The 57,671-nt window shown below is 44.6% G+C and carries 52 protein-coding genes (2 of these 52 running past the window's edge); 22 read left to right on the plus strand and 30 right to left on the minus strand.

Annotated features, from left to right (window positions below):
* Together THMIRH_RS02590 and THMIRH_RS02595 are read left to right on the plus strand one after the other, a co-directional pair.
* Positions 1 to 2,997, plus strand: partial view of a UvrD-helicase domain-containing protein gene (locus THMIRH_RS02590; RefSeq protein WP_173290475.1) — the 3' portion only. It extends 459 nt beyond the left edge of the window; 2,997 of the gene's 3,456 nt are visible here — the last part of the coding sequence; its start codon lies off the left edge, out of view; the stop codon is at positions 2,995 to 2,997.
* A gap of 27 nt (positions 2,998 to 3,024) precedes the next feature.
* Entirely contained in the window at positions 3,025 to 3,753 is a 729-nt protein-coding gene (locus THMIRH_RS02595) for a class I SAM-dependent methyltransferase (protein WP_243831476.1), read from the plus strand.
* Between the two features lie 59 nt (positions 3,754 to 3,812).
* Here THMIRH_RS02595 and THMIRH_RS02600 read toward each other — a convergent pair whose 3' ends face one another.
* The 4 genes from THMIRH_RS02600 to THMIRH_RS02615 form a co-directional block, all read right to left on the minus strand.
* Positions 3,813 to 6,167 (minus strand): methyl-accepting chemotaxis protein, encoded by a 2,355-nt coding sequence (locus THMIRH_RS02600; protein ID WP_173290477.1) that lies wholly within the window; start codon positions 6,165 to 6,167, stop codon positions 3,813 to 3,815.
* Between the two features lie 76 nt (positions 6,168 to 6,243).
* On the minus strand, positions 6,244 to 6,675 hold the full coding sequence (locus tag THMIRH_RS02605; protein WP_173290479.1) for a rhodanese-like domain-containing protein: 432 nt from the start codon (positions 6,673 to 6,675) through the stop codon (positions 6,244 to 6,246).
* A gap of 182 nt (positions 6,676 to 6,857) precedes the next feature.
* Positions 6,858 to 7,256: a YraN family protein gene (locus THMIRH_RS02610; RefSeq protein WP_173290481.1), complete on the minus strand. Its 399-nt coding sequence runs from the start codon at positions 7,254 to 7,256 to the stop codon at positions 6,858 to 6,860.
* On the minus strand, positions 7,253 to 8,968 hold the full coding sequence (locus tag THMIRH_RS02615) for a penicillin-binding protein activator (RefSeq protein WP_173290483.1): 1,716 nt from the start codon (positions 8,966 to 8,968) through the stop codon (positions 7,253 to 7,255). Before THMIRH_RS02615 ends, THMIRH_RS02610 begins: the two co-directional genes overlap by 4 nt.
* An 81-nt stretch (positions 8,969 to 9,049) precedes the next feature.
* Here THMIRH_RS02615 and rsmI point away from each other — a divergent pair, with 81 nt between their 5' ends.
* Both rsmI and THMIRH_RS02625 read left to right on the plus strand, forming a co-directional pair.
* Positions 9,050 to 9,931, plus strand: coding sequence for a 16S rRNA (cytidine(1402)-2'-O)-methyltransferase (gene rsmI, locus THMIRH_RS02620; protein ID WP_243831477.1), 882 nt, complete (start codon positions 9,050 to 9,052; stop codon positions 9,929 to 9,931).
* On the plus strand, positions 9,928 to 10,752 hold the full coding sequence (locus tag THMIRH_RS02625; RefSeq protein ID WP_173290485.1) for a DNA ligase: 825 nt from the start codon (positions 9,928 to 9,930) through the stop codon (positions 10,750 to 10,752). The genes rsmI and THMIRH_RS02625 overlap by 4 nt, the downstream gene beginning before the upstream one ends.
* Before the next feature lie 58 nt (positions 10,753 to 10,810).
* Here THMIRH_RS02625 and THMIRH_RS02630 read toward each other — a convergent pair whose 3' ends face one another.
* Positions 10,811 to 11,992, minus strand: coding sequence for a pyridoxal phosphate-dependent aminotransferase (locus THMIRH_RS02630; protein WP_173290487.1), 1,182 nt, complete (start codon positions 11,990 to 11,992; stop codon positions 10,811 to 10,813).
* Positions 11,993 to 12,141: 149 nt separating this feature from the next.
* Here THMIRH_RS02630 and uvrB point away from each other — a divergent pair, with 149 nt between their 5' ends.
* From uvrB to THMIRH_RS02645, 3 genes are all read left to right on the plus strand, one after another.
* The gene (uvrB, locus tag THMIRH_RS02635; RefSeq protein ID WP_173290489.1) at positions 12,142 to 14,181 is read left to right on the plus strand and encodes an excinuclease ABC subunit UvrB; all 2,040 of its coding nucleotides are present in this window, start codon (positions 12,142 to 12,144) and stop codon (positions 14,179 to 14,181) included.
* Between the two features lie 105 nt (positions 14,182 to 14,286).
* On the plus strand, positions 14,287 to 15,147 hold the full coding sequence (locus tag THMIRH_RS02640; protein ID WP_173290491.1) for a L,D-transpeptidase Cds6 family protein: 861 nt from the start codon (positions 14,287 to 14,289) through the stop codon (positions 15,145 to 15,147).
* Entirely contained in the window at positions 15,144 to 16,247 is a 1,104-nt protein-coding gene (locus tag THMIRH_RS02645) for a L,D-transpeptidase family protein (RefSeq protein WP_173290493.1), read from the plus strand. The genes THMIRH_RS02640 and THMIRH_RS02645 overlap by 4 nt, the downstream gene beginning before the upstream one ends.
* A gap of 74 nt (positions 16,248 to 16,321) precedes the next feature.
* Here the strand turns inward: THMIRH_RS02645 and THMIRH_RS02650 are convergent, their stop codons facing one another.
* From THMIRH_RS02650 to THMIRH_RS02670, 5 genes are read right to left on the minus strand one after another with little or no spacing between them, the layout of a single operon-like run.
* Positions 16,322 to 17,251, minus strand: coding sequence for a M14 family zinc carboxypeptidase (locus THMIRH_RS02650; RefSeq protein WP_243831478.1), 930 nt, complete (start codon positions 17,249 to 17,251; stop codon positions 16,322 to 16,324).
* A 22-nt stretch (positions 17,252 to 17,273) separates the two neighbouring features.
* Positions 17,274 to 18,407 (minus strand): PilT/PilU family type 4a pilus ATPase, encoded by a 1,134-nt coding sequence (locus THMIRH_RS02655; RefSeq protein ID WP_173290495.1) that lies wholly within the window; start codon positions 18,405 to 18,407, stop codon positions 17,274 to 17,276.
* Between the two features lie 8 nt (positions 18,408 to 18,415).
* On the minus strand, positions 18,416 to 19,453 hold the full coding sequence (locus THMIRH_RS02660; protein ID WP_173290497.1) for a type IV pilus twitching motility protein PilT: 1,038 nt from the start codon (positions 19,451 to 19,453) through the stop codon (positions 18,416 to 18,418).
* A 9-nt stretch (positions 19,454 to 19,462) separates the two neighbouring features.
* Positions 19,463 to 19,933: a DNA polymerase III subunit chi gene (locus THMIRH_RS02665; RefSeq protein WP_173290499.1), complete on the minus strand. Its 471-nt coding sequence runs from the start codon at positions 19,931 to 19,933 to the stop codon at positions 19,463 to 19,465.
* The gene (locus THMIRH_RS02670; protein WP_173290501.1) at positions 19,934 to 21,424 is read right to left on the minus strand and encodes a leucyl aminopeptidase; all 1,491 of its coding nucleotides are present in this window, start codon (positions 21,422 to 21,424) and stop codon (positions 19,934 to 19,936) included.
* A gap of 132 nt (positions 21,425 to 21,556) precedes the next feature.
* Here THMIRH_RS02670 and lptF point away from each other — a divergent pair, with 132 nt between their 5' ends.
* Both lptF and lptG read left to right on the plus strand, forming a co-directional pair.
* Positions 21,557 to 22,606: an LPS export ABC transporter permease LptF gene (gene lptF, locus THMIRH_RS02675; RefSeq protein WP_243831479.1), complete on the plus strand. Its 1,050-nt coding sequence runs from the start codon at positions 21,557 to 21,559 to the stop codon at positions 22,604 to 22,606.
* Positions 22,603 to 23,724, plus strand: a complete 1,122-nt coding sequence (lptG, locus tag THMIRH_RS02680) for an LPS export ABC transporter permease LptG (RefSeq protein WP_173290505.1) — start codon at positions 22,603 to 22,605, stop codon at positions 23,722 to 23,724. The genes lptF and lptG overlap by 4 nt, the downstream gene beginning before the upstream one ends.
* A 9-nt stretch (positions 23,725 to 23,733) precedes the next feature.
* On the opposite strand, the gene THMIRH_RS02685 is transcribed toward lptG, so the two are convergent.
* From THMIRH_RS02685 to THMIRH_RS02695, 3 genes are all read right to left on the minus strand, one after another.
* Positions 23,734 to 24,948, minus strand: coding sequence for a glycosyltransferase family 9 protein (locus THMIRH_RS02685; RefSeq protein ID WP_173290507.1), 1,215 nt, complete (start codon positions 24,946 to 24,948; stop codon positions 23,734 to 23,736).
* Between the two features lie 21 nt (positions 24,949 to 24,969).
* Positions 24,970 to 25,878 carry a lysylphosphatidylglycerol synthase transmembrane domain-containing protein gene (locus THMIRH_RS02690; RefSeq protein ID WP_173290509.1) on the minus strand — a complete coding sequence of 303 codons (909 nt, stop codon included), beginning with the start codon at positions 25,876 to 25,878 and terminating at the stop codon, positions 24,970 to 24,972.
* Between the two features lie 90 nt (positions 25,879 to 25,968).
* On the minus strand, positions 25,969 to 27,468 hold the full coding sequence (locus tag THMIRH_RS02695) for an ArnT family glycosyltransferase (RefSeq protein ID WP_173290511.1): 1,500 nt from the start codon (positions 27,466 to 27,468) through the stop codon (positions 25,969 to 25,971).
* Positions 27,469 to 27,726: 258 nt separating this feature from the next.
* Here THMIRH_RS02695 and THMIRH_RS02700 point away from each other — a divergent pair, with 258 nt between their 5' ends.
* Together THMIRH_RS02700 and THMIRH_RS02705 are read left to right on the plus strand one after the other, a co-directional pair.
* Complete coding sequence (locus THMIRH_RS02700) at positions 27,727 to 28,365, plus strand: glutathione S-transferase N-terminal domain-containing protein (protein ID WP_173290513.1); 639 nt, start codon at positions 27,727 to 27,729, stop codon at positions 28,363 to 28,365.
* Positions 28,366 to 28,383: 18 nt separating this feature from the next.
* Entirely contained in the window at positions 28,384 to 28,797 is a 414-nt protein-coding gene (locus THMIRH_RS02705) for a ClpXP protease specificity-enhancing factor (RefSeq protein WP_173290515.1), read from the plus strand.
* Here the strand turns inward: THMIRH_RS02705 and mvaD are convergent.
* The 6 genes from mvaD to THMIRH_RS02735 all read right to left on the minus strand — a co-directional run bounded on the left by mvaD (position 28,790) and on the right by THMIRH_RS02735 (position 35,143).
* Positions 28,790 to 29,785, minus strand: a complete 996-nt coding sequence (gene mvaD, locus THMIRH_RS02710; protein WP_173290517.1) for a diphosphomevalonate decarboxylase — start codon at positions 29,783 to 29,785, stop codon at positions 28,790 to 28,792. The two genes, THMIRH_RS02705 and mvaD, sit on opposite strands and share 8 nt — an antisense overlap.
* 18 nt (positions 29,786 to 29,803) lie before the next feature.
* Positions 29,804 to 30,745, minus strand: coding sequence for a mevalonate kinase family protein (locus THMIRH_RS02715; RefSeq protein WP_173290519.1), 942 nt, complete (start codon positions 30,743 to 30,745; stop codon positions 29,804 to 29,806).
* Positions 30,742 to 31,782 (minus strand): mevalonate kinase family protein, encoded by a 1,041-nt coding sequence (locus THMIRH_RS02720; protein WP_173290521.1) that lies wholly within the window; start codon positions 31,780 to 31,782, stop codon positions 30,742 to 30,744. Before THMIRH_RS02720 ends, THMIRH_RS02715 begins: the two co-directional genes overlap by 4 nt.
* Before the next feature lie 20 nt (positions 31,783 to 31,802).
* Complete coding sequence (locus THMIRH_RS02725; RefSeq protein WP_173290523.1) at positions 31,803 to 32,966, minus strand: hydroxymethylglutaryl-CoA synthase; 1,164 nt, start codon at positions 32,964 to 32,966, stop codon at positions 31,803 to 31,805.
* Positions 32,967 to 33,042: 76 nt separating this feature from the next.
* Positions 33,043 to 34,095, minus strand: coding sequence for a type 2 isopentenyl-diphosphate Delta-isomerase (gene fni / locus THMIRH_RS02730; protein ID WP_243831480.1), 1,053 nt, complete (start codon positions 34,093 to 34,095; stop codon positions 33,043 to 33,045).
* On the minus strand, positions 34,070 to 35,143 hold the full coding sequence (locus THMIRH_RS02735) for a hydroxymethylglutaryl-CoA reductase (protein WP_173290525.1): 1,074 nt from the start codon (positions 35,141 to 35,143) through the stop codon (positions 34,070 to 34,072). Before THMIRH_RS02735 ends, fni begins: the two co-directional genes overlap by 26 nt.
* A 76-nt stretch (positions 35,144 to 35,219) precedes the next feature.
* Here THMIRH_RS02735 and THMIRH_RS02740 point away from each other — a divergent pair, with 76 nt between their 5' ends.
* Positions 35,220 to 35,501, plus strand: a complete 282-nt coding sequence (locus THMIRH_RS02740; RefSeq protein ID WP_173290527.1) for a peptidylprolyl isomerase — start codon at positions 35,220 to 35,222, stop codon at positions 35,499 to 35,501.
* Between the two features lie 72 nt (positions 35,502 to 35,573).
* Here the strand turns inward: THMIRH_RS02740 and gshB are convergent, their stop codons facing one another.
* The 6 genes from gshB to metK form a co-directional block, all read right to left on the minus strand.
* Positions 35,574 to 36,536, minus strand: coding sequence for a glutathione synthase (gene gshB / locus THMIRH_RS02745; RefSeq protein WP_173290529.1), 963 nt, complete (start codon positions 36,534 to 36,536; stop codon positions 35,574 to 35,576).
* An 8-nt stretch (positions 36,537 to 36,544) separates the two neighbouring features.
* Positions 36,545 to 37,867 carry a glutamate--cysteine ligase gene (gene gshA, locus THMIRH_RS02750; protein WP_173290531.1) on the minus strand — a complete coding sequence of 441 codons (1,323 nt, stop codon included), beginning with the start codon at positions 37,865 to 37,867 and terminating at the stop codon, positions 36,545 to 36,547.
* A gap of 140 nt (positions 37,868 to 38,007) precedes the next feature.
* Positions 38,008 to 40,425 carry a transporter substrate-binding domain-containing diguanylate cyclase gene (locus THMIRH_RS02755; RefSeq protein WP_173290533.1) on the minus strand — a complete coding sequence of 806 codons (2,418 nt, stop codon included), beginning with the start codon at positions 40,423 to 40,425 and terminating at the stop codon, positions 38,008 to 38,010.
* Between the two features lie 96 nt (positions 40,426 to 40,521).
* Positions 40,522 to 41,256: a 16S rRNA (uracil(1498)-N(3))-methyltransferase gene (locus THMIRH_RS02760; protein WP_173290536.1), complete on the minus strand. Its 735-nt coding sequence runs from the start codon at positions 41,254 to 41,256 to the stop codon at positions 40,522 to 40,524.
* 18 nt (positions 41,257 to 41,274) lie between these two features.
* Positions 41,275 to 42,129, minus strand: a complete 855-nt coding sequence (gene metF / locus THMIRH_RS02765) for a methylenetetrahydrofolate reductase [NAD(P)H] (protein ID WP_173290538.1) — start codon at positions 42,127 to 42,129, stop codon at positions 41,275 to 41,277.
* Positions 42,130 to 42,252: 123 nt separating this feature from the next.
* A complete protein-coding gene (gene metK, locus THMIRH_RS02770) occupies positions 42,253 to 43,413 on the minus strand; it encodes a methionine adenosyltransferase (protein WP_173290540.1) in 1,161 nt (386 codons plus the stop codon).
* Between the two features lie 326 nt (positions 43,414 to 43,739).
* Here metK and THMIRH_RS02775 point away from each other — a divergent pair, with 326 nt between their 5' ends.
* The 3 genes from THMIRH_RS02775 (at position 43,740) to THMIRH_RS02785 (ending at position 47,368) form a co-directional block, all read left to right on the plus strand.
* Entirely contained in the window at positions 43,740 to 45,587 is a 1,848-nt protein-coding gene (locus THMIRH_RS02775) for a GGDEF domain-containing protein (RefSeq protein WP_243831481.1), read from the plus strand.
* Positions 45,588 to 45,685: 98 nt separating this feature from the next.
* Positions 45,686 to 46,186, plus strand: a complete 501-nt coding sequence (gene purE / locus THMIRH_RS02780) for a 5-(carboxyamino)imidazole ribonucleotide mutase (protein ID WP_198415240.1) — start codon at positions 45,686 to 45,688, stop codon at positions 46,184 to 46,186.
* 75 nt (positions 46,187 to 46,261) lie between these two features.
* Positions 46,262 to 47,368: a 5-(carboxyamino)imidazole ribonucleotide synthase gene (locus THMIRH_RS02785; protein WP_173290542.1), complete on the plus strand. Its 1,107-nt coding sequence runs from the start codon at positions 46,262 to 46,264 to the stop codon at positions 47,366 to 47,368.
* Positions 47,369 to 47,402: 34 nt separating this feature from the next.
* On the opposite strand, the gene THMIRH_RS02790 is transcribed toward THMIRH_RS02785, so the two are convergent.
* The 3 genes from THMIRH_RS02790 to THMIRH_RS02800 are packed head-to-tail and all read right to left on the minus strand — an operon-like array spanning position 47,403 to position 50,848.
* Positions 47,403 to 48,872 (minus strand): NAD(P)H-hydrate dehydratase, encoded by a 1,470-nt coding sequence (locus THMIRH_RS02790; RefSeq protein ID WP_173290544.1) that lies wholly within the window; start codon positions 48,870 to 48,872, stop codon positions 47,403 to 47,405.
* Positions 48,873 to 48,877: 5 nt separating this feature from the next.
* Positions 48,878 to 49,645, minus strand: a complete 768-nt coding sequence (locus THMIRH_RS02795; RefSeq protein ID WP_173290546.1) for an undecaprenyl-diphosphate phosphatase — start codon at positions 49,643 to 49,645, stop codon at positions 48,878 to 48,880.
* A 12-nt stretch (positions 49,646 to 49,657) separates the two neighbouring features.
* Positions 49,658 to 50,848, minus strand: coding sequence for a class I SAM-dependent methyltransferase (locus tag THMIRH_RS02800; protein ID WP_173290548.1), 1,191 nt, complete (start codon positions 50,846 to 50,848; stop codon positions 49,658 to 49,660).
* 191 nt (positions 50,849 to 51,039) lie between these two features.
* On the opposite strand from THMIRH_RS02800, the gene THMIRH_RS02805 reads away from it, so the two are divergent.
* Together THMIRH_RS02805 and THMIRH_RS02810 are read left to right on the plus strand one after the other, a co-directional pair.
* On the plus strand, positions 51,040 to 51,507 hold the full coding sequence (locus THMIRH_RS02805) for a FliG C-terminal domain-containing protein (RefSeq protein WP_173290550.1): 468 nt from the start codon (positions 51,040 to 51,042) through the stop codon (positions 51,505 to 51,507).
* Between the two features lie 12 nt (positions 51,508 to 51,519).
* On the plus strand, positions 51,520 to 51,984 hold the full coding sequence (locus tag THMIRH_RS02810) for a FliG C-terminal domain-containing protein (RefSeq protein WP_173290552.1): 465 nt from the start codon (positions 51,520 to 51,522) through the stop codon (positions 51,982 to 51,984).
* A gap of 9 nt (positions 51,985 to 51,993) precedes the next feature.
* Here THMIRH_RS02810 and folB read toward each other — a convergent pair whose 3' ends face one another.
* Entirely contained in the window at positions 51,994 to 52,362 is a 369-nt protein-coding gene (folB, locus tag THMIRH_RS02815) for a dihydroneopterin aldolase (protein WP_173290554.1), read from the minus strand.
* Positions 52,363 to 52,450: 88 nt separating this feature from the next.
* Between folB and plsY the strand changes: the two genes are divergently transcribed.
* Entirely contained in the window at positions 52,451 to 53,041 is a 591-nt protein-coding gene (gene plsY, locus THMIRH_RS02820; protein WP_173290556.1) for a glycerol-3-phosphate 1-O-acyltransferase PlsY, read from the plus strand.
* 86 nt (positions 53,042 to 53,127) lie between these two features.
* On the opposite strand, the gene tsaD is transcribed toward plsY, so the two are convergent.
* On the minus strand, positions 53,128 to 54,180 hold the full coding sequence (tsaD, locus tag THMIRH_RS02825; protein WP_173290558.1) for a tRNA (adenosine(37)-N6)-threonylcarbamoyltransferase complex transferase subunit TsaD: 1,053 nt from the start codon (positions 54,178 to 54,180) through the stop codon (positions 53,128 to 53,130).
* A gap of 175 nt (positions 54,181 to 54,355) precedes the next feature.
* Here tsaD and rpsU point away from each other — a divergent pair, with 175 nt between their 5' ends.
* The 4 genes from rpsU to rpoD all read left to right on the plus strand — a co-directional run.
* Positions 54,356 to 54,571 (plus strand): 30S ribosomal protein S21, encoded by a 216-nt coding sequence (gene rpsU, locus THMIRH_RS02830; RefSeq protein WP_173290560.1) that lies wholly within the window; start codon positions 54,356 to 54,358, stop codon positions 54,569 to 54,571.
* A gap of 17 nt (positions 54,572 to 54,588) precedes the next feature.
* Complete coding sequence (locus tag THMIRH_RS02835; RefSeq protein ID WP_173290562.1) at positions 54,589 to 55,041, plus strand: GatB/YqeY domain-containing protein; 453 nt, start codon at positions 54,589 to 54,591, stop codon at positions 55,039 to 55,041.
* A 198-nt stretch (positions 55,042 to 55,239) separates the two neighbouring features.
* Positions 55,240 to 56,997 carry a DNA primase gene (dnaG, locus tag THMIRH_RS02840; protein ID WP_173290564.1) on the plus strand — a complete coding sequence of 586 codons (1,758 nt, stop codon included), beginning with the start codon at positions 55,240 to 55,242 and terminating at the stop codon, positions 56,995 to 56,997.
* Between the two features lie 103 nt (positions 56,998 to 57,100).
* Positions 57,101 to 57,671, plus strand: partial view of an RNA polymerase sigma factor RpoD gene (gene rpoD, locus THMIRH_RS02845; RefSeq protein ID WP_173290566.1) — the start only. Its footprint extends 1,214 nt past the window's final position; only the first 571 of its 1,785 coding nucleotides appear in the window; its start codon is at positions 57,101 to 57,103; the stop codon falls past the right edge of the window.

Raw genomic sequence — 57,671 nt, forward strand, 5'->3', positions numbered from 1 at the left:
TTAGGTACCCAGGTGGGCGTGGGGCAAAATAATGACGAAATTTATCGTCAAGCAGCGCGCGACACCTTTAAAGACACCACCATAACAGATGCGGTTGGGCAGCTTTTGCAGTTGGTGAATGGGCGTTATCACAAGGCAGAAAACTTGCTGGTGGATATGCTTAAAAAACGCGATCAATGGATGAAGCACTTAATTGGCGTGGACTTAACCGAAGGCAAACGCTTTTTAGAAAGTGCGCTCTCAGATATGGTGAACCGCGAAGCGCGTTTGGCAAGGGCGCAGTTATCTAATCATTTTGATTTATTAAATGAAGCCCTCACTCAAGCGGATTTTGCCTTTAATAACGACTATGCAGAAGCCGAAATTTTAATCGGTGTTCGAGTGCATTTGGATTTAGATGACCTTGCGGTATGGCGTGCTTTAGGCAATTGGATGCTCACCAATGATGGCACTTGGCGCAAACCTAAAGGCGTGACTAAAAACCAAGGTTTTCCCGCGGGCAAGGCAGATAAAGCGGCCAAAGACGCTTTTTGTGCGGTGTTAGACAGTTTGAATGTGTTGCAAGCCGACACCTCTGCCAAAGCCTTAGATAGTTTACGCAACCTACCTAATCCGAACTATGAAGAACAAGAATGGCAAAGTTTGGCATTTTTGATTGAGCTGCTCAATCGTGCGGTCTTGCATTTAAAACTCAATTTTCAGCAAAGTGGACAAGCCGATTTTATTGAGATAGCGCAGGCGGCTAATTATGCTTTGGGGGATGCTGAAAACCCCACCGATTTGGCGCAACAATTGGATTATCAAATCAAACATTTGTTAATTGATGAATTTCAAGACACCAGCGTTGAGCAGTTTGATTTGCTCAAAAAACTCACGGCCGGCTGGGCTGAAGAAGATGGGCATACCCTATTTATTGTGGGTGATCCAATGCAATCAATTTACCGTTTTCGCGAAGCCGAAGTGGGTAACTTTTTGCAGGCTTGGCAGGGGTCTTTAGGCGGCGCAGGACAAGTATCTTTAACGCCTTTAAATTTAACCGAAAACTTCCGTTCGCAACCAGGCGTGGTGCATTGGGTTAATAGTGCCTTTGCGCAGGTATTGCCTAAGCAAGATAACATTCAATTAGGTGCTGTCAAATTTACCGCCGCCACCGTAAAAGCCTTTAAAGACGATGAGCCGCAAGGCGAAGTTGTTGGACATTGGGGTTTAAATTGGACGGTGGACGATGAAAAGCAGGCGGTATTGGCAGAACTAAAATCTGTCTATGCAACCTTAAAGCCAGGCGAAACGATTGGTGTTTTAGGGCGTTCGCGTTCACATTTATTGCCTTTGGCGCTAGCATTAAAAAATGAAAAAATACCATTTCGCGCCGTGGAGTTAGAAGGTTTGGCGTCGCGCCAAGAAATTCAAGATGTTTTGGCCTTAACCCGCGCTTTATTGCACCTGAATGATCGACCCGCTTGGATTGCTTTACTGCGTTCTCCCTTGGTTGGCTTGTCTTTGGCGCAGCTATATGAGCTGCTGGGCTGTAATGATGATTATTTTCAAACGCCGGTTTGGCAAAGTTTGGTTTCTTCAGAGTTGCAAACCCCGGCATTAGGCGTGCTCAAGCAGGCCTTAGACACAGGCGCACATCTGTCTTTGGTGCAACGCGTTCGCAGTGTTTGGTTACAGCTGGATGGCCCGCAAACCTTGCCAGAAGGTGACTCAAGTGCCTTGCAAAATGTCGAAGCCTATTGGCAATTGTTAGAAAGTCTTGAACAGTCGCAGGCTATTTTAGATGTCGCTGCCTTGGATAAAGCGTTAGAAGTTTTGTATGCGGAGGCGGACGCGTCTATTGACAGTGCCAAATGTGAACTGATGACCATGCACAAATCAAAAGGGCTGGAGTTCGATTTTGTGTTTTTGCCCGGTTTGGGCAAGCCGCCTAAATCTGACGACACCAGCTTGATTTCGTGGTTGCGCTTTGCCAATGAAGCGGGTGAAGACCGTTTGATTTTGGCGCCGATTCATCAGCGGGGGAAAAGTGCGTCATCCTTAACCGAATTGATAAAAGGCTTTGAGTCGCAAAAACAAACCTATGAAATGGGGCGGTTGCTCTATGTGGCGGTCACGCGTGCTAAACAGGCGTGTCATTTATTTGGGTCGGCAAAATACAAAGATGTTGCCAATGCCAAGGGCGATGTGCAATTGAACCCAGCCAGCAATTCCTTATTGAGCGTTTTGTGGCCAGTGGTCAAAACAGAATTTGATGCTCTTGTAGATACCTATGTAGCGCCAGAAGTTGCAGCGACCGCGAGCGGCTTTATTCCTAAGGTACTGCGCTTAGAGGATAATCGTGCCAAGTTTACCGATTTATTGCCAAACCTTCAGCCCTTAGCGCACCCAGCCAAAACGCCAGAAGCCAGCTCAGAAAATTCTGTAGTCGCGCCTAGCCAGTCACCAGACAATCTTCTCAAACCCTTGATTGGCACTTTGGTGCATCAGGTGTTGGACTTGCTGGCTCAGAAACCCAATTTAATGCCCGAGTTATCGTCCACAGCGATTGAGCAGTGGTTGGCAAAAAGGCATGGGGTTTATGGTCACTGGCTGGCTCAAGAAGGGTTGTCTCAGGCGCAAATTCAAACGGCCTTACACGCCGTGGAAGGGTCTTTAACAAATGCTTTGTCCCATGAAAAATGTCGCTGGGCGTTGAGTGACCAGCACCCTGAAGCGGCCAGTGAGTTGGCATTAAGTTCTCGGTTAATGCCAGATGAAGCGCAACAAAACCATATCGTGGATCGCACTTGGGTGGATGAGTCAGGTAAACGCTGGATTTTAGATTATAAAACCGCTGCTTTGCCCGAAGGACAAACTCGCGAAGCCTTTATTGCTGGGCAGCTTGAGCATTATGAGCCGCAGTTAGCGCGTTATGGCGCATTATTTAATCAATTAGAAAATCGCCCGCAACAGTGGGTGTTATATTTTACCGCCCTCAATGAATGGGTTGAGTTTTAGAAGTCATAGAAGTTTTAGGAGTTTTACATGACAAATATGAGTGAGCATAAGCTGGAAATTGCCAAGACCCAAGCGCAAATTTTGAAGCATCATGGTGGCAATGGGTTTCATGCGCGTCAGATGATTACCAACAGTTATGAGAATCGACATGATGCGGATTTTTGGGCATTTTGGCAAAGCACCGTTGCGACGCATTATCAAGCAGGCGATGGCATAGTCGATTTGGGGGCGGGCATTGGGCAATTTGTGCGAGATTGCGCAACGCGTTATCCCAGTTCATCGGTCATCGGCATTGAAGCGGCTCCCTATATGTTAGAAGCGCCTTTGGTTTTGCCCGCTAATGCGCAAATCATCGTCGATGACTTAAATCAGCCAGATGTGTCAGCAGATGCACCCATTGTTGCCAACAGTGTGGCCATGGTGATGGCGAATATGGTGGTGCATGAATTAACACAGCCCATCAAAATGTTTAAAGCAGCCTTTCACTGGCTAAAGCCGGGCGGGCGTTTGTGTATTATTGATGTGGTACGCCAACCCTTAGCGGATTATTTGCAGCACCGCTACACAGATACCCAAGTTTGGGGTGACGACACGAGTGTGGCAGACTTAGAAGATGCGTTTGAACATTTCTTAGAACACAATCGCTACCATCCAGAAGACATAGAATTTATGTTGACACTGGGCGGGTTTAAAGTGATTGAACGCACTCAATTTAGAAATGATCGCTTTACGCGCATCGTGGTAGAAAAGCCTTAAAACACCAAAAAGCCGCTAAAAATGACCAGGCCTGGTTAAATTTAAGCGGCTTTTGGCTTTTATTTAAATCCCAGTCTTCTAATCGAATGAGCAGAACTGTTTCGGCCGGTATTGAAGAAGTCCATTTCGTCTTTCAGTAACCCAGATTGTTGAGTCATGCTGTCGGAGGCGACAGAAGTTTGTTCAACCAAATGAGCGTTTTGTTGAGTGACGCGGTCAATTTGAGTAATGGCTTGATGTACCTGTTCAATGCCTTCTGCTTGCTCGCGAGAAGCATTGGCAATATCGGTGATGCGTTGAGTCATGGTGCTGATTGCTTGGTTAATTTCTTCTAACATATCCCCAGAATGCGATGCCAATTTTGTACCTTGTTGAATACGATTGACGCTTTCATCAATTAAGGTTTTGATGTCTTTGGCGGCATCTGCCGATTTTTGTGCCAAAGAACGCACTTCACCCGCAACCACAGCAAAACCTCGGCCTTGTTCACCAGCACGCGCGGCTTCTACCGCAGCGTTTAGCGCCAATAGGTTGGTTTGAAAGGCAATGCCATCAATCAAAGAAACAATATCTGCAATTTTAGCACTGGATTCTTGAATGGCATTCATGGCAACTATGGTTTGTTGCATCACTTTTGCGCCCTCATTGGTTTTGTGCTGAACCTGTTTGGCCTCATCGGTGGCTTGCATGGCATTTTGAGTGTTGCCTTGTACTTGTGAGTTCATCTCATTCATGGTGGCGGAGGTTTCTTCAATCGCGGCGGCTTGTTGTTGCATTTTTTGACTTAAGCTATTCGAACTTTCGGACACTTCTTGTGCGGCACTGCTGACGATGTTGGAAGCATCCACTGCTTGAGAAACCACTTGAATGAGTTTGATGGCGGTGGTGTTGATGGCATCTTTCAGTTGCCCTAAATCGCCTTGGTAATTGGCTGTGATGGTTTGGGTTAAATCACCTTCAGATTGCGCAATGACAATACGAATAATATCTTTAATGGTGTCGTCGAGCGTTGCCATAGAATGGTTGATGCCATTTTTAAGCTGCAGCAAATCCCCTTTGGCTTCCACATTGACGCGGTGTTGAAATTTGCCTTGCTGCATTTGCGCCATCACATCATTGATACTGCTGATGGTGGTGCTAAGCGCATTGAGCGCATCTTGTACGAGGGTTTTAAATACGCCTTTTACCTGGTCGTTAAGGGTTACGGTAAATTGCCCCTCCGAAATACTGGTCATGACTTTACCCAATTCTTGCATGGTAAACGCTACTGATTCTGCGGAGCCATTCACGCCTTCTTTAAGCGTGTTTAAATCTCCTTTAAATTCTGAAGTGATACGCTTATCAAACTCACCATGTGAAATGGCACCCACCACCGCATTGGCCTCGCCGATGGCGGTTTGAATGTTCATCAGAAGGGCATTAAAGGCTTGACCCATTTGGCCGATTTCATCATTGCTAAGATGTGTGATATTGGCATTCATATGTCCTGTATTAACGATGTCTTTAGCCACATCGACCATTTCGTTGAGCGGTCTTAAGGTTTTGCCTATCCAAAAATGGGCAATGAATGCAGCAAAAATGAGCCACAAAATCATCATAATGATGCCGGTATCAACGGCTTGATTGTATTGCGTAATGACTTGCGTGCTTTCCGTTAACGTGACCAGCTTGGCGAGTTTTTTGCCACTTTTATCTGATATATAAACACCTATGGCATGGTAAATGTTGTTGTCCAAAGTAATTTGGTCATCAATCAAATCCATAGGGTTTTGAATGGCTTTGAAATAATCTGCTTGAGTCGTGGCAATTTGACTGCCATCTTTTAAATTATAAAGTGCCATATTGGCATTGGAAATTTCAGATAAAAAGGGCAGAACATCACCAAAGTTTTTAACCAAAATAACCGTGCCTTTGATTTGTCCACGCGAGTTAATTGGGATGACCAAACGCACGGTAACAATGCCTGCTGAGTCCAGTTCAAGACCGGTGGTGTTTTTAACGTCTTGCATGGCGGTGTCAATAAGCGGTGATGCATCAATCTTGCCAATTAAGTTGGCATCGTTGGCATATAAAATGGTTTTGTTTTTATCAGTGACGATAATATCGCTTGCGATATTGCTGGCTTTCAAGCGATTTAAATAGGGAGCGATTTCATTTTCTACAACATTACTATTCGCAGATGAAATGGCATTTTTTAAGTTTTTATTGCGGGTGACTTCAGTAATTTCAGTACTGAGGTTTTCGGAGAGTCTTAAAGTGGCAGAATTGATTAAGGCTTGAGTTCCTGTGCTACCAATATCGTAAACATAGTTTTTGTTAACATTAGAAGTGTATATAAAAAGGAATGCAAATAGCGTACTGGTGATCAAGATGGAAGTGATGCTTCCAATAATCATTTTGAGTTTTAAGGTCATCTTTGTCTTCTTTAGTTGGGTATAACAGAGTCATGCAACCATCAGTAGGCAAGATGCCTACTGATTTTAATGTGTTTTACTCTAGAGGGTTGCCGGCTGATTTCCAAGCTGGGAAGCCATCACGGAAGTAATAGACTTTGCCATAACCCCAATGCACCAAATCTTCTGCGGTTTCTGAAGAGCGTAAGCAATCTTCACCGTTGCAATAAGAAACCACTGCGCTAGATTTAGGAATTTGCGTTTCAATGGCTGCTTGATTGTAAACATCGTGGTTTTTACGATCAGCATGAATGGCTTCTGGAATGTGTCCTGCATCCCAATCCGCTTGCTTACGCGTATCTAAAAATACAGCGCCATCTTGCCAAAGTTTCTTAGCATGAGCTGCATCGACCGTGGTCGCGCCTTGAACCGTTTGTGGTGAAGGGGCGCCAGCATAGGCTGAAGTTGAAAACAAAAGGCCACCAATAACAGCACTTGCCAATAAGTGACGCAGGTTAAATTTCTTCATAGGTATCTCCAATTAGGTGTCCAATCCATTTAGGTGAGCTATAAATCCTCACTCTTTCTAGGTGAACAAGATTAGATGTTAGACTCAATTGGGCTTTAAAGACATTCAAAAATATTGATAAAACGGATAAGTATTTTTGATATGAGGATATAAAAATGGAATTAAAAAAAGGAAGTTATATTTTAAAGTCCACCAAACGCATTTTGTAACCATTCCAACTTTTGTGATGGAAAATCGCCTAAAAAAGTCATCACATCAAATTGCATACTGTGGTTTAGGTATTGAGGATGTTGTTGTAAAAAGTGCTGGGCGCAGTGGGTTATACGCTGTTGTTTGGCGCTATTCACAAATTCTGCGGGGTGTCCAAATTGACTGTTTTGGCGCGCTTTCACTTCAATAAAGTGCAAGCGTTGATGCGCTTCAGAGAGTGCAATTAAATCTATTTCACAGCCTTTGGCGGTAAAATTTTGAGCAAGGATTTTAAGACCTTGCTCTTGAAGATAATGGGCGGCTAAAGTTTCTTGCTGAGCCCCTTTTTTGCTTGCAAGGGCTGTTTTTTTAAACGAGTTAAACCAATTCAAAAGCTAGCACTGGAGCGTTTATTGATGGGAATCACTTGAACGGGTGCATTTCCGACTGGTTTTAATGCAGGATCTTGTTCTATAGGTTGTGCCGAGTTGAGCGCATTTTCTGGCATCGGGTTCACCAAGTCTTCGATATTGTAAACTGGTTTAGGTGCTGGCAAAGCGATAGGTTTTCCCTTGCTGTTGTAGGTTGCCCACACCAATTCTCTATCCACTCTTTGGGTATCTTCATCAAAATAAAGTCGTCCGGTTTTGCCGGTGTTCAAACACAAATCCGGGGCAAAGCTGTCTTGTTTGAGTAGGGTTTGCAAGCTGTCCCATCCAAAAGCCTCAAAAGGGGTTTGTACCCTATTCTCGGAAGGGTTAGATGCGATAGCGACACTCATAGTGGGGAAGATAACTCCTTGTAAATCTTTCAGCGGAGGCGTATCACTAAAATGGGTTGGTGTTAATTTTGAACTGGCATAGAGTGGCAAAGACAATTCAAAAAACTTCATTTGAGGTTTAAACACCGCCAAAGTTTGCGCATCAGACAATACCACCAGCGCATCTAAATCTTGACGAGGGCGTGGCGTGAATTCGAGTTTTTCTTGCAGTAACCAGTTGAGGTTATTCACCCGCGATTGGCTTTGGCTTTCATTAATCGCGTCCCCTAAGGCTTTACGCAAGTTAGGGCGTTTTTCAGCAAAGGTGTTTAAAGTGACTTGATGATTTTCGTCCAATAATAACCAGGCCTGCTGAATTTGTTCTGCCAATTTACTGTCACTGGCCGCATCGCTGGTCAGTAGGCTAATTGATTTGTGTCCGCGGTAGCTAAGCTGTTGCACAATTTGTAAGGCTTCTGTTGAGCTACCAAACCCCATTTGTTTAAAAGGAGTGTTGTTGACGGTATTAAGCGCCCAAATTTGCTTAGCCTGAGTTGGGTCGATTTGATTGGACAACTCAGCAATCGCTTCCTTGGTTAAAGGCCCTAAAATGGTATCGGCCCCGTCTTGCAAGGCTTGTTTAGAAGTTTTGAGCACTTCATTGACATCAGAAGAGTCATAAAAAGCCAGGGTTAATTTTGGGGCTTGAGCAAATTGATATTTTAAAATGCCATTGCGAATTTGCTCTGAAATTTTGGCATAAGGGCCTTTGAAGGGCAAAAGCACCGCGACTTTATGCGGCAGTAAGACAGCCTTTTGATGCAGTTTGAGTTGTGGAATTAAGTGCTGTAAGAAAATACCCTCTGAATTAAAGTTGGCAAGGTCTTCATAGCCTGTATTGCGCCAAACTTTGGGGCGCTTTTGCACCTCTACAAAACTCAACCAGTCTAGCATGTCTGAGTTATGGGTTAAGAGCGCTTCCGCTTGAAGCGCTTGCAGGGTTTCTTGAGGAAGGTCTTTTAGCGTTTGATAAATTTGATATTCAATGGCTAATTGCTGAGATGCATCGACTTCTTGCCACAGGCTTTCAGACAGGTTGAGCCATCTTGCCCAATTATTGGCTTGTTGCGCATCACGAATGTCGGCTTGTAACATCGCTTGACGCGAGAGTTGGGTGGTGGGCGCTGGCGTTTCTTCGGTGGTGACGCGATTGGCGGTTGTGTCTTTTGGTGACTCAACACTGGGTGTGGAGCAGCCGTGCAACAAGCTCATCAGCACAAGCAAGAAAGGGGTAAACCAGATGAATTGGAATTTCAGTGTTGAAAACTGCAAACGAACATTCATGAATAAATTAGCCTAAATCATTATGAGACATTATTATAGTCAAATATTTAACTGAAACACCTATAAATCAAAGGCAAATGAATGACCTTAACGCCACCGGACAACTCTATGCACGCAGAAAAATTTGGCCAACTCTTTGTGGTCGCAACGCCGATTGGCAATTTGCAAGACATCACGCAACGCGCTCTTCAGGTATTAGAAAGTGTGGATTGGATTGCCGCTGAAGATACCCGTCATTCCAAAAAGTTATGCCAGCATTTTGGCATTAATACCCGTTTGATCAGTTTGCATGATTTTAATGAGCAGGAACGCAGTCAGCAATTATTAGCTAAGTTGCAAGCCGGTGAATCGGGGGCTTTAATTTCGGATGCGGGTACGCCACTCATCAGTGACCCAGGGTATCATTTGGTGAGTTTGTTACGCGATTCTGGCGTGCGAGTCACCCCCGTACCTGGGCCTTCTGCCATGATTACTGCTTTGTGTGCAGCGGGTATGCCGACCGATCGTTTTAGTTTTGAAGGCTTTTTGCCGGCTAAAGCGCCTAAGCGTTTGGCCGTTTTGCAAAGCCTGGTGCATGAACCCCGCACCTTAGTTTTTTATGAATCGACCCATCGATTAATGGATTCATTAGCCGCCATGGCATCAGCGTTTGGTGAAGCGCGTTTGGTCACGGTGGCCAAAGAATTGACTAAACAATTTGAGCGTTTTGTCTCAGGGACTTTTGCCGAAGTGATTGTGCAATTTGAAGAAAATGTTGACTGGCAGCGCGGCGAGTTTGTGGTGATGGTCGCTGGCGATAGCAAAGATGCCGATGAAATCATTGAGTTTGATAACTTGGCAAAAATTTGTTTAGCGCAAGGTTTGCCTGTGAAACAAATCTCCGAGATCGTGGCAGATTTTTATCAAATTAAAAAGAAAGTGGTTTATCAGCGTTTATTGGAACTTAAGGAAACTGATGCATGAGAGCCTGGTGGCTATTAAGTTTAGTTTTATTGAGTGGCAATCTATGGGCAGACAAGCCAGAGGTGATGCTGCTTAAAACCTATGATGGCTCGCAGAACATTCAAGGATGGCTGATGAGTGAGAAACTCGATGGCGTGCGCGCACTTTGGGATGGACACAAATTAGTGACCCGCCAAGGCAATGAGATTCATGCACCAGAAGAATTTTTGCAACGCTTGCCGCCGTTTGCTTTGGATGGTGAATTATGGACGCAGCGTGCCGACTTTGAAAATATTGTGTCGATCGTTCGTAAAAACCAGCCAGACAAAGGTTGGCAGCAAATTACTTATCAGATTTTTGAGGTGCCGAATCAGTCGGGCGGTTTATTGGCAAGGCTTCAAGTGTTGAAAGATTTTTTACAATTACACAATGCACCCAAGCTGCGAATCATTGAACAAATCCCTGTGCAAAGCCGCTCAGAGGTATTGCAGGCCTTGGCAGAAGTGACGTCAAAAGGCGGCGAAGGTTTGGTGGTGCGTGATGGGCGTCAGCCGTATCAAACTGGTCGCTTAAACAGTGTGCTGAAAGTAAAGGCTTATCAAGATGCGGAATGCAAAGTGGTACAAATTTTACCAGGCCTGGGTAAATTTGAGGGCAAAATGGGTGCAGTAGAGTGTGAAATGGCGGATGGAAAAGTCATCAAAATAGGGTCTGGATTTAGTGATGCACAAAGAAATCAACCACCAGAAGTGGACAGTTTTGTGACCTTTAAATTCTACGGACTGACAGAAAAAGGTAATCCAAGGTTTCCGGTTTTTTTAAGAGTTAGAAATGAGCCGTAAATTGCAGACATTAAAAAACCGCTCAAAGCGGTTTTTTAATGTTGGCAGGTTTTTACTTTTAAGCGTTCATGAAGGCTTCAATACGATTAAAGGCTTCAATTAAGTTTTCCATGCTGGTGGCAAAAGAAATTCGTAAATGGTCATCCGCACCAAAACCAGAGCCAGGAACCAAAGCGACCAATTGCTCTTCTAAAATGCGTTCTGCAAACTCAGCGTCTGTGGGGATGCCTTTGATTTTCATGGCCTCTTCAATATTGAAAAACGCATAAAAAGCCCCATCAGCAGGAATGCATTGAAAGCCCTTGATTTGGTTAATGCGCTCTACCACAAAGGTATGGCGTTTTTTAAACTCAGTTAACATCACTTGAATACAGTCTTGAGAACCATTCAAAGCTTCAGTGGCCGCCACCTGTGAAATAGAGCAGGGGTTGGAGGTGCTTTGTGATTGCACGGTACGCATACCCGCAATAATATCTTTAGGCCCGCCGGCATAGCCAATACGCCAGCCTGTCATAGAGTAAGCCTTGGAAACACCATTTAGCACGATGGTGCGTTCATAAAATTCAGGGCACACTTCTAAAATGTTGGTAAATTTTAAATCGCCTAATTGGATGTGTTCATACATATCATCAGAGGCAATCAAAATGTCAGGGTGTTTTTTGAGGACTTCGCCTAAGGATTTTAATTCTTCAGGGGTATAAATCGCCCCAGTCGGGTTTGAGGGGCTGTTAATCACTACCATGCGTGTTTTTGCGGTAATGGCATCACTGAGTTGTTGCGCAGTAATTTTAAAACCTTGTTCAATGCCCGCTTCAATAATCACCGGAACGCCACCGGCCAACAAAGCCATATCTGGGTAAGAAACCCAATAAGGCGCAGGAATAATAACTTCATCCCCATCGTTTAAAGCGGCTTGGCATAGGTTGTAAAAGCTTTGTTTGCCGCCTGAAGACACCAATATTTGATTCATTTCGTAATCAAGATGGTTGTCACGCTTAAACTTGGCGCGGATGGCTTCTTTGAGTTCGGGGATACCATCCACCGCGGTATAACGGGTTTGGCCAGTTTGAATGGCTTTGATACCTGCCGCTTTAATATGGTCTGGGGTATCAAAGTCAGGTTCGCCAGCACCAAGGCTGACCACATCCTTGCCTTGACGGCGCAGTTCGGCAGCTTTGGCCGTGATAACGAGGGTTAGAGAAGGCTGAACTCGATTGACGCGTTGCGATAGGCGGGACATAAACGATTTAACTCACTGAATTTTGATAAAATATTGCACATTATTCTACTCTGTTTTCTGACTAAATAAAATTCACTTATTGCCTTAATTCTGAAATAAAGGGCAAGATAAATGACAGTTATTTGAAAAACCTTCAACAAAGATCAATCATGACTAAAAAATTTCAATTAGTTTCACAGTATCAACCGGCTGGCGATCAGCCGACGGCCATCAAAGAATTGGTCGATGGGCTAGAGTCTGGCGAGGCTTTTCAAACCCTGCTAGGGGTGACGGGTTCTGGGAAAACCTTTACCGTTGCCAATGTGATTCAACAGGTGCAAAGACCAACCATTATCATGGCCCACAATAAAACTTTGGCGGCGCAACTCTATGGCGAAATGAAAGGGTTTTTTCCGCACAACGCGGTGGAATATTTTGTGTCTTATTATGATTACTATCAGCCAGAAGCCTATGTGCCAGCATCTGACACCTATATCGCCAAAGACTCGTCAGTGAATGAGCAGATAGAACAGTTGCGTTTATCGGCGACCAAAGCCTTGCTGGAGCGTGAAGATGTCATTTTGATTGCCACGGTATCGGCCATTTATGGGTTGGGTGATCCTGATCAATATCTCAAAATGATTTTGCAGATGCGTTTGGGGGATAAGGTTAAGCAGCGTGATTTATTAGCGCAACTCATCAATATGCAATATACCCGTAATGACATTGAATTATGGCGCGGCCACTTTAGAGTGCGTGGAGATGTGATCGATGTGTTTCCAGCAGAAGCTGAACAATATGCGGTGCGCATTGAATTATTTGATGACGAGGTGGAAAGCATTGCGTGGTTTGACCCTTTAACTGGCGAAGTTCTCAGTCGTCCGACTCGGGTGACCATTTACCCCAAGTCGCATTATGTAACGCCACGCGAACAGATTTTAAAAACCATTGATCAAGTGAAAGTGGATTTAAAAATTCGTTTAGAAGAATTCCGCTCCAATTTTAAGCTGGTGGAGGCGCAGCGCTTAGAAGAACGCACCAAGCTCGATATTGAAATGATGTTAGAGCTGGGCTATTGCACCGGGATTGAAAACTATTCCCGATATTTATCAGGGCGCCCAGCGGGTTCGCCACCACCAACCTTATTGGATTATTTACCTAAAAACGCCTTGATGGTAATCGATGAAAGCCATGTCACCATTCCGCAAATTGGTGGGATGTATAAAGGCGACCGTTCTCGTAAAGAAAACTTAGTCACCTATGGATTTAGATTGCCTTCGGCGATGGATAATCGACCGCTGAAATTTGATGAGTTTGAAGCCATTATGCCGCAAACCTTATTTGTATCAGCCACCCCGGGCAATTATGAAGCTGAACAAAATGCCACGATTGTTGAACAGGTCGTCCGTCCTACCGGATTGTTAGACCCAGAAATTGAGGTGCGCCCAGCCTTAACGCAGGTGGATGACTTGTTGGGCGAGGTGCGTATTCGCGCCGATAAAAACGAACGGGTTTTGGTCACCACTTTGACCAAACGCATGGCGGAAAATCTCACCGAATACCTTGAAGACCACAATGTACGGGTGCGTTATTTACATTCGGATATCGATACGGTTGAGCGTATTGAGATCATTCGAGATTTGCGCTTGGGCGAGTTTGATGTGTTGGTGGGGATTAACTTGTTGCGAGAAGGGTTGGATATTCCCGAGGTTTCTTTGGTCGCCATTTTAGATGCGGATAAGGAAGGTTTTTTGCGCTCCGAGCGTTCGCTAATTCAAACCATTGGCCGAGCTGCTCGTAATGTGCAAGGAAAAGCCATTTTATATGCTGACAAAATCACCAAGTCGATGGAGAAAGCCATCGGCGAAACCGAACGGCGCCGCGAAAAGCAAATAGCGCACAATTTAAACTTGGGTATTTCGCCACAAAGCCTCAATAAAAAGGTCACCGATATTCTCGAAAACTCGCCCTATGCGCCAAAACCAACCAGGCCTGGTCAAAATACTAAGGTGGCTGATTCAAAAGGGGATTATGAGGTTGCGCAAAAAGTGAAGAAAATGACGCCCGCGGAACTGCTGCGCGAAATCAAGCAAGCTGAGAAGCAAATGTACCAAGCGGCAAAAGATTTAGACTTTGAAAAGGCCGCCATGCTGCGTGACCAAGTAAAAACACTCAAATCAACTATGGTTGGTGTGGGTGATTTGGGTTAAAATAAGATAATTTTAAAATTTTTGGGCAAAGCCCATCTCTCAGTTGCAAGGCGTTTAATTAATATGACCCCCCTTAAAAGGATGCATAAACCGTTTGTAGTGCCCATGTTTTGCTTGGCAAGTCTATTTTCTACAGCACAGTTATTGGCGTCTGATAAGCCACTTCCAGTGAATGAAGACATCTCTACTAAGGCGGTTGAAGCGCCGAAAACCGGTGATTATCAAACCAGTTATGCAGAGGTTCTGAAATATATCAAGACCAATAATGACGCTAAGGCTTTAGATGTCTTAAGAGAAATGGCTAAAGATTATCCTGGTGATGTTCAAGTACAAAATAACCTAGCGGTGTTATTAACGCGTCAAAAAAAATATGAGCAGGCTCAGAAAATTTTTGAAACCTTGCTGACCAACAATCCAGAATATGGCGTTGTGTTTAATAACTTAAACGAGCTTTATGCGTTTCAAGCGCAAAAAGCCTACAAGCAAGTGTTTGCCGATTCCCCTTTAGTGCGCCCTAAGGGTAATTTATTAACGCTCAATAAAACACCAGAAGCCATCGCAGAACTGGATCGTCTTAAAAGTGATCCGGCAAAGCGTAAATCTTTTGAGTTAATTGAAACTCAAGTACGCAAGGCTTTGGAAGACTGGCGAATCGCTTGGACTAAACAGCGTTATGAAGCTTACATCAATGCTTATGTGCCTGACTTTAAAGTGGAAGGGCTAGAAACCCACGAACAATGGGCAAAACAACGCAAGTGGAGTGTATTAGGGCCTAGCAAAATCGAAGTTAAGCTTTCGGATATTGAATTGTTGATTGTGAATGATGACCTAGTCAGCGCTTCTTTTGTGCAAAACTATCAATCTAATCGTTACCAAGATAGCATCAAAAAAGTGTTGTATTTTAAACGCCTAGCCAGTGGCTGGAAGATCTCTCAAGAGATGACGGTTGAGGTTTTTCTTAAGTGAAGAAAATTTCTAAAATAATTAAGGCGGCAACCTTATCTTTGCCTTTAACCCTCTCTGCGCCGAGTGTTCTGGCAGATGAGCGTCCGCAAGAAAAAAGTTTTTCTGAGGAGCAAGGTCTATTGGCGGCTTATACCGCTTTGCAGCAATTGGATTTGCCCAAGGCTTTGGATTTAACCCAGACCCTCATTGAAAACTATCCTAATTACAAAGCGGCACAAATATTAAAAGCCGATTTGTATGCCATTAGAGCCAATCAAACGGCACTGATGATGCGCACGCAACGCAAGTACCAAAAAGAATTGTCGAGCTTTCAAGAAGAGGGGCGTTTGCGTTGGGTTTTTGAGCAAAATACCTTGGAAACGCAAGGTTTAAACTATGTGATGAAAACCGCTGAAAAAGGGTATTTGGTGATGGTAGATGCCAAGCTGCATCGCTTATATCTGTTTGAGCAAACTAAAGATGGTTTGGTTAAAAAAGAAGACTTTTATATCATGCTAGGACAGGCGGGTGTTGGTAAAGAGCGTGAAGGCGATAAGAAAACGCCTATCGGTATTTATCATATCGATGGCTGGAAAGATGGCAAAACCTTACCTGACCTTTATGGTTCTGGCGCTTTAACCTTAAATTATCCGAATGCTTGGGACAAAGAGCAAGGTCGCACAGGCAGTGGTATTTGGGTGCATGGAACGCCTAAAAATACTTTGACGCGTGAACCCTTGGCAAGCCGCGGGTGTGTGGTGCTAACCAATCAATCGATTGAACGCTTGCGAGAAGCTTATCAATTAGGGGAGCAAACACCTGTATTGATTTTGTCTGGCGAAAGCACCGTTGAGCCTTTAGATTCAAAAAGTGTTTTAGCGGACATTGAAAGCTATTTAAAACAAGACCCCATGCGCGCGCCTTTAAAAATGGAAACCTTGAGTGTGATGCAATATCCTGACCAGCCTAAGATGGTTTACTTGCGCTATCAAACCCAGCAAGGACAATGGCATGAGGAGTTTTGGCAACACCAAGAAAGCCGCTGGCAGGTTTTGTTGCAAGACCCAAAATCAAGTCAGTTGTTAGCGGGAAGCTCCTACAACCTACCCTCACAAGATTAAGATTCTTATTCAATCATCGATTAAATTTTAAAGCGTCCGTTTAATAAAACGGGCGCTTTTTTATCTAGAATGCCCTAAAAATCAACCTCTTTAATGCTGAGCTTTTCGTCCACCCAAGCTTCAAAATCACGCCACATTTGATAGTTTTCTTTCTCAGAGGGCAGTTTTCCAGCATGTTCTAGTTCTATCGTTAATACAGGAATGTTGAGAAACTCACCGGCATAGCGACCTAAAGAGCCGGGATAGGTCCCCAGTTGATGCAGCTTTAGATGTCCGATTTGGTCAGGTGTCGCATAATCTGGTCCGTCATAATCTAACAGCCCATAAGGGGCATGCAAGGATAAAATGACATCGGGTTTATAGCGTTTTATAAAGTTTACCATCCATTTCGTTTCAGGTTCGCTTTCCGCAAATGGCCCTGGGTAGCGGCGGGGATTAGAACGCGTATGTTTTTTCCACAGTTTGAGCGCGCTGTCGTTCCAGTCGGGGGTTGGAAAGTTGCGGTTTAAATCAACGCCGCTGGCGTTTTGACGCTGAGAAGGCACCGAGCTTAACAGGCCATCTGGGTTAGCCAGTGGTAAAAATAGCCAATGGTAACTATTTTCTTCTGGGTGTTTAAGTAATGACTGCAACCACAAATAACCCAGTGAAATGGCTGAGTATTCATCGCCATGAATACCGCCTACAAAAAGGACTTTCCCTTTGGGGGGAAGTTTTGGGTTGGGCATAATTTCACGATAGGTGAGTGGCCGACCTTGAATGCTTTGATAATTTTGGCTGGTGTGCAGATCCAATGCCAAACAACCTTCATAAGTGACGGTGCGCAATTTTTTTGCAAATGCCTGGCAATAACTGTCTAAGGCTGCCTTTTCTTGCATTTGAACTGGGTCAAATTGTTCGGCAATCACTGCTTTGGGCTGCTCTGCCGCTAGGGTTACATTGAACCACAAGGGTAACACAAGGCTGGATAGGCGTATCATTTGGGTGAGTTTAGAAGGTTTCATAGGGTCTCTCATAAGGGCTGTCTTAAGCATCCGTTTGCATGGTTACAGGCGCTTGCGGTTCGTCTTGCTGCGGCTGTGGCAGTTGACTGTTTAGCTTAATTAGTAAGCGTAAATCATTCATGGAGTCGGCATTGCGTAATGCATCTTCATAGGTAATTTGTTGGGCTTCATAAAGTTTAAATAAGGCCTGGTCGAAAGTTTGCATACCGGCTTCTTCTGAGGCCTTAATCAAGGTCTTCATTTCTGCAATTTGCCCTTTAAAGATTAAATCGGCCATTCGTGGCGTGTTAATCAGTATCTCGATGGCGGCCACTCGACCGCCACCAATTTTAGGTATCAGTCTTTGTGAAATAATGGCTTTTAAGTTTAAGGATAAGTCCATCAACAATTGCGCGCGGCGCTCTTCTGAAAAGAAGTTAATAATGCGGTCTATGGCTTGGTTTGCATTGTTTGCATGCAGTGTTGACAGGCACAGATGTCCGGTTTCAGCAAAGGTAATGGCGTGTTCCATGGTTTCGTGAGCCCGGATTTCACCAATTAAAATCACATCGGGTGCTTGGCGCAGCGTGTTTTTTAAAGCAATTTCGTAAGACTCAGTATCTACACCGACTTCTCGTTGCGTAACAATACAACCTTTGTGTGGATGCACAAACTCTACCGGGTCTTCAATGGTAATAATATGACCTTGCGAATTAGCATTACGATGCCCAATCAGGGCTGCTAGAGAGGTTGATTTACCAGAACCTGTGCCCCCCACAAACAATATTAAGCCGCGTTGTTGCATGATTAAGTCGAGCAGAACTTCTGGTAAATTCAGGTCAGCAAACTCAGGAATTTTACTGTTAATCACGCGTATGACCAAACCTGATTGGTTTAATTGCTTAAAAGCATTGACTCGAAAGCGCGACAATCCTGGGATTTGATAAGCAAAGTTACACTCTTGGTGACTTAAAAAATCTTGGCGTTGGGACTCATTCATTAAACCCAGCGTGAGTTGCTCAGCCATTTCTGGGGTGAGGGTTTCTTTGGTGAGGGCGTGCATTTTGCCATCTTTTTTATAAGAAACCGGCGCATTAGCGGTAATGAACAAATCAGAGCCTTTTTGTTTTACAAAGGCGGTCAGCAGAGCATGGAGGTGGTTTTGAATAGGCGTCATAGTGGTTATTATACAAAGTCCTGTTTAACGACCGCTTTTTTGCGGGCATCATCTTTTGTGACCAGGCCTTGAGCAACCAATCGTTTTAAGTCTTGGTCTAAACTCTGCATACCTGCCTTGTTAGAGGTTTCTATGGTCGAGCGCATCTGTGGAATTTTATCTTCTCTAATCAAATTGCAAATGGCCGGTGTTCCCAACATGATTTCGTGAGCGGCTACACGACCACCCCCGACTTTTTTCATGAGGGTTTGAGAAATAACTGCTTTTAAGGATTCTGACAACATGGCGCGCACCATATCTTTTTCGGCGGCAGGAAAGACATCAATAATACGGTCAATGGTTTTGGGCGCAGAACTGGTGTGTAAAGTCCCCAGAACCAAATGCCCGGTTTCCGCCGCCGTTAAAGCCAAGCGGATGGTTTCAAGATCACGCATCTCACCCACCAAAATAACATCAGGGTCTTCGCGTAACGAGGAGCGTAGAGCATTACTGAAGCTGTGGGTGTCACGATGCACTTCACGCTGATTAATCAGCGCTCTTTGGGATTGATGCACAAACTCAATAGGGTCTTCGATGGTGAGTATATGACTGTATTGCGTTTGGTTGATGTGGTCTACCATTGCCGCTAGGGTGGTGGATTTTCCTGAGCCGGTAGGTCCTGTGACCAAAACAATGCCGCGCGGCGTCATGGCAATTTCTTTGAAAAGCTCTGGTGCTTTGAGATCGGCAAGCGATAACACTTTACTGGGAATGGTTCTAAAAACAGCGGCTATGCCGCGGTTTTGTTGAAACACATTCACCCTAAAGCGCGCAACTTTAGGCAGTTCAAAAGAAAAGTCGGCTTCTAGGTGTTCTTCAAAGTTTTTGCGTTGTTGGTCATTCATCACATCATAAATCATGCGATGAATTTCTTCTGGGTCTAAGTCTGGTAGGTTCACTTTACGAATATCGCCATCGCTACGCAACATGGGGGGCAGCCCAGCAGATAAGTGCAAGTCTGAAGCACCTTGTTGTTGAGCAAATTGTAGTAGCTGGGTAATGTCCATAATCCGTCCTTAGGTTGTTTCTTTTGAAAAACCAATTTTGTGTACTTGAGGTTCGATGCCCAGTTGTCGATAGTGCTTAAAACGCTGGCGTCCCATTTCGATGAGGTGGGGCGTTTGGTCTAAAATTTCAATAGTACGCTGATAGCGACTGAAGGCTTCAGGAAATTGGGTTTGATGATTTAACAAAATATCATTACAAGGTTTGGTGGGCGCCTCATGATAGAGTTGAATCGGCGCATTTTCTGCGTTCGCTAGGCTATGCGGAATAAAACTTTGTGGCTGGTATTGCCACAAACTTAAATCATAGCGTTGCGCATCGGCAGGCGTTTCAAACACGACATCTGCCCTGCGTTGCTCGCTGACAATTTTTTTGAGCAGTTTGCTCATGAAGTGTTCGCGAGCACTGATTTCGACAGAGTTTAGAATGTAAAACACCACTTCAGGTGAATTTGAAGGGGTGTTGGTTTGGGTGTTTGACATTTACTGCGCCGCTTGTTTCACTAAATATTCCACTAGGGTTGGCACAGGACGCCCAGTTGCACCTTTGTTTGCGCCACTGACCCAGGCGGTTCCGGCGATGTCTAGATGTGCCCAAGCAACATTCTTGGTAAAGCGCGCCAAAAATTGCGCGGCGGTAATGGTTCCTGCAGGGCGTCCACCAATATTGGCCATATCGGCAAAGTTAGATTTCAGTTGTTCATCATATTCTTCGCTTAACGGCATTTGCCATAAACGGTCATAGGTGGTTTGGCCAGCGCTTAATAGGTCGTTAATCAAATCTTGGTTATTACCTAAGACGGCGGAAATATTATGCCCCAAAGCAATAATACACGCCCCAGTGAGGGTTGCCATATCGATGATTTTTGCAGGTTGGTAGGTTTGTTGAGTGTAGGTTAGGGCGTCACATAAAATTAAACGACCTTCGGCATCGGTATTTAAGATTTCGATGGTTTGACCCGATAAAGAAGTCACCACATCACCAGGTTTGATGGCGTTGCCTGATGGCATGTTTTCGGTGGCAGGAATAACGCCTACCACATTGATTGCAGGCTTAAGTTCACCCAAGGCTTTAAAGGTACCCAATACGGTGGCTGCGCCACCCATGTCATATTTCATTTCATCCATCGCCTCTCCAGGTTTAATGGATATGCCGCCTGTATCAAAAGTGACGCCCTTGCCCACTAAGGCAATCGGTGCTTGCGTTGCATTAGCGCCTAGGTAGCGTAAGCAAATCATTTTGGGTGGGGTATCTGTTCCTTGCGCAACCGCCATAAAAGAACCCATGCCCATTTCAATCATTTCTGCACGATCTAGGATATTCACTTCAAAACCGTAGGTTTGCCCAAGTTCAACTGCGGTATCAGCTAAATAGGTTGGGGTACAGAAATTACTGGGCATATTCGCTAAATCTTGCGTTAATGCCATGCCTAGAGCGGTGGCTTGACCCTGAGAGATTGCGCTGTCCACTGCTGTTGATGGGGCGTCGCTTAAAAGGCTAATGTGCGTAATTTTATTGGTTTTTTGGGTGAATTTACCACGGCTCACATGGCTGTATTCGTAAACACTTTGCTGTAACCCCAGCGCGTTTTGGTAACAACGCCAAACGGCTGTTTTATAGTCAATATGAGTTAGGGCATTGCATATTTGGCTTGCGCCGGTTGACTCTAGGGCTTTGTAGGCGTTTTTGATGGCCGCTAAATAACTTCTATCAGTCAGTTTGTTGGCTTCGCCCAATCCAATCAGAAGGGCGCGTTTTTCTAAAGGATTTGCGTGGCTGGGCAATAGCAGAGATTGATTGGCTTTGGCAGAAAAATCTCCCTCAGTTATCAAGGTGTTAATCAAGGCGGTTAACCCAAGAGAATCTGCTAGCGAATTGGCTTGGTCAGAGAAAACAGGCAAGACTAAGGTGTCAAATGCCTTAAGGGTTTCTAAAGTTAAGTTTTGAACAGAATTAAAAGCGATGTGTTTCATGGGGTACCTTCAGGGGCTCTTTAAGCTATAATTTATAATTTGAATTATTCTAACGCTTGGTGGCTGTTTTTGCGAATACTCGATACATATTTAGTCAAAGAATGGCTTTTAACTTTTTTAGCAGTCCTTCTGGTGCTGTTATTAATCACTTTTGGCACAGAAGCCACTAAGTTGTTGGCCATAGCTGTTGAGGGTAAATTGCCCCCCAGTGTGTTATTAGAAGTTTTATTGCTAAAAATCCCGCCAGCCTTGGAAGTTATTTTACCTTTGGTGGCTTTGTTAAGTGTGATGATGGCAATAGGGCGGCTCTATCAAGACCAAGAAATGGTGATTTTGAATAGCTGCGGCATTGCCCCTGCCTACTTTCAAAAGCGTCTGGTGATATTTTTGGTGCCTTTGGCGCTGATTACCGCTTTTATTACCTTAGTGGTGACGCCCTGCTCTTTTCAGCAAGAAAGAGCCTTAATTGCGCAAGCGCAAGTCAACTCTCCTTTGGCCGCTTTGGTACCCGGAAAGTTTAATGAACTCCCTAATCAACAAGGTATTTTTTATGCGCAATCGATCAGCGCGGATGGCGACTTGCGGTCAATTTGGGTGCGCTTAAAAACGCCAGAGCAAGATGTCTTGCTCATGGCACCCTTGGGCAAGTTTGAGTGGATTGCAGGGAAGTTGGCTTTGGTTTTATTGGATGGACACAGTTATCAAGGGTTAAGTGCGGGCTCTGAAGTGACGGTGCGTTCTTTTAAGCGTTTTGAAGGATTTCTCCCCACTCTTCAAGTTACTCCGCCAGGGCCGCAGCGTTTTGAAAAGTCAACCTTAACCCTTTGGCAATCCGAAGATCCAAAAGACTTGGCCTTATTACAGTGGCGTTTAGTCACGCCTATCAGTGTGGTTGTTTTAGGGTTGTTGGGTTTACGCATGAGTAAAACAGGACCTCGTGAAGGGCGCTTTGCAAAAATATTTTTAGCCTTAGTGTTGTATGTTGCCTACAACCAATTACTGGTCACAACCAAAGAAGCAGCAGGTGATGGTCATTGGCCTATCTGGTTAGGTTTATGGCCGGTACCGGTGTTTTTCTTGTGGTTTGCGCTGACAAAATTAACCCTAAAAATAACCAGGCCTGGTTATTTTTACGCGGAATATTGGGTTAATTTAGTGAAACCCAAGGAGTCTTCACCATGAATTCTATTGAACGCTATTTAGGTCGTGTTGTGGTGGGGCATACCTTGTTGGTTCTGATGGTTTTATTGCTGATCTTAGGTTTTTCAGAATTTATGATTCAGTTGGGCAAGATCAATGCCGACTATACCTTGCAAAAAGGGGTGCTTTATACGCTGCTCAAGTTGCCGGTCTATGGTTATGAGATTTTTCCGGTGGCCATTTTGATTGGCACCTTGTTGGGCTTAGGTAGCTTGGCCAATCATGCAGAATTAACCATCTTGCGCGTGACAGGCTGGTCCATCGGACGCATTTTTTGGGGCGTGATGAAAAGTGTTTTCTTATTGTGGTTGGTTGCTGCCGTAATTGGTGAAATTTGGGCGCCGCAAGCGGAGTCTTATGCCAAAAAACTGCGTGGCGAAGCGCTACATAGTAGCTTTTCGATAGGCAGTTCAGCCGATATTTGGTTGAAGGATGAGCAGAAATATATTCATATTGAACGCGTAATCAATGAAAAATTATTCCATCATGTCACGCTCTATCATATTCAAAACCAACAGCTCGTTGAACGCATTTATGCCGAAAAGGCCAGTTATGATGAGGCCTCAGGGCAATGGAAACTATTTCCAATCCTAGATAAAAAATTACAATGGCAGGCCTTACCCGCTGAAAACCTAGAGAGCATGGCGTTTGCCGAGCCACCAAAACAATTGAATTTGGTGGTGGAACAAAAACCTTTTGAAATGGTGAGTTTACCCGTCACGCCTGCTTTATTAGAAACCTTACAAGTTGAAACTCGGTATATGGGCATTGTTGATTTATACGGGTATATTGATTTTTTGCAAGCCAATGCTTTAGATGCAGAGCCTTATAAATTGGCGTTTTGGCGTAAGTTGGCGACACCTTTGGTTATTTTGGGCATGATTGCCTTGGTGTTTCCGTTAATTTTTGGGTCTCAAAGACAAGTGAGCATGGGGCAGAGGATTTTTGTGGGGATTATGATTGGCATGAGCTTTCATCTACTCAATCAGATTTTTGGCAATCTCACGGTGGTTTATCATTTGCCAACCTTGGCTGGTGCCATGTTGCCTTCTTTGGTCTTTATGAGCATCGCTTTTTGGATGCTCAAACGGGTGCGTTAAAAGCCAATTTTAATGGGTCAATTCAATATTGACCATTTGCGTTACCTGTTCAATGGTAATGGCATCCATGCAGACAGGTTCGGTACAGGGGGTTTTGCGGTGGTTCGCAGCGCTCACGCACGGAGAACAAGCCAGGCCGGCAAAAATGGCGGTACTGTTACCCAGTGAGCCATAGAGTTTGGGAGTTTCTGGCCCAAACAATACAAAGGTTTTTAACGGGGTAATCGAAGAAAAATGTCCAGGCCCAGAGTCATTGGTGACCATGAGCGTTGAAATCGAATACAAAATTGGCATTTCTAAAAGTTTTAATTGCCCGGCAAAGTTGATGCATCGAGGATGATTGACTTGTTCTAACAGGGCTTGAGCCTCAGCTTTTTCACCGGGCGCGCCGGTAATTAAAATAATGATATCTTCATGCTGATTGAGCAGGTTTTGCATCAGAGCAATAAAGTTGGCCTTGGGCCAGCGACGCTGCGGTAATAGGTCGCTGGCGTTAGGGTTAATCAACACAATTCTCGGCGTTGTTTCAGGATAAGATGGCGCAAGCCCAGCTACTTTTTCTTGAATAACGGCTTGTTGTTCTGGGCTGAAAGTCACTTGATCAAGTTTAATATCTGCTTCAGAGATTACGATTTTAGAAAACGGCATTTCATGTGTTTTGGCTTCTAGGGCGTAAATCAAAGAAATGAAATTTTTGGCAATGTGAATATGCGGGTTATAGGCAACCTTGTGGGTCAGCATTTCGCCACGATACAAGCCTTCGCCATGAAAATTATGGTAGCCGACACGGTTTTTGGCGCCACTAAAACCGGTTAACAAAGCGGAAACGCGTGAAAACAACTCTAAGTCTATCGCGGTATCTATGTTGTTTTTACGACACCAAAATAAAAATTTCACAGCATCTCGTATGAGCGTGAAGATATTATCTTCACAAAGGGTAAAGATGTTGTTTTGCGGAATGGTGTTGAGCAGGTCTAAGCTGGGTTTATTTTTACTGAAGATGACGAAAAAAAGTTCCGCATCAAAAGTACGTTGCGCGCGTTTCATCGCCGGGTCTGCAATGATGGTGCTACCCATTTCAGAGAGTTCAACAAATAAAATATTTTTAGGTTGAGAAGGTTTTTTGCCTTGCATCCAATCCCCTAACTTAATCAAAAAAGTACCGATAAAAGTCAGCGGGATTCCTAAGTGGTGGTCCACTTTGCGCATCAAATCTACATTCATAATCTTGTCGTCTTATTCCGTTTAAAAATATTTGTGCTTGCTTTTGATAAAGAAAAACAGTCCTGGCAAAGCCGCTACCATCAGGGTAACGCCATAAATCAATGACATGGCCAAAACCAGATTTTGATCAATTCCGATTAACAAAAACAAGCCAATCAGCGCACCTTCTCTAACCCCCCAGCCCGCAAATGAAATGGGGAGTATGGTCAGTAAAATGGCGGGTGGTATCAGTACTAAATAGGTTACTAGGGGTTCATTAATGCCTAAGCTGTGTCCTATGCCGAATAGAGCTAACATGGAAAATAAATGAATCAAAATGGATAATCCGAGTTGTTCGGCAATGCGTTTAGGCGTTTTGTAGATAGATCGAAAACGATGCGACAGCTCAAAAAATAATCGTGTGATTTTATAGCGCTCAAAAATAGTAAATTTATGGATGGCCATGAGAATAAATAGTCCAAATATGGCGGCTAATATAATCAGGTTGATGGTCATAAATAGACCGGGCGGCAGAAGGTCGGATTCAATAAGATTGGCCGAGAGATTTAATAGAAGAAGCCCTAAAAGCCCAACAATACGGTCAATAAAAACACCATAAAAAGCTTCTTTCACCAAACCGCCGTTAGCAGAAACTTCGGCTATTCGATAGGCATCGCCACCAATACTGGTGGGTAAAACTTGGTTAAACAGGCTGCCTTTAAAGTAACTTTTTAAATAAAAACTAAAAGTATGAGGGAATTTAAGAATATCCATAATCAAATACCAGCGATAGGCAGCAAGGCTCTGACTGAGTAATTGCATGACCAGCGCGGCGGCAATTAAGCCAAAACTTGCATGGATAATGTTTTGCCAGACGGCTTGAAAGTCCAATTTGTAAATCAGAAAGCTAACAATTGCAACAGAGATAACAAGTTTAATCAAATTGGACAAACGCAAATCCTAGGAAAACAATTTTAATGTTGGTATTATCGCAAAAACAACCAGGCCTGGTTAAAAGTTTTTCCTTTAGGCCCAGGGAACTCATTGAATTGCTTTGACGAGGGGGAGTTCACTCACCCAGCCATCATAAATAGGTGGCACAAAATCTTGGCAAGAAAAGAGTCGATAGGTCACCAAAGTTTTTTGATGGTTTACTATCGGCAAAGTTTCCAGCAGTTGGCAGTGTTTAAAAGCGCCAGGTCCGCCAACACGGGGTTGTTTTGCTTCGTAACTGGGGATAATGATAATGCCATTGCTGTGGGCAGGCGGGTTGCCAAACCACAAGTCAAATTGGTCAAAGCGATTGTCGGTCACATAAATGGGGTGTGGTCTGGCGTACCAAGCAATCCGGCTGGCTTGGCTCCAATTATTGGCAACCAAAACGGTATTGGGGTCTTGGGCTTGATAACTTTGCGCCTTTGCAATCGCTTCAGGCCAGCCCTGTAATTCTCGGGTCAAATCTTGATTATCAGGAAAAGGTAGACAGGGCGTGAATAGATGACTGTTCAACAAGAGGCTGGCAATGATGGTTAGGGCGCTGCTGCCATAGGTAAACCAACGCACAAATCTTTTTGACCAAGATTGCCAAACCCAAAAGACCACCGCAGGTGCTAAAAATAACCAGGCCAGTTGTGTCCAATGTGGCAAGCTCATTTCGTATCCAGAACCCATTGCAAATAACATGAGTGTCGGCAAGGCAAAAATAGCCAATAATCGGCTCGAGTCTGAATTCAACCACAGCTTAAAAGCCAGCCACCAGCCTACGATAAACAATAGGGGAGAATAAACCCCAAATTGTGCCGCTTGAGTTTGCACAGCTCTCAGCCAACTCCAGTCGCTGTTGTGAGTACCATGGTGAATTTGGTATAAAAAAGAAATCCAGTCGTGCTGTGCATTCCAAATTAAAACCGGCAAAATCATCATGCCGGCAAGCGCTATTGCGCCATACAGGCCGGGCTGTTTCAACCAATAAAAGCGGCGCTCAATCAGCATCACTAGCAACAATGAAATCACCAAAGTGACCGCAGTGTATTTGGATAATCCCGCAATCCCAAGCCAAAATCCGAGCCAGAGCCAAGGCTTTAAGGGCGGGTGTTGGGTTTCTCTTAGGTTAAGTAGTGTCCAAAAAACCAGCAGTGAGGCCAGCATAATCGGCGTGTCTGGCAACATCGACAAACTCAAAAGCTGGAACATAATGGCACTGTTAATGAGTGCAATAGTCCAAAACCCTGTCCACGCAAATTCCGGAAATAATCGGTTGGCTATGAGATAAAGCATCCATAAGCTACCCGAGAACAAAATAATTGGCAGAATGCGCAACCCCAGATCGCTTTGCGTAAAAGGTAGGATGAGCGCATTTAACCAGCCAACCATCGGGGGATGGTCGAAATAACTCCAGTCTAAATGTAAACCGTACAAGGCATAATGGGCTTCATCTACGCTTAAATTGACGCTGCCAACAATAATGAGGTGCCAAATCGCTATCACAGCAATTAATAAAAAGCTCATTTTGCTTGGAGAGTTAAAAGTAGGTAAATTCATGAAAGGGTCTAATTAGCCATTTAAGATGAGGAGTCAATTAAAGCGGATAATATCATCCTCAACGGTTAACTGTCCAACTTGTCCATTTTCAACAGTTGTTTTTTAATACCTCTTTGAATCACATTACAAAATTTTTATAACCCTAAGTAATTGATTTTTAAATTTTTAATGGTTATCCTCGTCTAAAAGGGCTTGACAGGCTAGTGTATAATGATTCTTATACTTTAACCAATTGATATCCTCTAAAAGGAGACTTAAATGTCTGATGTTCCCTTAACGAAACGCGCTGTGATGACTTTGTTTTCTGACCCTAAATGTCCTAGCTCTCACCGTGTGCGTTTGGTTGCTAAAGAAAAAGATATCCCAATGGATATTATTGAAGTCACCCCTGATACGGTGCCTGAAGATTTATTAGAGCTGAATCCTTATGGCACTTTACCAACTTTGATTGACCGTGAATTGGTGATTTCAGACCCACAGGTCATGATTGAGTATTTAGATGAACGCTATCCTCACCCGCCCTTAATGTCGGTTGATCCCATTTCAAAGGCGCGTTCTAGACAATTATTGCGTCAGATTGAAACCCAATGGTATCCGTTGGTCAACATCATTACCCACAGTGATGATGAAAAGGCAGTCAAAGAAGCGCGTCGTGATTTGCAAGAGCGTTTGATTCAGATGATTCCGGTATTTGACCATCAAGAATACTTTATGAGCCCAGACTATTCCCTAGTGGATATCAGCTTGGCAGTCTTGATGTGGCGTTTACCTTTCTTAGGGATTGAGTTGCCTAAGTCAGCCAAGCCGATTATTGATTACTCAATCAAAGTATTGTCGCGTGAAGTTTTCCCAGAAAGTTTATCTGACGAAGAGTTAGATATGCGAGATGTGATTTAAAAGGTTTCGGGTAGGTTTATGATTTCGAACAAACCCTATTTGCTCAGAGCCTTATTTGAATGGATACTGGATAACGAGTGGACGCCGCATTTGCAGGTGGATGCCAATTATCCAGGCATTCAAGTGCCTTTTGAATATGCGCATGAAGGGGTGATAGTGTTAAATATTCACCCCAATGCGGTGCGCAATTTGCAAATCGATAACGAATGGATTGCTTTTAAAGCGCGCTTTAACGGCATTGAACAAGAAGTCTCTTTAGTGCCAGCAGCCGTGATGAGTATTTTTGCCAGAGAATCTGGACAGGGAATGCCATTCCCTCCAGAGCCTTATCCTGATGTCACTGAGCCCAGCTCATCGGGCAAAGCATCAAAAGCCTCTGACGCTGCTCGACCCGATAAGTCCAAGAAACCCCATCTTTCGGTCGTCAAATAACTTTAAACGGTTGGATGACTTTCAAATTTGGAAAAGCCTGCAGTAATGCGGGCTTTTCTGTTTCTAAGAAAAGTAACTTTAAATTTGGACCGGCATCCATTGTAAAGTACACGCTATGCCCTTGGTTGCGAAGCGCCCAGATTTGATGCATGGCGGCTACCGATTCAGCTTGCCAATACAGGATAGGTGGCCAAGTGGATATCATGGTGGCGTGCATCGTCAGCGCATTGTTTTCAGCGGTTTCACCTAAAGTTGTAAGATCTTTATTTTGAATGGCTTTTTGAATAATATTGACATCTTTTTCGGCCTTTTCTGGCCAGGCCTGGTAGATTTCACAGGTTTCTACTGTCTTTTGCATACCTGCGGTTGAACCCAGCGGTTTTTCTTGAATGTCTATTTCGAGCAATCCAACACAAAACTCTGGCCAAGATTCTGGCAAGGCTTCTGCATAACTGTCCATGCCGTTGTCTTGTTTGCCCTTATGCCACCGTGCAAACCCAGGAAATAAAGAGCGAGATGCACTGCCACTGCCTAAACGCGCCAATAAACTCAATTGTTGTAAGCTGAGTTGCCATTCAAACGCATCGTTTAGCGCCAGCACCAAAGCCGCATACCCCGAAGCAGAAGATGCTAATCCAGCAGCGGTTGGCACGCTGTTATGGGTAATGACTTGAAAATGTCCGGCTAGATTGGGACGGAAAAAATCTAAAAACGCACTCAATCGCTTGGCAAACTTATGCTCAGAAGAGAGGCGTTGTCCGTTAAGTGAAATGGCATCCTGTCCTAAAGTTGGCAACCAAGTTAAATGGGTTTGCGTGCCTAAGCCAGGTAGGCTGATGGATAGGCTGCTATTGGTAGGCAAGTTGAGCGCCACATCTCTTTTGCCCCAGTATTTGCTTAAGGCAATGTTGACCGGAGCGATACCAAAGCCGGTTTTAACTGGATTTTTGTGCGGAATAATCTGGTCGATAAATGCTTGTGGTGTCATGGTTGATGATTCTATTATTTAAAGTTCAAGTACGCTTAAACCTTGGTTAGAAATTTGGCAGTCAATTTGTTGAAAAGACAAAAGTGATTCGGGTAACGGCATGTTAATCTCGCCAAAACTCATCACGCAGTCCCCTAAACCAGAGCCAGAAATTTTAGCCGCTGGGACTAAAGCGCGAAGATCATAAATCATTTTTGACAAGGTTGCATCGTTAACGCCCAGCGCATCCATGAGCCCTTGATAGGTATTGACGAGCAGATAAAAATCGTTCCATTGCTTTTCTTGAAGGGCTTTATAAGCCTGTTGAGTGGTTTCGCCCATTAAGTCATAAAGTTTGTTTTGCAGCGATTGTTGAGGTGACCATTTGGACTCAACTATCTGTAACACTTCAGCCGTGGGGGTTTTATAGCCGCTGTACCAAAGCTGGCAGGGTAAATCTTCTGCCCCAAGAGAAATTTTTTGGACATCTAGCGTTTTGGGGTTAAATAAGACCAGTCCTCCGCTCAAACTGGCTGCTAAATCCGTGCCAGAACCTCGGCCTTGTAATTGGTGGATGATTTGTAAACCGCGTGAAAACCGCTCTTTAAAAGAAGGGGTTTGTTCGCAAATAGCGTCTAATCCACCCAGCATAGCGGCTAATAAAGCCGCCGAACTGCCCAGTCCCCAAGTTGATTCAAACTCAGCGGTAATTTCAATATTTAAACCCTGCGTTAATTGCGGTTGATAGGCTTTTAAACAAGCCATAACCCAAGTTAATTTGGGATGTGGGGCTAAAGTAGCTAAGTCAGTTTGGTGATTGGCCAAGGCTGATTGAATGAAAACTTGAGTGTCTGCTCTGGTTTGCCATTGAATACTCAGTCGTTGGTCAAGGGTGCAAGCTAGGGCAACTTGACCAAAAACCACACTGTGTTCTCCCATGACCATTAAGTTTGCCGGTGCGCTGCTGATCCAATTTTTCATAGGTCTGACTCAAGGATGTGACAAAACACGCCTTGCGAGCTGATTTCGAGTGGCATAAAGTGGTAGCCATAAGTCTCGCAGATTGCTTGAGGCGCTTGTGGTGAAATGCACAAAACCATGCCCGCCGCTTGGCCCGCAACGGCACCTGCGCCACAGACTTTGGCTGAGGTGCAAGGTAGTTTATTCAGTTGTGCGATAAAGTTGATGACCTTTTGGGGAATAACGCCAATCTCACAGAGCAATGTATGATTTTCCGCAATGCTCTTGCGAAGAGCTTCGCCATTTTCGGTTTCGCAGGCTGTTTGAATTCTATTGGTGACATCGGTAAATTTTTGCCAGATAGGGTGGTTGTGTTTAAATTTTTTGGCAACCGCTTCAACTGCCTGACCGGTCGATGTGTGCGCAACGCCGGTATCTATCAGCCAGCCTTTAAATCCGTGTGTTTCTAAGGGTAAAACAGGGCGGTGATGTTGAAAACGCAACAAACCGCCATGCAGGATACTCGTAGGGTCTATGCCGCTAGAGCGCCCATGTTGGCGCGACTCAATCGTTTTAGCCAGCGCTAACAAGTCTGTATTGGAAATGTTTAAACTTTGATGGGTCACCAGACTTTTCAGTAGACTTAAAATCACTGCCGCAGAGCTGCCAAGTCCACGGCTGGGATAGGGGTGAGATTGAATCTTAATCGACCAATGACCTTGCTTTAAACGATAAGCATGATGGAAGTGATCCATAATGACCAAAATCAAATCAATAGGATGTTGCAACACGGTATTGATGCTACCGACTTCTTGCTGGTAAAGGTGAAAACGGCTTTCGATATTGATAGCTAATTTTTTCCATAGAGGAAAGGGAAAGGCATGCTTTTGTTGGTAGTCAACCAATTCTATTTCAATAAAAGGTGGGTCTTGCGGGCAGAAACTGACTTGGCAAAGAGTCATTAAGTTTACCGCCATTGACAGACCAGGAGAGCCATAAACAACTGCATGCTCGCCTGACAAGAGAATTTTGGCAGGGGCTTGGCAGAGCGTTTTCATTATCGACTCATAGCGGCGAATCAACGCGCAATGTAAATGCGTTTGTGTTCTTCAATCGCAGCTAAACGGAAACTGCCACGATTGTGTTCTGGCAAAATACAGTTCTCTTGACTGAGGTCGGAGCCATGGTAGAAGTTAAGATATTCGGCATAGCTCAGTGCTTGGCGTTGCAAAATTTGCTGTTGGTGAGAGGCAGTCATCAAAACGCTTTGGTATTCAGGTTGAATGACGCCACTGAAAAACTCTGCCACACAGCCAGAGCCATAGCTGAAAAAACTCACGCGTTTGTTGACTAAATTTTGTTTTGCAAAATCCAGTAAAGAACAAAATCCAATAAATAACGAGGCACTGTAACTGTTGCCAACGATTCGATTGTAACTTTGTCCATAAGAGAGCTGTTCTTCAAACTGCGCGTCTGAAACCTCAGATTTGGTCTTTTTAATGAGGGTTTTATGCGCCTTTTCCGCCATTTTAGTGAAGGGGATGTGGTAGCAAAAATAATCAATGTCTTGAAAGGTGCGGCCAGTTTCTTCGTTAAAGTGTGTCCAAGCATGTTTGAGGCTATTGAGGTAAACCATGGTGGAGTATTTGCCATCCACCAGTGCGGTTTCACGGTGATTTGGACGCCAAAAGTCCATCACATCATCGGTGTAGTAGCCTGAGCCAGACTCTAACGCCAGGATTCTAGGGGAATCTTTCACCAGCATGGCCACAGCGCCACAGCCTTGCGTTGCTTCACCCGAAGAGTCGACATCGTATTTTGCGATGTCTGCCGCTATGACGAGAATCTTTTCTTTAACATTGGATTTGACTAAGGCAGTTGCCATTTGGAGTGCCGCCGCGCCAGCATAACAAGCATGTTTGAGTTCAATGACACGGCATCGCTTAGGTAAGTTGAGTAAGCCGTGCAAAAAAGCGCCCGCAGACTTAGATTGATCAACCCCAGATTCCGTCGCAAATAAAACCGCAGTGATTTTTTGCGGATCTACTTGGTCTAAAATGGCTTTTGCTGCTTTAGCCGCAAGGGTCACCACATCTTCATCAGGCGGCGCAATGGACATTTTTTCTTGCCCAATACCTATGGTAAATTTTTCGACATCAATATTTTTTTGCGAAGCAAAGGTATCTAAACCCAAAAAATAATCTGAGGTTGCGAAGTGAATTAAATCAATGCCTACTTTCATTTATATTCTTTATGTTTTAGGGAGGCTAACTTGCTCAAAAGCCCCGTTGCATTTTGATTTTATACCCAAGCGGCTCTTAAGATTTGAGCAACAAAGTATCATTTAAAAATAAATCTTTAACGGTCGGCGCGCCTAATAAAAATTGGGCCACCTTAAATTCATGCTGATAACGCGCAATTGTTTCTACCACAGCCTCGCTCGAATCCAGCGCAGCTTCTAAAAAAGGGGCCGCAATGCCACAAATTTGGCCGCCCATTATAACTGATTTGACCATGTCAATGCCATTGCGAATGCCGCCACTGGCAATAAAATTTGCTTGGTTTTGAAAAGGTTGCGCCATTTGCAAGGCTTGTGGGGTGGTTAAGCCCCAGTCTTGAAAACGGATGCCCAACTGCTTTTGTTGATCATTTTGTGCGCGATGCGCTTCAATCCGACTCCAAGAAGTACCGCCACGACCTGCTAAATCAAACCATCTTATGCCAGCATTGATACCTAAAATAATGTCTTTTGACGAGAGTCCACAGCCCACTTCTTTTAAAATAATCGGCACTTCCAGTTGCTTGGCAAGGGCTTCGATTTTATCGGCCAGCTTGGCAAAATTGGTGTCGCCCTCTGGCTGAATCACTTCTTGCAAAGGGTTTAGGTGTAAATACAGGGCGTTGGCTTGCAAAATATCAACGGCTTTACGCGCTTCATCAATCCCAAAACCATAATTGAGTTGCACCGCTCCAATATTGGCAATCAGTGGAATATTGGGCGCATAATCTCGCAGTTGAAAACTTTTTTGTGCCTTAGCATCCAAAATCATGGCGCGCTGTGACCCGACCGCCAAAGCAACTTTGGCAGACTCTGCGGCTTCAGCCAAGTGAATATTCATCTTCACGAGATTGTCAGCAGCACCGCCGGTCATGGATGAAATCAGCAAAGGACAATTGAGTAGAGTGTTTAAAAAAGAGGTTTGGGTGCTGACCTCAGCAAAGTCGAGTTCGGGTAAGCCGCGATGGCTCAGTTGAATGGTGTCAAATCCGCTTTGCTGGCGTTCAATTTGCTCGTCTGTTTGCAAAGCCAGAATGTGATCTTGTTTGCGTTGCGTGATGCTTTGATCAGTCATGGCTTTCAGTTGGCACATTAGCCGCTTGGCGTTCAAGCTTAAGATGGGCTTGCATCAATTCGCCGGGATTGGTTTGCGCCGCCAATAAAGATAGTTCACCACACAAGGCAGTTGCTCCGGCAATACAAGCCAGGCGGCGTGCATTGCTGCCGGGTTCTACATCCTGCGCTGTGCAACCTAAGCCTTCTAAGTTTTCTAATACAAAATCGAGTCCCTTGCCATTGCCCACCGTACCGACAATTAAGTTGGGCAGAGTGGTCGAGAAGTATAAATCGCCATCTGGCGTGGTTTCGATATGGTTTATGGCTTGTGAACCTTCAACGATATTGGCAGCATCCTGCCCTGTTGCCAAATAAAAAGCCAGTAACATATTCGCAACATGCGCATTTGCGGTGCGTAAACCACCTGACACGATGCTCCCAATCAAATCTTTTTTAATGTGTAAATCCACAATCGCTTCGGGGGTGGTTTTTAAAAAACGCACACAGAGTTTGCGCGGAATGGTAGTTTCACACACCACATATTTGCCGCGCCCCAAAATGCCATTCACCGCGGATACTTTTTTGTCAGTACAATAATTCGCTGAAATCGACACATAACTTAAGTCAGGATATTGCCCCAATAAAAATGGTATCAACTTATCTGCCGCATTGGTTGCCATATTGTGGCCAGATGCATCGCCTGTTTTAAACTCTAGGCGCAAATAAATAAGATTACCAATCACTTGAAAGTGGGTATCAATCAGTTGCGCAAAACGGCTGGAGGACGACACCACTGCCTGTAAATCGGCGTGACGCGATTGTATTTGTTGCAACCTTTGGCGTGCAATACCGGCATGAGGCGCTTCTAATAAAATAGAGCGGGTCATACGCTCATCAATGACTGTGACTCGAATACCGCCGGCATGGGCAGTGACTCGCGCGCCGCGCGCCACTGAAGGCCAAAGAGGGGTTTCGTAGGTAGCCATAGGCACCATCAAATCATCGGTTTCAACATCGCCAATGAGTTTAAAGGGGCCGACGGCTTGCATCGGAATTTGCGCATAGGGTTTAGGGGTATTTGTCATAAAGCGTATTATAGTGCCAATAAATGTCACTTTCAGATAAAATAATGTCGAATTTAATGAAAAGAAGGAACAAAGCATGGCATTAGCGACTGCAAGACACATTTTGGTCGACACTGAAGAACAATGTTTGGATTTAAAAGCACAGATTGAAGCGGGTGCGGATTTTGGTGATATCGCCAAAGCCCATTCAAACTGTCCATCTGGCCGTTCTGGGGGTGATCTTGGACAATTTGGCCCGGGCATGATGGTGCCAGAATTTGATAAAGTTTGCTTTTCGGCAGAAATTGGGTCTGTGGAAGGCCCTGTTAAAACGCAATTTGGCTATCATTTAGTGCAAGTCACTGACCGCACGGCATAAGAAGCTTAAAATTCTGATTTAAGCCACCTAAAACTAACCAGGCCTGGTTAGTTTTAGGTGGCTTTTTGCTTTTTAGCCTTGTGCAATCAGCGATTCTAGGTGGTCGAACAAGGTGCCAGCGATATTGAGCTGGAATTGAGTGTCGAGTTCTCTGATGCAAGTTGGGCTGGTGACATTGATTTCGGTAATGTAGTCGCCGATGACATCTAGCCCGACAAAGTGCAGGCCTTTGGCTTGTAGTTTGGGGGCGATTTGTTGGCAGAGCCAGCGTTCGCGTTCGGTGATGGGCATGCCAACCCCCGTTCCGCCGGCGGCAATATTGCCGCGCGTTTCGCCTTCGGCGGGAATACGCGCTAGGGTGAAATCAATCGGTTCTCCGTTAATCAACAAAATGCGTTTGTCGCCTTGCTTGATTTCGGGAAGATATTTTTGTGCCATGATGTGATGTTTGCCATGATCTGTCATGGTTTCAATAATGACATTGGTGTTGGGGTCACCTTGTCGCACTCTAAAAATGAATGCGCCACCCATGGCATCTAGCGGTTTTAGAATGGTGTCTTGGTGATCGGTAATAAAAGTTTTAATTTGGGTGGCATTGGCTGAAACCAAGGTGGGCGGTGTGCATTCTGGAAACCAGGCCGCAAAGAGTTTTTCATTAGCATCCCTTAGGCTTTGCGGTTTATTGACCACCAGCACACCTTGCGCTTCGGCCAGTTCAAGCAGATGGGTAGAATATAAATAGTCGGTATTAAAGGGCGGGTCTTGGCGAATTAAAATAATGTCTAATTCGGTTAAGTCGGTTATTTGTGACGCACCAAAACCATAGTATTGCTCGGTTTTGGGTCTGTCCCACACTTTTAATAAACTGGTGCTGGCAAAAGGGTGACCATTTTTAAGAAACAGGTCTTCTGGCTGCATATAAAACAGGGTGTGTCCGCGGCGTTGTGCTTCGAGCAACATGGCAAACGAACTGTCTTTGTGTGGCTTGATGTGCTCGATGGGGTCCATCACGATGCCGACTTTGAGTAGGGACATGTGCGCTCCTAATTGCTGGTTTGTGAAGCTGCTTTGGCTGCTTGACGCTTTTTGGCGTCATCAATTTCGCGCGCTGCGGCCAATAAGGCTAAACGCGCCACCACGCCATAAGCGTAAAAACGGTTGGGGCTGGCATCTGGGTCTTGAGTCTGGTCAGGCAATACGCAAGAGGTTTCAAATGATAAAGGCTCAAAGTGCATGCCGGGCGAGTTCAGGTTGTCGGTTGCTGTTTTGCCCGTGTGAATGCGATAAAAACCACCCACCACTTGATTGTGAATCATATAAACCACCGGTTCTGCGACAGCACCATCCACCGTTTCATAGGTGTAAACACCTTCTTGTACCAACATTTGTTCAACCGATAAGCCTTCTTTAACAGATGACATTTTATTGCGTTGTTTGTGATTAAGGCTGAGTACATCTTCTGGACTATTAACCGACATAATCGCCATGCCATAGGTTCCGCTGTCTGATTTGACGATGGCAAAGGGTTTGCAAGCGATGCCCTTTTCATCATAGACCGTTTGAGTGGTTTTGAGCACCAGGTTAACCGCTTCTGCAAGGGATTCTAGGCCGGTGTGTTCTTTGAAATTAATGGGGCCACGAGAGATCGACAGTGGATTAATAATCCAAGGGTCTAAGTCGATAATTTTGCCGAACTCGGTACAAATTTTGGCGTAATGCGTGAAATGGTGAGTCTTGTAGCGGTTTGCCCAACCTAAATCTAACGGTGGTAATAGGGTTTGATTGAGGTTCTCTAAAATGGCAGGGCGCCCGCCAGACAAGTCATTGTTCAGCAAGACTGCGCACGGGAAAAACCCTTCAACACCCACTTGGTTTTCCTGACGAATCAGTGGTTCTAACAATAGCTTTTTACCAGAGGGGAGTTCCAGTTCAGTTTTTTGCGTAACGTCTGGATTGAGGCTGCCCACACGCACTTCGTAACCGGCTGCCAATAAAATTTCTTGCAGGATGGTGACATTTTCAAGATAGAACAGGTTGCGGGTGTGATTCTCAGGGATGATTAGCACGCCATCGGCAATTGGGCAGGCTTGCGTTACGGCATTTTGGGCAGCCTGTACCGCTAAAGGACGCAAGTCTGAGTGCAGATTGTTGAATCCAGCAGGAAAAAGGTTGGTGTCCACGGGCGCCAATTTGTAGCCAGCATTTCGTAAATCCACCGATGCATAAAAGGGCGCGGGCGTTTCTTTGAATTGTTTACGAAACCAAGATTCTATTTCCGCTTGGTTTTCAAGAAAGTGGCGCTCGAGTTCTTTGAGCGGCCCAGTAAGGGCGGTTTGTAAATGCGGAACTTGATTGGTGGATGACATAATAGACAACCTTCGTCTGGAACAATTAGGGATTTATGAATGGGTTTGGCGACAATGCTTTAACCAAATGAAATATTATAACGACTCTTAGCGTTAAAAACCGAGGTATTCAGTCAGGAATCTAAGGCTTTGTCGGCTTTTTAAAGGCTGATCACCTGATTTCTACCTTGGTTTTTAGCCAAATAGAGTGCTTGGTCGGCTCGGCTAATGAATGTCTCGATGTTTTCTTGCGGTTGAATTTGGGTAACGCCAATACTGAGTGACTGTTGTAAATGATGCGGTAAGGCTACATGAGTTGCGCCTTTGCAAATTCGATTAGCCAGCGCTTCTGCAGAGGCTAAGTCGCTATTGCGGCATAAAACCATAAATTCCTCGCCGCCCCAGCGGGCAAATAAATCGTCAGTGCGGCATTGTGATTGACACCATTCGGCCATTTTAATCAAAACTTGGTCACCCGCTAAATGCCCAAAAATATCATTGACCGATTTAAAGAAGTCCAAATCAATCATCAACAATGACAAGGGTTGCTGGTGGCGTTGATAAAGGGCGAACTCTTCCGTTAAACGCTGGTCAATGTAGGTGCGGTTATAAACCTGGGTTAAAGCATCGGTAATAGAGAGTTTAGATAACTTCTCATTGGTTTCTTGCAGTGCTTTTTGTGTGTCATTTAATTCACTCACTGAACGGTTCAGTTCAGCGTTAAGGGTTTGCAGCTTGCGGTTATACCGCAAAATTAAAATCAAGATAATGGCAAGCGGAATACCCATTTTGGCTAAGAGTTCACCGCTGATTTTTTGATAGTATTCCACCTTTAGCCAAGGGGTTTGGAGTCTTTGATGATCCGCTTCGGTCAGGCTATTGATGAACTTATTTACAACCGATAGTAGTTGCGGGTTGTTTTTATTCACGGCAAATTGATAAATCTCTTTCTGTTGAGTATCGCCTGAGATTTGTAGTTGATTGAGTCCCAATTTTTTAATGGCATGTCCAATGCTGGCAGCGGCATCAATCAGTGCTTTAGCCTTGCCGGTAGCTATGGCTTGCAAACCTTCTTCTGTGGTTTGCACCACTAAGATTTGATGAGGAAACCGTTGCTTGGCTAAAAAGGATTCAGCATTTGAACCCTGTATGACGGCAATGATTTGATTTTTAAGTTGCTGGATATCGTTGATATAAGGCTCATTATTTTGCGTGGCAATCACCAAGGGTGATTCAAAATAGGGTTTCGAAAAATGATACTGGTCATTCAAATCGAAATGACTGTTGGATGCCATGACTAGGTCGGGCAGTTTTTGAGTATCTGAAAAAATGGCGGTAGCAGATTTTTGCCAAAGCAATTTTAGCCCTGTAGCGTGTTCTAAAGAGCGAGCATAGCTGACCCCAATTCCCTGGGGCATGCCCTTTTCAATGGAAGCGATCGGGGCAAAATGACCTAGAACCGTTGTGGAGACTTCTGGAAATTGCTTTAACCAAAGCAGCTCAGCGGAGTTTAGAGTCAGAACATTTTTTTCGGGTTCAAAAATTCCGGCTTCAATATTGAAAGGTTTATCAGAAAGACCATATTTTTGAAACAATCCCGAGATAAATTCCAAACGCCCTTTATCCAGTGTGCCCAAAGGAATGCTGTTGGCACGAATCACTTCCTCTAAGGCATTGGCTTCATGCATAAGGTGTTCGTAAGATTTGGTAGAGCCATATTCGGTTTGTAACAGGTGAATAATTTCTGGTTTATGACTGAGTGCATATTCCCAGCCTTTTAGACTGGCGCGCTTAAAGGCTTCGACACGCTGGGGATGTTCTTTGGCTTCTGTGCCATTGGTAAACAGCATGTCTCCATAAAAGTCGATGCCATAATTCATAGGATTGATGATGTTGTATTCAACGCCTTTTTGCTGCATCACAAAAGGCTCATTTGATAAATAACAAGGATAGGCTTGGGCTTCATTACGCAGTAGCATTTCAGGGTCGGCTTTGATGACCATGCGCTGTAAATTGATTTTGATGTTTAAACTTTTGAACATGGCCAATAATGGGAATCCATCCGTGTCTTTTTGGTAAAAGGCTACTTCAGCATGCTCTAATTGGTAAGGTGTTTCGATGCCGCTGGATTTGAGTGTCATGAAGACTTGCGGAGAGTGCTGAAAAATTGGCGCCACAATTTTAAGATGCGCGTTTTGTGCTTGGTAGAGTAATAAAACCGAGTCGGCGATGCCATATTCAAATTTGCCATCTAAGACTTCTTGAATATTGTTTTGCTGAATATCACGCTGTTGTATAACAACATTTAGCCCTTCATCGCGGTAAAAGCCTTTGGCTAAGGCGGCATAATAACCCGCAAATTGAAATTGGTGAAACCATTTTAAGCGTAAAGAAACCGTTTCTAAAGGCGCGCCTTTTACCGGCTTAGATTGGGAAGTTTCAGTAGTGTTCGTGACAGGGTCGGCAGCAAAAACACGACCGTTGGTGGCAAGCAGACCTAAAACCAGCAGGCTCAAGAGCATGAGTTTTATAGAGATTTTCAAAGGATTACAGAAAACACCCAAACAAAGAACGCGCATTAAGCCTACCTAAATTGAGCGATTTAAGCGCGAAAAAGAGCGTTTAAAGGGCAGATAAAAGAAATTCGATTAGTTCGAATTATAATCCAGAAGCCTTTAAAAGTCACCCCACAGGCTTTGTAAAATGGCTAATACCGTGACACCAGCAGTTTCGGTACGCAAAATTCTAGGCCCTAGTTTGACAGGCGTTAATCCTGCTTGAGTGGCTTGCTGAACTTCTGCGTCACTTAAGCCACCTTCTGGGCCAATCAGTAAATGAATGGGGGTTTGTGCCATGGTTGGCGGCAAGGTTTTGAGGGTATTGGATGCATAAGGGTTGAGCACTAGGCCGTTGGCATTGGGGTTGTGCGCTAACCAATCTGTGAGCGTTAAGGGGGTTAAAACTTGGGGTACCACATTGCGCCCAGACTGCTCGCACGCACTGATCACTATGTCTTGCCATTGTTGGCGTTTTTTGTCGAGTTTGTCGTCGTCGAGTTTGACATCACAATGTTCGGTAAACAGCGGTTGAATAACGCTAATCCCCAATTCTACGGTTTTTTGCAGGGTGTAATCCATACGGTCGCCCTTGGAAATGCCTTGCAATAAAATGGTTTGCAGTGGAGATTCGGTTTGTGGACTGGCAACTGTGTCAATCAACAAATCAGCGGTTCGCCGACTGGTGACTAATAGAGTGGCTTGCGCTTGTTGACCTTGGCCGTTAAAAATTTCTAAAGGGCGTTGGTGTTTCATGCGCAAAACGGTTAGGGCATAATGAGATTGCTCTTTTGATAGGCTCAGGGTTTGTCCGGCAAGATAGTCGGCTGGCACATAAAAGCGCGGAATTCTCATTAGGCACCTCGTAGGGTTTTAGTTTTTAAAGGTTAAACTTTTAACGATGTCTAGCGTCGGTTGGGTTTGGTTCATGCTGTAAAAATGCAACCCAGGTGAGCCGGCATCTAACAATTTTTGCGCAAGGGTTTGCACCACTTCTTGACCAAACGCCAACAGGCTTTCTTTGTCGTCTTCAAAACTTTCTAAACGACACTTTAACCAACGCGGCACTTCGGCACCACAGCCTTGTGAAAAACGAATGAGGTTTTCGTAGTTGGTGATGGGCATAATGCCTGGCACAATCGGTAGGTCGATGCCATGTTTCTCGCAGTTATCAACAAATTGCAAATAGCTGTCTAGGTTAAAGAAGTATTGGGTAATCGCCGAATCTGCACCTTGCTCAACCTTATGTTTAAACCATTTAATGCCCACTTCGCAGTTGCGCGCTTGTGGATGGGTTTCTGGATAGGCGGCCACTTCTAAATGAAAGGCATCGCCACGTTCTTGGCGTATAAAAGCCACCAAATCGCTGGCATATTTAAACTCACCCGGATCCATCATGCCCGAGGGCAAATCGCCACGCAAAGCCACAATGCGTTTCACACCGATTGCTTGATAGGTGTCGAGTAAGGCTAAAACACTTTCGTGTGTTGCGCCAATACAAGTTAGGTGGGGCGCGGCATTGTAAGCAGTTTCGGATTGAATATAACGCACCGTATCGAGCGTTTTTTCTTGGGTTGTGCCGCCTGCGCCATAGGTCACCGACATATAGTCGGGGGAAAACTGTCCAAAATCTTGGATGACGGTTTTCAGTTTTTCCATGCCTTCAGGGGTGCGCGGTGGGAAAAACTCTAAACTGATTTTTTGCGGATATTGCTGTTGTGATTTCATCTTACATACGACCTTTATACAGAAAGGTTAAAGGGCTTAAAACCCCCAAAAACGACCTAAAATTAACCAGAATTAACCAGGCCTGGTTGTTTTTAGGGCGTTTTTAAGGGTTTTTAGGCAAATTTATAAGCCTGCGTCGGCTCTTAAAGCGGCTGCTTTGTCGGTGCGTTCCCAAGTAAATTCTGGCAATTCACGGCCAAAGTGTCCGTAAGCGGCAGTGGCTTGGTAAATTGGGCGATACAAATCTAACATGGCAATCAAGCCTTTAGGGCGTAAATCAAAATGTTCGGCAACCAATTTTTCAATTAAGGTGACGGCGACTTTCTCAGTGCCAAAGGTTTCAATACTGATAGACGTTGGTTTGGCAACCCCAATCGCATAAGACACTTGAATTTCGCACTTGTCTGCTAGGCCAGCGGCCACAATGTTTTTGGCGACATAACGACCCGCATAAGCTGCAGAGCGATCCACTTTAGAAGGGTCTTTACCCGAGAAAGCACCACCACCATGACGCGCCATGCCGCCGTAAGTGTCCACAATAATTTTACGACCGGTTAAGCCAGCATCGCCCACTGGGCCACCAATCACAAAACGACCGGTTGGGTTGATGTGATATTGGGTATCGGCATGCAACCATTCATTAGGTAAGACTGTTTTAATGATTTCTTCCATTACTGCTTCATGCAAGTCTTTGTTAGACACGTCTGGGCTGTGTTGGGTTGATAAAACGACCGCATCGATCGCCACAGGTTTGCCATTTTCATAACGCAAAGTAACTTGCGATTTGGCATCTGGACGCAACCAAGCCAAGGCGCCGTTTTTACGCAATTCGGCTTGTTTTTCCATTAAACGGTGTGCGTAAAAAATGGGGGCAGGCATGAGTACATCGGTTTCATTAGACGCATAACCAAACATCAGTCCTTGGTCACCCGCACCTTGTTCGTGCTCGTTAGATTCATCAACCCCTTGTGCAATTTCTGGGGATTGTTTACCGATCGAGCTCAAAACCGCACAAGTCGCGCCATCAAAACCAAGATCACCGTGGTTGTAACCTATGTCTGTGACCACCTTGCGAACCAATTCTTCTTGGTCAACCCATGCATTGGTGGTGATTTCTCCACCCAATAACACCATGCCGGTTTTAACAAAGGTTTCGCAGGCAACACGGGCCTTAGGGTCTTGCGCCAATATGGCATCTAGCATGGCGTCTGAGATTTGGTCGGCGATTTTGTCTGGATGGCCTTCGGATACGGATTCAGATGTAAATACTGTGGTTTTTGTCATTTCTATGCCTCTTAAGCGTTTTGGTTCATGAGAGGTACGGAAAGTAAGGCGGGAATAAAATAGAGGTTCCTCGCTTTAGCCGTACTTTTTAAGCGCCCGCAAGCTGATATTTCAAATCGGCGCATGGGCGTTATTATGCATACATTCAATTTTAGGGTCAAGCGGTTGCTTTTTTAGGTTGCAGGTTTTTAGCCAGTTTAGGATGTCACTTGACTGTCACAAAGCTGTCAAAAAAGCATCGTCATTCAACGGGTGTTGGCGCTTTAAAATCCCTTTTTTGGCTTTGTTTGAATGCTTTGGTGCGTCATGGATTTTGGAGTTGCTGTATGGCACAAATACAAGTTGTAAACTATCACCCAATTAAGATTGCATTGGATGAGCAGTTATCCACTCGCCTAATGTCTTCTCCGTTAGGTAATGAGCTCTTAACGGTGTTTACTGGGCAACACATTCGGAGTTGTTTTCAACCGATTGTTGACATTAAAAAACGAAAAGTTTGTGGTTTTGAGGCCTTAACGCGAGGCCCGCAAAAGTCTGCACTGTTTTACCCGCTTAACTTGTTTGCAACGGCAGCCGATTTTGGATGTTTATATGAAATGGATATCTTGGCTCGAGTCATGGCAATAGAGTCGTTTGCAAAACAAATTGATGCAGCGGATGAGGCTTATTTATTTTTAAATGTATCTGTCGAATCCGTTTTAAATTGTCATCATCAAAAAGGCCTGACACTCGCAGCACTTGATGCGCTAGGCGTTGAACCCAGTCGAATCGTGATTGAAATAACCGAATTACAGCCAGTTGAAGATTTTAATGTGTTTGTAACGGCAATTAATCACTACCGAAAATTGGGTTACAAGGTGGCGATTGATGATTTGGGTAGCGGATACAATGGTTTGAGAATTTGGTCTGAAATTCGACCTGATTTTGTCAAGATTGATCGACATTTCGTCACAGGTATTCATAAGGACGCTGACAAAAGGCGTTTTATGGAAACCATGGTGTCTTTGGCGCGCGGCTTAAAAACCAAAATAGTGGCTGAAGGTGTGGAAACCGAATTGGAGTTGCGCACGCTTGAAGCTTTGGGTGTTGATTTTGTTCAGGGGTTTCTATTCAAAAAACCTGATCCGCGGATTAGCAATGTTCTGGATTATCAGTGGCCCATAGAAAGACAGGAATCCTTGTCAGGAAAGTTCGAAACGGTGTTTTCAGTTATTTCTTCTGATCGACGCTTAAATCCAGACACCTCAGTCGCTGAAGTTGCAGAAATGTTTTTAACGCAGTTAGATGCCGATTTTTTCCCGGTCGTGGGTAAGGGCAAGGTTTTAGGTATGGTATGGCGCCGCGACTTTATGGATGTTTGGGCCAGAAAATATGGTCAAGAATTGCATGGCCGTAAAGCGATTGTTAGGCTGATGGATTCGCAGCCCATCGTGGTTGATTGCAACACATCTTTGGTGACCTTGAGTCGTTTAATTACCGATTATCGTGGACAGGGTCGGTCTGATGCCTTTGTGGTCACGCAAGATGATTGCTATTTAGGCTGCGGTGAATTTAAAGATTTATTAAGAAAAATCACCGATTTGAAAGTGGAAAGCGCCCAGTATGCGAATCCCTTATCGGGCTTGCCTGGCAATGTGCCCATTCAAAACTTCATTGGCCAACTGCTTGCTAAGAATCAAGAGTTTGCCGTCATTTATGTGGATGTTGATCACTTTAAGCCCTACAACGACTATTACAGTTTTGAACAAGGCGATGGCGTGATTCGCATGATTTCAGAAGTTTTAAAAGAAAGCGTTTCGATAGAAGATATCGCCCTTGAAAATATGTTTATAGGGCACATAGGCGGTGATGACTTTATTTTGGTGTTGCAAAATATTGATTTAGCCCAGGCAATGTCTCAAGATATTTTGCACGGTTTTCAGCAGCGAATAGGCACTTTTTATTTGGAGCAAGATCGCTTGCAAGGCGGTATTCACGCCACAGATCGTAATCACGAAGCACGATTTTTTCCAATGATGAGTTTATCTTTAGGCGTATTATTGGTACGCCCTAATAAATTCAGTCACACGCAAATGTTGGCGTCTTATGCCACTAAAGCCAAAAAAGGCGCTAAAGCGGCAGGGGGAAATAGCTATTTTATTTTTGATTCAGCCGAGCTGACTGATTTGGTTTGAACATTGTAAAAGGGATATGACTTAGGTGCTTGTTTTGTTTTACTTTTTCTGTATAATTCATCCCTTTTTTAATTAAGAATAAAGCTTAGGGGTCATCCATGCATACCACTGAACAAGCCTTAGTTGGCGTGATAATGGGGTCAAAATCTGATTGGCCAACCATGGAAAAAGCGGTTGAAATGCTTGAATTATTTCAAGTGCCCTACGAGTTGCAGGTGGTTTCTGCGCATCGCACGCCCGACTTAATGTTTGAATACGCCGCCAGTGCCGAAGCGCGTGGACTTGAGGTCATTATTGCCGGCGCTGGTGGTGCGGCGCATTTGCCAGGCATGGTTGCAGCAAAAACCCTCGTGCCAGTGTTGGGTGTGCCTGTGCAGTCGCGTGCGTTAAGTGGCGAAGATTCTTTGTTGTCTATTGTACAAATGCCGGGTGGTATTCCGGTGGGTACCTTAGCAATTGGTGAAGCCGGGGCGAAAAATGCGGGTATTTTGGCGGCGCAAATTGTCAGTAATTCGCGCCCAAAAATTCGCGCAGCGATTCGCAAGTTCCGTGAAGATCAAACCCAGTTTGTGATGGAAAATCCCGATCCGCGCGTTTAAATCACCCGTCGGATACCGATTAGCTAGTGTAAAATGCCTCCTTTGTGAGGCATTTTTGTTTTGGAGAAAGTTGTTATGACCCCAATCTCGAAAAAAGTGGGTGTGTTAGGTGCAGGTCAACTCGGCCGTATGTTGGCGATTGCTGGTTATCCACTCGGTCAAAAATTTGGCTTTTATGGCATCAGTCATGATGAGCCGTCTGCGTTGTTGGGGCACATGTTTACCCAAACAGATGAAGTGGATTCGCTCAAGACGCTGGTTGAGTTTGCCGATGTCATGACCTATGAAAGCGAAAATACCTCAGTTGAATTGGTGCGTGAAATTTCTAAAACCATCCCCGTTTATCCAGGTGAAAAATCTTTATATGTGACGCAACATCGCGGGCGCGAAAAAGGGTTGTTTGACGAATTGAACATTCCCTGTGCGCCTTATGAAATTGTTGATTCACTTGAAAGTTTACAGCAAGCGGTTGAGCATATTGGTTTGCCTGCCGTGCTCAAAACCACCACCGAAGGTTATGACGGCAAAGGGCAGTTTGTGCTTAAAAATGCCGATCAAATTAACCAGGCCTGGTCAGAAATTGGCGGTCGAGAGTTGATTTTAGAAGGGTTTGTGAACTTTAAACGCGAGTTGTCTTTGGTGGCGGTGCGTAATGCCCATAACGAGCATGTGTATTATCCGCTGGTGCAAAATGTACATCACGAAGGCATTTTGCGCTATACCATTGCGCCTGCCAGAGACATTAAACCAGAGATTCAACAGCAAGCCGAAACCTATATGCAAAACCTGCTAGATGCCTTGGATCATGTGGGGGTGTTGACTTTAGAACTGTTTGAAACGTCAAATGGTTTAGTGGCTAATGAAATGGCTCCACGCGTGCATAATTCGGGGCATTGGACGATTGAAGGCGCCATGACAGACCAGTTTGAAAACCATGTGCGCGCCATTACCGGCATGCCCTTGGGCGACACCACGCCACGCCAACCTTTGGCGGCGATGGTGAATATTATTGGTGAAACTGGCCCTGTTGAAGAAGTTTTGAAAATGCCGGGTGTGTTTTTACATTTGTATGATAAGGCTGAGCGCAAAGGCCGTAAGTTGGGGCATATTAATCTGATTGCCGACACGCAAGAACAGTTGTTCGAGCGCTTAAATCAACTCAAAGCTTTTATGCCTCAGTAAATACACCGCAGTTAAACTGGCTAAATTATATCATTTAGCCAGCATAACTGAGCAGTTGGCTCAGGGTGTTGGCTAAATCTGACGGCGTGACCCCAGCTTGGCCCATTTGATTGGCCAGCACATCACCGGCTTGGGCGTGTAATGCCACACCCAAGCAAGCTGCTTCAAATAATGGCATGCCTTGTCCTAATAAACTGACCAGTGCACCGCTCAACACATCGCCCATGCCACCCATCGCCATGCCCGCGTTACCCGCCGTGCAAATTTCTAGGTGTTCACCATCAAAAATCAACGTGCCATTGCCTTTTAAAACCACCACGCCGCCATAAATTGAGTGCAATTTTATAATGGCAGCGACTCGGTCTTGTTGCACCTGTTCGGTGGTAATGGCAAGCAGTCTTGCGGCTTCAGCAGGGTGAGGCGTGAGTATCCAGTTGCGCTTGGCTAAGCTAATATCGACTTGTTGATTTGCCAATAAATTCAGTGCATCCGCATCAATCACCTTTGGATGCGGCAAGGGTAGAATGCGTTGCAAGCAATCCATCGCCCAGGCATCTTGCCCCAAGCCGGGGCCAATCGCCAGCGCGCGACTGGAGAGTAATATCGATTTGAGATGGCTGCTTTCATAAGCCATGAGTTCGGGTAAGGCTTGGGTAATTGGCAAACAATGCTCAGTTTGAGTGACAATTTTAACCAGGCCTGCCCCAGATTTTAAACAGGCCAAACCGGCAAGTTGAATTGCGCCCATCATCGTGTGATTGCCACCAATCAAGCAACAAGTGCCTCTGGAGCCTTTATGGCTGCTGGGCTTAAATTTTGGCAGGGTATTTAGCCAATGTTTTAAGGGATGGTTTTGAGCGATGGGTTTAAAAGACTCATAAAGTTCGTCCGCTAAAAAAAGACGGCTAAATTGAATTTTACCGGCCTGTTCTGGTCCTTGAAAACTATAGAGCCCCAGTTTGCGGCTGATAAAACAACAGGTCAGTTGCGCTTGAATGGCTATGCCCAATACTGCACCGCTATCTGCCTGTAATCCGCTGGGCACATCTAACGCCAAAATGGGGATTTGGCTGGCATTCATCTGCTCGATGATGTCAGCGTAAAACCCTGTGACCACTTTATTTAAGCCTGTACCCAAAATGGCATCGACCAGCAGATCGGCATTGGCGAGATTGGCGGCGGCAAAGGCTTGTGGCTGATAACCCAATGCTAAGACTTCTTGATAGCAGGTGAGGGCATCGCCTTTGAGTGTTTCGGGAGCAGCGGTCATTAAAATATCCACTTCAAACCCCGCCAAAACCAAAATTTGCGCCAGCGCAAATCCGTCACCACCATTATTGCCTGCGCCTGTAACTATGCCAATCTTGCGCGCTTTGGGCCATTGCTTTTCTAGGCATTCAAACGCAAAAAAAGCAGCGCGCTTCATCAGCAGTAATCCTGCCGTGCCTTGGTCTATGGCAAGTTGGTCAAGGGCTCGGCTTTGGGCGGCGCTGTAAAAGTTCATGGCGTTTACACAAACCAAATCAATAGCACAATACCAAACACGATGCGGTAAATGCCAAAGGCGTTAAAGGTGAACTTGTCTAAAAATTTTAAGAAAATCGTCATGGTGAGATAAGCAACAATATAAGCCATCGCAAAGCCAACCAAAAGTGGCATCCAAGAAGTGTTGGCAAATTCTGAGTAGTTTTTCAGCAGGTCCAGTCCAGAAGCCGCCGCAAGCACGGGCAGGGCGAGTAAAAATGAAAATTCGGCAGAAGTTTTGCGATCTAGTCCCACCATGACGCCCCCAACAATCGATGCTCCGGCACGACTGGTGCCCGGAATTAACGCTGCCATTTGGGCGATGCCAATCCAAAATGCTTGGCTAAGGCTTAGGTCTTCTATGTTGCGTGTGCGATGTGTGCCTTCGTTATAGAGTTTTTCCATGATTAAGAAAATCACCCCGCCGATGATGAACATCCAAGCCACGGTGGCCAGTGTGAAGAGTTCTTTAATTTGGTGGTGGAATAAAAATCCAATTAAGCCAATGGGCACAAACGCAATGGCAACATTGACCCACAATTTAAAGTGTTCAAGGCTAAACTTTTCTTTGTAATGCGAAAAAATTGCCAAAATGGCGGCAACTTGAATAATGACTTCAAACGACTTATTTTGTTCGGTTTGCGCCAACCCTAACCAGTCACTGACAATAATTAAATGCCCCGTTGAAGAGATGGGTAAAAATTCGGTCAGCCCTTCAATAATACCTAAAATAGCGGCTTGAAAAATATCCATAAAGTTTCCTTGTTACAGTAAGTGTCTTAAATCGCGTAATTGAAAGCCCATCAAGCTCAAATCTAGCTGCTTGGTGAGGGCAATCACTTTAAAGTTTTCGCCCATTTCGTCGGGCAAGGTGAGGGTTTTGATTTGTTGGGCAATGTGAATTTGTTCGGTCACTGGCGCATCAGGCGCAAACGACATTTCAAGCAGACCGCTGCCCATTAAAAAATGCGCTTGAGTGGTATAGCCGGCCACTTTAAACCCCGCGTCAAAACTGGATTCCGCCACTTCAGTAAAATCGACATGAGCGGTAATGTCTTGCAGGCCTGGGTAAAAAAATGGATTGCTGTGCGCCAAATGTTGGTAGTGACAGCGCAAAGTGCCCATGCTGCGCGCGGGTTGATAATATTCAGCTCGGCTATACCCATAATCCACCAGTAACACCAAGCCTTTGGCAATAAAACCGCTGAGCGATGCTAGCCAAGGTTTGATGTTTAAATTGATTTCTGTTTTATAGCCTTTAGGCGGCGGAGTGCCAATGTTTTTGAGCAAGGCATTGGTAAATTTTTGCAATTTGCGCTCGGTAATGGGCACATAGTGCCAATCAAATTTTTGGGCGGTGTCATCAAAAATGACCTGGGCAATTAACGCCTGGTCGGCTTCTAATTTGAGGCGTTCAACCGGCATGGCATCTAAGACTTCGTTTGCCAACACCACCGCTTCAATGGGGTGAGTAGGCAGCTGGTCGAGCCAAACCACTTTGTTGAATAAGTCTAAGGGTAGTAGGCTGAGGGTTTGTTTTTGAATCTCTCGCAAATGGGCGCTGAGCTCAATAATGTAGTAGTGGTTTAGCGGGAAATCTTGCAACTCCAATAAAATATCTCTGGCCATAACGCCACGGCCTGCGCCAAATTCAACCAAATTTGGGGTCTCGAGTTGTTTGAGCGCTTGTTCGGCTTGTCTGGCCATGCAGCGCGAAAAAATGGGCGATACTTCTGGCGCAGTAATGAAATCCCCTTGGCGACCAATTTTGGGCAGTCCATTGGCGTAATAGCCTAGGTTGGGGGTGTAAAGCGCCATTTCCATAAATTGCGCAAAGCTGAGTTCTTGCTGGCGTTTGAGTTGCTTGGCAATTCGCTGGGTTAACTCGGCACTGTGTGCTTTGGCTTGGTCATCAGGTTCTGGCAGGGTAGGGGCTGATTTAATCTTAGGATTCATGGTTGGGTCTGCTTAGTCTGGCTCGAATAGCCAAGGTTTAGGGGTTTTGTCTGTTTGAGTTGCTTCACATTATAGTATAGACTTGCTCAATATCGAGTTTTTTCCCGGCAACTTGGCCGTAATTTTGCTTGAATCGTAAAACAAGTCAGCAGGGCTTTCTGGGGAACAGGGAATTTAAGGTTGGATAGACAATGAAAGTAGGCATTAAAAAACATCAAGAAAATGAGTGGAGTGTGCAAATTGGCTGTGCCAGCATTAAACTTGACCGTTTTTCAGTTGAGTTGCTCAATATTACTTTGGAACATTTGGTGGCTTTAGATTCTGGGCAAGCGCATTCTACCCTAACCAGTTATGTCAGATTGGCGCATAAAAAACTCGAAAGTTTGGATGCTGCCGGTATGCAAAAGTGGGTTCGCACCGTTGAAAACGCAGATTTGCTGGCGTTGATGCAGTGCATTAAAGACCAAAAGATTACAGATATGATTTTGCAGAATGTCGGGGGTATTTTAGCCAGACAATTGTCTGCCGACTTATTAAAAGCGCCTACGCCAACCGAGGACAAAGCCAAGCAAGCCATTAAAAATACCATGGAGCATTTGTTTGATTTAGAGGCGCGCGGCCAAATTCAGTTATTTAATGCGGATACGCAATACATTTAAAAAGAGGTTAGCATGGAAATTTTGGCCAAAAAAGATGCAACAGGTCTTAACCTTTTAGAGTTTGGTCCCGTGACCATTGAAATGAGTAATGAGGTGGTAAAAGCGCTCTATCAGGTGATTGATCAACGCCTAAGCGAATCCGCTACCGCAGAAACTGAAATCTTACAAAAGAAACTCAATGCCTATAAAGTCTTGGCATCCAAAATGCGCGCAGTCGATGATCGTATTATCCAAAAGTTTGCGGTGCAACTGCTACCCGAACAATTGGTGACGCTGGTGCGTTTGTCAGGAACGGATAGCTTTTATCAAAAAGTATTGCGCAACTTGTCTAAACAAAACCGCCGCCAATTTGAAATCGATTACCAAGAATTTAAACAAATAACCGTGCATCAAGCGTGTATTTATATGGAGCAAATTGTGCCCTATATTAAAAAAGCGGCTCAAGAACAGCGCGCCATGCAAGAACAAGTTAGATAGCAAAAATAATTAAACGCGTCGGCGTGTAATTTTTAGGCCAACCGTTTCTGCTTGGCGAACAGCTTGAGGTTTTTTAACGGTTAAGGTGATTTGTTCAATCCCAAGATATTTTGCCAGTAACAATTGGCTAAGTTGTTCCGCCAGTGTTTCGAGCAGTTCAAACTGATGGGCTTCTACCCATTCAATCACATCGTCACTCACTTCTTTGTAACTCACCGTTAAATGAATGTCATCCGTGGCTGCAGATGCTTGAATATCGGTGAGCATTTCAATATCAAAAAAAAGCGGTTGTTTGAATTCCTTTTCCCAGTCATAAACGCCAATCACAGCATCAACTCTTAGGTTGTGGACAAAAATCGTATCTAGTTCCGTTGGCATGGCCTGTTCTCAAATCAATATAAAGGCTCATCAATATATCAAAATCCAGTAAAATGACCGAAAAATTTACCAATCTTGGAGTAAAAACATGTTGATTGAATGGGGCGGCGTTGCCTTAGCTTATTTATTAGGCTCGATTTCATCCGCTATCGTGGTTTGTAAACTGATGGGATTAGAAGACCCAAGAGTAGGCGGCTCTGGCAATCCTGGTGCTACCAATGTTAAACGCCTGTATGGTAATAAACCGGCAGCGATTACTTTAGTGGGTGATATGCTTAAGGGGGTTTTGCCGGTGGTGGTTGCGCAACAAATGGGGTTTGCGCCTGAGATGGTAATTTTGATTGGTTTTGCAGCGTTTATCGGGCATTTATATCCAATATTTTTTCAGTTTAAAGGCGGCAAAGGTGTTGCAACCATGTTGGGCGTGATGTTTGGCTTGTCTTTGCCGATTGGCTTGGCGGTGGGTGGCACTTGGTTGTTTGTGGCTAAGGTGTTAAAAGTTTCATCTTTGTCCGCACTCATTGCGACTGCCTTGGCGCCGATTTATATCTACTTTTTATCGGGTGAAATATCTTGGGTGGTTTTGACCGCTGTCATGACAGTGATTTTGTTTTGGCGCCACAAATCCAATATTCAACGCTTGATTCGGGGTGAAGAAGACTTGATTAAAAAGTCTTAAAATTAGGCGTTTTTTGAGCAAATTTCAACCAGGCCTGGTTAAATTTAGCTTGCAATAACCCTGTAAATGGTTACAGGGAAAGCCTTTTAGATTGCCTCTAAATCTTCCAAAGCCCAACGGGGTTGGCAAGAGAAATCTAAACCATTATGTTGACCTGCAGCCAGGCGTTGAGCGCCGGCGTAGGCAATCATCGCGCCATTGTCTGTGCAAAACTCTAAGCGTGGGTAAAAAGTTTCTCCCTTGCGTTTTGCCATTAAGGCATCTAATTGCGCACGAATTTCTCGGTTTGCACTCACGCCTCCTGCCACCACTAATCGATTTAAGCCTTCTTGTTCCAAAGCTCTTTTACATTTTATGGTAAGGGTTTCTGCAACCGCTAGCTCAAAAGCACGGCAAATATCAGCTTGGGTTTGAGGCAAGTCTTGTGGCGCATCGGTTTTTTGGGCGGCGTGCCAAGTATTGAGTGCAAAGGTTTTTAAACCGCTAAAGCTCATGTCTAAGCCCGGACGGTCAACCATAGGGCGTGGAAATTTATAGCGATCTGTATTGCCTTGCAAAGCTAAGTTAGAAACAATCGGGCCACCCGGATAACCCAGATTCATCATTTTTGCTGTTTTATCAAAAGCTTCGCCGGCAGCATCATCCAAAGTATCGCCCAATAAGCGATAACGCCCTATGCCATCCACTCGAATTATCATGGTGTGGCCACCAGAAACGAGCAAACAAATAAACGGAAAGCTTGGTTGCGTTTGTTCTAACATCGGTGCCAGTAAATGACCTTCCATGTGGTGTACGCCAACAGCGGGTACTTGCCAAGCAAAAGCCAAGCTGCGGGCAACCGCCGCGCCAGTTAATAGAGCACCCATTAATCCTGGGCCTGCAGTATAGGCAATGCCGGTTATTTTTTGTGCGCCCAACTGAGCTTCTTCTAAGCAGGCTTCAATGAGGGGCAAAACTCGTAAGATGTGGTCGCGCGATGCTAGCTCTGGAACCACGCCACCATATTCGGCATGTAATTCAACTTGGCTATAAAGTTGATGCGCCAATAAACCCTGCTCGCTGTGGTAAATGGCTATGCCGGTTTCGTCGCAAGAACTTTCAATGCCCAAAGTGATTTGAGGGGGTTTTGTGGTTTGCATTGCGAAATTCCTTGCTGATTTGGTTGCTTCAATGGACTGAATTTTAACAAAATATATGAAATTGTCCGAAGATTTGTTTGCAATCAAATTAGTCTAAGGTTTATAATTGTCGTTTTCCGATTTTCTAAAACACTTTTAGTTAATCGTATTATCAGATTTATAAAAGAGAATCCTCATGCCAAGCGTAAAATTAAGAGATACCGAACCATTTGACGTAGCTTTGCGTCGTTTTAAGCGTGCTTGTGAAAAAGCAGGCGTTTTAACAGAAACTCGCAAGCGCGAATTCTATGAAAAACCTACTTGGGTTAAAAAGCGTATGAAAGCTGCCGCTGTTAAGCGTTTAGCTAAGCGTTTGTCTCGTGACAACCGTCGCACAACTCGTTTATATTAATTTTTAAGGTTATTTAAATGTCTTGTGAGTTAAAAGCAACGCTTTCAGCTGCCATGAAAGAGGCGATGAAAGCTAAGCAAAAAGAGCGTTTGTTGGTGATTAGAACGATTCAAGCGGCCATTAAGCAGGTTGAAATCGATAATCAAATCACAATCGAAGAAGATGCAGAAATTCTGCCGATTCTCGATAAAATGCTTAAACAACGCCGTGAATCTGAAAAGCAATATATTGAAGCAGGTCGTCCAGAGCTGGCTGAAGTGGAAGCTTTTGAGATGACGGTTATTCAAGAGTTTTTGCCTCAGGCTTTGACAACAGATGAAATTCAGCAAATGATTGAAGTTGCTGTTGCTGAGTCAGGTGCGGCCACTATGCAAGAAATGGGCAAAGTCATGGCGATTTTAAAACCCCAAATGCAAGGGCGTGCTGATATGAGTGAAGTCAGTAAGTTAATTAAAGCTAAACTTGGCTAAAAGCTTTTTAATGAGAAGCCTTTGCTTGGAGCACGCTCTTAGCAAACAATGCCTAGGCAAAAACATTGGCAAGTTCATTGTTTAACTCATTTAGTAAGACCATTTAAAATCGAGAAGCCCATCAGTTTTTAAATTGATGGGTTTTTTGCGTTTATGGGGGTGCATTCGCACTGTCATTTCGTTTTGTGGAGTGAGGTCATGCAACATTCTGGGAGTATTCCCAAGTCTTTTATAGAAGATTTATTGGCGCGTGCGGACATCGTACAGGTCATTAATCAGCGAGTGCCTTTAAAAAAGGCCGGTGGAACCTATAAAGCCTGCTGTCCATTTCACAGTGAAAAGACGCCCTCATTTAATGTCAATCCACAAAAGCAGTTTTATCATTGCTTTGGCTGCGGTGCGAGTGGCGACTCGCTGAAGTTTTTGATGGAGTATGACGGCTTAAGTTTTGTTGAGGCAGTAGAAACTTTAGCACAAATGAATGGCTTGCAAGTTCCACGCGAGCAGTTGACACCCAAGCAAAAAGAGCAGCAAAAGAAAACCCACGACCTTTATGATGTAATGCATCTCGTGGCTAAATTTTATCGCCAACAACTGCGTGTACATCCGCAAGCCGAGTTAGCCAAAAGTTATTTAAAAAATCGTGGCTTATCGGCAGAGATTGCCAAAGAATTTGTAGTGGGTTTTGCGCCGAATGGTTGGGATGTATTAGAAAAAGGGCTAAAAGCGGATGCAGTGTTACTTCAACAATTGGTTGAGTGTGGCATGCTGGTTCAAAAAGAGAATCGTTATTACGACCGTTTTCGTGGACGAGTGATGTTTCCGATTCGAGATGGGCGAGGGCGAGTGGTCGCTTTTGGTGGGCGCGTAATTGATGATGAGCAGCCCAAATATTTAAATTCACCCGAAACGCCTATTTTTCATAAAAGCTATGCTTTGTATGGCTTATATGAAATGCGCCAGTCCCGCCAAAATTTTGAACAAATTTTAGTGGTTGAGGGCTATATGGATGTGGTTTCGCTGGCGCAGTTTGGCATTCGCAATGCGGTTGCCACCTTGGGAACAGCGACGACCAATGAACATTTAGATATGCTGTTTCGCCAAGTGAATGAGGTTGTTTTTTGTTTTGATGGCGATGCGGCGGGCTTAAAGGCGGCTTGGAAAGCGTTAGACTTGGCTTTGCCAAAAATGATTGAAAATCGTTCAATCAAGTTTTTGTTTTTAGCGCAAGGTGAAGACCCAGATTCAACCGTTCGTAAAGAGGGGGTAGATGGGTTTCAAAAAAGAATCGCTGAGTCTATGCCCTTGTCACAATTTTTATTGGACGGTTTGGCGGCAAAAGTGTCTGCGCCAAAAGGTTCGCCAGAAGCAAGGCATCAATTGGTGGTTTTAGCCGCGCCTTACATTCAAAAAGCCCAGGGCTTGTATCAGTTTTTGTTGGCGGAAGCCTTTGCTCAAAAACTAGGATTGCCCACTTGGCGTTTGGAAAAAGAAATGGGGGTTAGGTCAGGGTTTGCGACCAATCAAAATAACAAACAGCCCACTAAAGCGCTAACACCGTCAACCCAAATTAAATCCTTGCCCTTTAAATTGATGGCTATTTTGGTGCGCCGACCTTATTGGGCGATTGCCTTCGAGGCAGATTTGCTAACCGCGTTGGTTGAAGATAAGCGCCAAGAATACCAATTATTAGCACAGGTGGTTGTCTTGTTGCAGCAACATAATTATTTAATTGATGCCGTGGCACAGTGGATGCTTTCAAGCGGGTGGCAAGCAACTTGGAAAGCCTTGCAAGATATTTCTTTGTTGGATGACGATGGATTTTTGCGCGGCGAGTTTGATTTTTCGTTTGTAAAGTTGGCAACTGAACTTAAAGAAGCGCAGCTGCTCAGTGCCGGTTTAAATGATTCAGCGCTAGCAGATTTAGACAAATTTTTAAAAGATTTAAAAAATTAAAGTTATCCACAATAATTCAGTATAATACTCAGTTCTGTTTTTTATGATATCCAAATGGATATTGTGCAGAACTGCTAATCCAATCGCATTTTTTGAGGCAACCATGACAAGAGTTGAAAGAAAACAACAGTTAATCGATTTAATTGATAGAGCCAAGGAACTCGGGTACTTAACCTTTTCCGATGTTAACGATGTGTTGCCCGATGATATTGAAGAAGATCAGTTAGGCCAAATTTTAACGATTTTGCGTGATTTCGGTATCCAGCTGTTTGATTCTGCACCAGACGCAGACGAGTTATTGACCAAAGAAGGCGAAACCTTTGACGAGTCAGCAGCAGAAGCCGCCATTTTAGCGCTGGCTGATGTTGATGCAGAATTTGGTCGCACCACTGATCCTGTGCGTATGTATATGCGTGAAATGGGTTCTGTTGAATTATTAACTCGCGAAGGCGAAATCGATATTGCCAAGCGTATCGAACTTAATATTCGTGATATGTTAGAAGCGTTGGCAAAATACCCCATGTCTGCCATCAGCTTTACCTCAAACTTCACTAAAATTGACGACGGTGAAGGCAAGATTGCTGACTTTATTCAAGGTTTTATTCGCCCAGAAGATTTAGTGGATATTCCAGTTGAAGAGCTTTCTCCAGATTCAGACAATACCGAGCCGAAAG

It is taken from the genome of Thiosulfativibrio zosterae, assembly GCF_011398155.1.
In the GTDB taxonomy this organism is placed as follows: domain Bacteria; phylum Pseudomonadota; class Gammaproteobacteria; order Thiomicrospirales; family Thiomicrospiraceae; genus Thiosulfativibrio; species Thiosulfativibrio zosterae.

Bases quoted from the DNA above. Each gene is read 5' to 3' on its own strand.
- THMIRH_RS02595 (WP_243831476.1), top strand. From the start codon at position 3,025: ATGACAAATATGAGTGAGCATAAGCTGGAAATTGCCAAGACCCAAGCG.
- THMIRH_RS02600 (WP_173290477.1), bottom strand. From the start codon at position 6,167: ATGACCTTAAAACTCAAAATGATTATTGGAAGCATCACTTCCATCTTG.
- THMIRH_RS02605 (WP_173290479.1), bottom strand. From the start codon at position 6,675: ATGAAGAAATTTAACCTGCGTCACTTATTGGCAAGTGCTGTTATTGGT.
- THMIRH_RS02615 (WP_173290483.1), bottom strand. From the start codon at position 8,968: ATGAATGTTCGTTTGCAGTTTTCAACACTGAAATTCCAATTCATCTGG.
- rsmI (WP_243831477.1), top strand. From the start codon at position 9,050: ATGACCTTAACGCCACCGGACAACTCTATGCACGCAGAAAAATTTGGC.
- THMIRH_RS02625 (WP_173290485.1), top strand. From the start codon at position 9,928: ATGAGAGCCTGGTGGCTATTAAGTTTAGTTTTATTGAGTGGCAATCTA.
- THMIRH_RS02630 (WP_173290487.1), bottom strand. From the start codon at position 11,992: ATGTCCCGCCTATCGCAACGCGTCAATCGAGTTCAGCCTTCTCTAACC.
- uvrB (WP_173290489.1), top strand. From the start codon at position 12,142: ATGACTAAAAAATTTCAATTAGTTTCACAGTATCAACCGGCTGGCGAT.
- THMIRH_RS02640 (WP_173290491.1), top strand. From the start codon at position 14,287: ATGTTTTGCTTGGCAAGTCTATTTTCTACAGCACAGTTATTGGCGTCT.
- THMIRH_RS02650 (WP_243831478.1), bottom strand. From the start codon at position 17,251: ATGAAACCTTCTAAACTCACCCAAATGATACGCCTATCCAGCCTTGTG.
- THMIRH_RS02655 (WP_173290495.1), bottom strand. From the start codon at position 18,407: ATGACGCCTATTCAAAACCACCTCCATGCTCTGCTGACCGCCTTTGTA.
- THMIRH_RS02660 (WP_173290497.1), bottom strand. From the start codon at position 19,453: ATGGACATTACCCAGCTACTACAATTTGCTCAACAACAAGGTGCTTCA.
- THMIRH_RS02665 (WP_173290499.1), bottom strand. From the start codon at position 19,933: ATGTCAAACACCCAAACCAACACCCCTTCAAATTCACCTGAAGTGGTG.
- THMIRH_RS02670 (WP_173290501.1), bottom strand. From the start codon at position 21,424: ATGAAACACATCGCTTTTAATTCTGTTCAAAACTTAACTTTAGAAACC.
- lptG (WP_173290505.1), top strand. From the start codon at position 22,603: ATGAATTCTATTGAACGCTATTTAGGTCGTGTTGTGGTGGGGCATACC.
- THMIRH_RS02685 (WP_173290507.1), bottom strand. From the start codon at position 24,948: ATGAATGTAGATTTGATGCGCAAAGTGGACCACCACTTAGGAATCCCG.
- THMIRH_RS02695 (WP_173290511.1), bottom strand. From the start codon at position 27,468: ATGAATTTACCTACTTTTAACTCTCCAAGCAAAATGAGCTTTTTATTA.
- THMIRH_RS02700 (WP_173290513.1), top strand. From the start codon at position 27,727: ATGTCTGATGTTCCCTTAACGAAACGCGCTGTGATGACTTTGTTTTCT.
- THMIRH_RS02705 (WP_173290515.1), top strand. From the start codon at position 28,384: ATGATTTCGAACAAACCCTATTTGCTCAGAGCCTTATTTGAATGGATA.
- mvaD (WP_173290517.1), bottom strand. From the start codon at position 29,785: ATGACACCACAAGCATTTATCGACCAGATTATTCCGCACAAAAATCCA.
- THMIRH_RS02715 (WP_173290519.1), bottom strand. From the start codon at position 30,745: ATGAAAAATTGGATCAGCAGCGCACCGGCAAACTTAATGGTCATGGGA.
- THMIRH_RS02720 (WP_173290521.1), bottom strand. From the start codon at position 31,782: ATGAAAACGCTCTGCCAAGCCCCTGCCAAAATTCTCTTGTCAGGCGAG.
- THMIRH_RS02725 (WP_173290523.1), bottom strand. From the start codon at position 32,966: ATGAAAGTAGGCATTGATTTAATTCACTTCGCAACCTCAGATTATTTT.
- fni (WP_243831480.1), bottom strand. From the start codon at position 34,095: ATGTGCCAACTGAAAGCCATGACTGATCAAAGCATCACGCAACGCAAA.
- THMIRH_RS02735 (WP_173290525.1), bottom strand. From the start codon at position 35,143: ATGACAAATACCCCTAAACCCTATGCGCAAATTCCGATGCAAGCCGTC.
- THMIRH_RS02740 (WP_173290527.1), top strand. From the start codon at position 35,220: ATGGCATTAGCGACTGCAAGACACATTTTGGTCGACACTGAAGAACAA.
- gshB (WP_173290529.1), bottom strand. From the start codon at position 36,536: ATGTCCCTACTCAAAGTCGGCATCGTGATGGACCCCATCGAGCACATC.
- gshA (WP_173290531.1), bottom strand. From the start codon at position 37,867: ATGTCATCCACCAATCAAGTTCCGCATTTACAAACCGCCCTTACTGGG.
- THMIRH_RS02755 (WP_173290533.1), bottom strand. From the start codon at position 40,425: ATGCGCGTTCTTTGTTTGGGTGTTTTCTGTAATCCTTTGAAAATCTCT.
- THMIRH_RS02760 (WP_173290536.1), bottom strand. From the start codon at position 41,256: ATGAGAATTCCGCGCTTTTATGTGCCAGCCGACTATCTTGCCGGACAA.
- metF (WP_173290538.1), bottom strand. From the start codon at position 42,129: ATGAAATCACAACAGCAATATCCGCAAAAAATCAGTTTAGAGTTTTTC.
- metK (WP_173290540.1), bottom strand. From the start codon at position 43,413: ATGACAAAAACCACAGTATTTACATCTGAATCCGTATCCGAAGGCCAT.
- THMIRH_RS02775 (WP_243831481.1), top strand. From the start codon at position 43,740: ATGGCACAAATACAAGTTGTAAACTATCACCCAATTAAGATTGCATTG.
- purE (WP_198415240.1), top strand. From the start codon at position 45,686: ATGCATACCACTGAACAAGCCTTAGTTGGCGTGATAATGGGGTCAAAA.
- THMIRH_RS02785 (WP_173290542.1), top strand. From the start codon at position 46,262: ATGACCCCAATCTCGAAAAAAGTGGGTGTGTTAGGTGCAGGTCAACTC.
- THMIRH_RS02790 (WP_173290544.1), bottom strand. From the start codon at position 48,872: ATGAACTTTTACAGCGCCGCCCAAAGCCGAGCCCTTGACCAACTTGCC.
- THMIRH_RS02795 (WP_173290546.1), bottom strand. From the start codon at position 49,645: ATGGATATTTTTCAAGCCGCTATTTTAGGTATTATTGAAGGGCTGACC.
- THMIRH_RS02800 (WP_173290548.1), bottom strand. From the start codon at position 50,848: ATGAATCCTAAGATTAAATCAGCCCCTACCCTGCCAGAACCTGATGAC.
- THMIRH_RS02805 (WP_173290550.1), top strand. From the start codon at position 51,040: ATGAAAGTAGGCATTAAAAAACATCAAGAAAATGAGTGGAGTGTGCAA.
- THMIRH_RS02810 (WP_173290552.1), top strand. From the start codon at position 51,520: ATGGAAATTTTGGCCAAAAAAGATGCAACAGGTCTTAACCTTTTAGAG.
- folB (WP_173290554.1), bottom strand. From the start codon at position 52,362: ATGCCAACGGAACTAGATACGATTTTTGTCCACAACCTAAGAGTTGAT.
- plsY (WP_173290556.1), top strand. From the start codon at position 52,451: ATGTTGATTGAATGGGGCGGCGTTGCCTTAGCTTATTTATTAGGCTCG.
- tsaD (WP_173290558.1), bottom strand. From the start codon at position 54,180: ATGCAAACCACAAAACCCCCTCAAATCACTTTGGGCATTGAAAGTTCT.
- rpsU (WP_173290560.1), top strand. From the start codon at position 54,356: ATGCCAAGCGTAAAATTAAGAGATACCGAACCATTTGACGTAGCTTTG.
- THMIRH_RS02835 (WP_173290562.1), top strand. From the start codon at position 54,589: ATGTCTTGTGAGTTAAAAGCAACGCTTTCAGCTGCCATGAAAGAGGCG.
- dnaG (WP_173290564.1), top strand. From the start codon at position 55,240: ATGCAACATTCTGGGAGTATTCCCAAGTCTTTTATAGAAGATTTATTG.